General features: G+C 71.9%; 52 protein-coding genes and 1 riboswitch (1 of these 53 cut by a window edge). Of the genes, 14 read left to right on the top strand and 38 right to left on the bottom strand.

From position 1 onward, the window contains the following. From dnaJ to HMPREF0063_RS14885, 8 genes are all read right to left on the bottom strand, one after another. Positions 1 to 882, bottom strand: partial view of a molecular chaperone DnaJ gene (gene dnaJ / locus HMPREF0063_RS14920; RefSeq protein WP_007079536.1) — the 5' portion only. Its footprint begins 249 nt before the window's first position; the window shows 882 of its 1,131 coding nt (coding positions 1–882); its start codon is at positions 880 to 882; its stop codon lies beyond the left edge, outside the window. 24 nt (positions 883 to 906) lie between these two features. Further along, positions 907 to 1,542 carry a nucleotide exchange factor GrpE gene (gene grpE, locus HMPREF0063_RS14915; RefSeq protein ID WP_007079535.1) on the bottom strand — a complete coding sequence of 212 codons (636 nt, stop codon included), beginning with the start codon at positions 1,540 to 1,542 and terminating at the stop codon, positions 907 to 909. Next, positions 1,539 to 3,392, bottom strand: a complete 1,854-nt coding sequence (gene dnaK, locus HMPREF0063_RS14910; protein WP_007079534.1) for a molecular chaperone DnaK — start codon at positions 3,390 to 3,392, stop codon at positions 1,539 to 1,541. Before dnaK ends, grpE begins: the two co-directional genes overlap by 4 nt. Positions 3,393 to 3,524: 132 nt before the next feature. After that, positions 3,525 to 4,076, bottom strand: a complete 552-nt coding sequence (locus tag HMPREF0063_RS14905) for a TIGR03086 family metal-binding protein (RefSeq protein WP_007079533.1) — start codon at positions 4,074 to 4,076, stop codon at positions 3,525 to 3,527. Then, positions 4,073 to 4,555 (bottom strand): SRPBCC domain-containing protein, encoded by a 483-nt coding sequence (locus HMPREF0063_RS14900; RefSeq protein WP_007079532.1) that lies wholly within the window; start codon positions 4,553 to 4,555, stop codon positions 4,073 to 4,075. The genes HMPREF0063_RS14905 and HMPREF0063_RS14900 overlap by 4 nt, the downstream gene beginning before the upstream one ends. Further along, positions 4,552 to 4,908, bottom strand: coding sequence for an ArsR/SmtB family transcription factor (locus tag HMPREF0063_RS14895; RefSeq protein WP_007079531.1), 357 nt, complete (start codon positions 4,906 to 4,908; stop codon positions 4,552 to 4,554). The genes HMPREF0063_RS14900 and HMPREF0063_RS14895 overlap by 4 nt, the downstream gene beginning before the upstream one ends. A 168-nt stretch (positions 4,909 to 5,076) precedes the next feature. Next, positions 5,077 to 7,308 carry an MMPL family transporter gene (locus tag HMPREF0063_RS14890; RefSeq protein WP_007079530.1) on the bottom strand — a complete coding sequence of 744 codons (2,232 nt, stop codon included), beginning with the start codon at positions 7,306 to 7,308 and terminating at the stop codon, positions 5,077 to 5,079. 28 nt (positions 7,309 to 7,336) lie between these two features. Continuing rightward, positions 7,337 to 7,912: a TetR/AcrR family transcriptional regulator gene (locus tag HMPREF0063_RS14885; RefSeq protein ID WP_007079529.1), complete on the bottom strand. Its 576-nt coding sequence runs from the start codon at positions 7,910 to 7,912 to the stop codon at positions 7,337 to 7,339. Positions 7,913 to 8,056: 144 nt separating this feature from the next. Between HMPREF0063_RS14885 and HMPREF0063_RS14880 the strand changes: the two genes are divergently transcribed. After that, positions 8,057 to 8,647 carry a hypothetical protein gene (locus HMPREF0063_RS14880; RefSeq protein ID WP_007079528.1) on the top strand — a complete coding sequence of 197 codons (591 nt, stop codon included), beginning with the start codon at positions 8,057 to 8,059 and terminating at the stop codon, positions 8,645 to 8,647. Between the two features lie 61 nt (positions 8,648 to 8,708). After that, on the top strand, positions 8,709 to 10,109 hold the full coding sequence (locus HMPREF0063_RS14875) for an amidase (RefSeq protein WP_007079527.1): 1,401 nt from the start codon (positions 8,709 to 8,711) through the stop codon (positions 10,107 to 10,109). Positions 10,110 to 10,119: 10 nt separating this feature from the next. On the opposite strand, the gene HMPREF0063_RS17160 is transcribed toward HMPREF0063_RS14875, so the two are convergent. From HMPREF0063_RS17160 to map, 3 genes are all read right to left on the bottom strand, one after another. After that, the gene (locus HMPREF0063_RS17160) at positions 10,120 to 12,024 is read right to left on the bottom strand and encodes an S-layer homology domain-containing protein (protein ID WP_245527723.1); all 1,905 of its coding nucleotides are present in this window, start codon (positions 12,022 to 12,024) and stop codon (positions 10,120 to 10,122) included. 66 nt (positions 12,025 to 12,090) lie between these two features. Further along, on the bottom strand, positions 12,091 to 15,165 hold the full coding sequence (locus HMPREF0063_RS17155) for an S-layer homology domain-containing protein (RefSeq protein ID WP_007079525.1): 3,075 nt from the start codon (positions 15,163 to 15,165) through the stop codon (positions 12,091 to 12,093). Positions 15,166 to 15,215: 50 nt separating this feature from the next. Beyond that, positions 15,216 to 15,986 carry a type I methionyl aminopeptidase gene (gene map, locus HMPREF0063_RS14860; RefSeq protein ID WP_007079524.1) on the bottom strand — a complete coding sequence of 257 codons (771 nt, stop codon included), beginning with the start codon at positions 15,984 to 15,986 and terminating at the stop codon, positions 15,216 to 15,218. A gap of 68 nt (positions 15,987 to 16,054) precedes the next feature. On the opposite strand from map, the gene HMPREF0063_RS14855 reads away from it, so the two are divergent. Together HMPREF0063_RS14855 and HMPREF0063_RS14850 are read left to right on the top strand one after the other, a co-directional pair. Next, the gene (locus tag HMPREF0063_RS14855) at positions 16,055 to 16,738 is read left to right on the top strand and encodes an SGNH/GDSL hydrolase family protein (protein ID WP_007079523.1); all 684 of its coding nucleotides are present in this window, start codon (positions 16,055 to 16,057) and stop codon (positions 16,736 to 16,738) included. Between the two features lie 124 nt (positions 16,739 to 16,862). After that, positions 16,863 to 18,932, top strand: a complete 2,070-nt coding sequence (locus HMPREF0063_RS14850; protein WP_007079522.1) for a PhoX family protein — start codon at positions 16,863 to 16,865, stop codon at positions 18,930 to 18,932. Between the two features lie 39 nt (positions 18,933 to 18,971). Here HMPREF0063_RS14850 and HMPREF0063_RS14845 read toward each other — a convergent pair whose 3' ends face one another. The 8 genes from HMPREF0063_RS14845 to HMPREF0063_RS14810 form a co-directional block, all read right to left on the bottom strand. Continuing rightward, entirely contained in the window at positions 18,972 to 19,796 is an 825-nt protein-coding gene (locus HMPREF0063_RS14845) for an SDR family oxidoreductase (protein ID WP_007079521.1), read from the bottom strand. A gap of 2 nt (positions 19,797 to 19,798) precedes the next feature. Further along, complete coding sequence (locus HMPREF0063_RS14840) at positions 19,799 to 21,019, bottom strand: acyl-CoA dehydrogenase family protein (protein WP_007079520.1); 1,221 nt, start codon at positions 21,017 to 21,019, stop codon at positions 19,799 to 19,801. Next, positions 21,019 to 21,489, bottom strand: a complete 471-nt coding sequence (locus HMPREF0063_RS14835; protein WP_007079519.1) for a MaoC family dehydratase — start codon at positions 21,487 to 21,489, stop codon at positions 21,019 to 21,021. Before HMPREF0063_RS14835 ends, HMPREF0063_RS14840 begins: the two co-directional genes overlap by 1 nt. A gap of 60 nt (positions 21,490 to 21,549) precedes the next feature. Next, positions 21,550 to 21,915, bottom strand: a complete 366-nt coding sequence (locus HMPREF0063_RS14830) for a hypothetical protein (RefSeq protein WP_007079518.1) — start codon at positions 21,913 to 21,915, stop codon at positions 21,550 to 21,552. 4 nt (positions 21,916 to 21,919) lie between these two features. Then, positions 21,920 to 22,216: a hypothetical protein gene (locus tag HMPREF0063_RS14825; protein WP_007079517.1), complete on the bottom strand. Its 297-nt coding sequence runs from the start codon at positions 22,214 to 22,216 to the stop codon at positions 21,920 to 21,922. Positions 22,217 to 22,247: 31 nt separating this feature from the next. Then, on the bottom strand, positions 22,248 to 22,949 hold the full coding sequence (locus tag HMPREF0063_RS14820) for an energy-coupling factor transporter transmembrane component T family protein (RefSeq protein WP_007079516.1): 702 nt from the start codon (positions 22,947 to 22,949) through the stop codon (positions 22,248 to 22,250). Next, on the bottom strand, positions 22,946 to 24,385 hold the full coding sequence (locus HMPREF0063_RS14815; protein WP_007079515.1) for an ABC transporter ATP-binding protein: 1,440 nt from the start codon (positions 24,383 to 24,385) through the stop codon (positions 22,946 to 22,948). The genes HMPREF0063_RS14820 and HMPREF0063_RS14815 overlap by 4 nt, the downstream gene beginning before the upstream one ends. Then, the gene (locus tag HMPREF0063_RS14810) at positions 24,366 to 24,995 is read right to left on the bottom strand and encodes an ECF transporter S component (RefSeq protein WP_040320331.1); all 630 of its coding nucleotides are present in this window, start codon (positions 24,993 to 24,995) and stop codon (positions 24,366 to 24,368) included. The genes HMPREF0063_RS14815 and HMPREF0063_RS14810 overlap by 20 nt, the downstream gene beginning before the upstream one ends. Next, positions 24,985 to 25,094, bottom strand: a riboswitch (TPP riboswitch). It overlaps the preceding gene by 11 nt. A gap of 74 nt (positions 25,095 to 25,168) precedes the next feature. Here HMPREF0063_RS14810 and HMPREF0063_RS14805 point away from each other — a divergent pair. From HMPREF0063_RS14805 to HMPREF0063_RS14790, 4 genes are all read left to right on the top strand, one after another. After that, positions 25,169 to 25,711 (top strand): NUDIX hydrolase family protein, encoded by a 543-nt coding sequence (locus HMPREF0063_RS14805; RefSeq protein ID WP_007079513.1) that lies wholly within the window; start codon positions 25,169 to 25,171, stop codon positions 25,709 to 25,711. 25 nt (positions 25,712 to 25,736) lie between these two features. Next, entirely contained in the window at positions 25,737 to 26,927 is a 1,191-nt protein-coding gene (locus HMPREF0063_RS14800; RefSeq protein ID WP_040320330.1) for an MFS transporter, read from the top strand. Positions 26,928 to 27,166: 239 nt separating this feature from the next. Beyond that, on the top strand, positions 27,167 to 30,202 hold the full coding sequence (locus HMPREF0063_RS14795) for a heterodisulfide reductase-related iron-sulfur binding cluster (protein WP_007079511.1): 3,036 nt from the start codon (positions 27,167 to 27,169) through the stop codon (positions 30,200 to 30,202). A gap of 89 nt (positions 30,203 to 30,291) precedes the next feature. Continuing rightward, positions 30,292 to 32,100, top strand: a complete 1,809-nt coding sequence (locus tag HMPREF0063_RS14790; protein WP_007079510.1) for a CocE/NonD family hydrolase — start codon at positions 30,292 to 30,294, stop codon at positions 32,098 to 32,100. A gap of 84 nt (positions 32,101 to 32,184) precedes the next feature. On the opposite strand, the gene HMPREF0063_RS14785 is transcribed toward HMPREF0063_RS14790, so the two are convergent. The 8 genes from HMPREF0063_RS14785 to HMPREF0063_RS14750 are packed head-to-tail and all read right to left on the bottom strand — an operon-like array spanning position 32,185 to position 38,185. Then, positions 32,185 to 33,054, bottom strand: a complete 870-nt coding sequence (locus HMPREF0063_RS14785; protein WP_007079509.1) for a carbohydrate kinase family protein — start codon at positions 33,052 to 33,054, stop codon at positions 32,185 to 32,187. Further along, positions 33,051 to 33,965 (bottom strand): pseudouridine-5'-phosphate glycosidase, encoded by a 915-nt coding sequence (locus HMPREF0063_RS14780; RefSeq protein WP_007079508.1) that lies wholly within the window; start codon positions 33,963 to 33,965, stop codon positions 33,051 to 33,053. Before HMPREF0063_RS14780 ends, HMPREF0063_RS14785 begins: the two co-directional genes overlap by 4 nt. Positions 33,966 to 33,968: 3 nt before the next feature. Continuing rightward, positions 33,969 to 34,544 carry a dCTP deaminase gene (dcd, locus tag HMPREF0063_RS14775; RefSeq protein WP_007079507.1) on the bottom strand — a complete coding sequence of 192 codons (576 nt, stop codon included), beginning with the start codon at positions 34,542 to 34,544 and terminating at the stop codon, positions 33,969 to 33,971. A gap of 9 nt (positions 34,545 to 34,553) precedes the next feature. Next, positions 34,554 to 34,964, bottom strand: coding sequence for a hypothetical protein (locus HMPREF0063_RS14770; RefSeq protein WP_007079506.1), 411 nt, complete (start codon positions 34,962 to 34,964; stop codon positions 34,554 to 34,556). After that, positions 34,961 to 36,157 (bottom strand): molybdopterin-dependent oxidoreductase, encoded by a 1,197-nt coding sequence (locus HMPREF0063_RS14765; RefSeq protein WP_007079505.1) that lies wholly within the window; start codon positions 36,155 to 36,157, stop codon positions 34,961 to 34,963. The genes HMPREF0063_RS14770 and HMPREF0063_RS14765 overlap by 4 nt, the downstream gene beginning before the upstream one ends. Then, positions 36,154 to 36,852, bottom strand: coding sequence for a methyltransferase domain-containing protein (locus HMPREF0063_RS14760; RefSeq protein ID WP_007079504.1), 699 nt, complete (start codon positions 36,850 to 36,852; stop codon positions 36,154 to 36,156). The genes HMPREF0063_RS14765 and HMPREF0063_RS14760 overlap by 4 nt, the downstream gene beginning before the upstream one ends. Further along, positions 36,849 to 37,526: a TIGR04282 family arsenosugar biosynthesis glycosyltransferase gene (locus HMPREF0063_RS14755; RefSeq protein WP_007079503.1), complete on the bottom strand. Its 678-nt coding sequence runs from the start codon at positions 37,524 to 37,526 to the stop codon at positions 36,849 to 36,851. The genes HMPREF0063_RS14760 and HMPREF0063_RS14755 overlap by 4 nt, the downstream gene beginning before the upstream one ends. Beyond that, complete coding sequence (locus HMPREF0063_RS14750; RefSeq protein ID WP_007079502.1) at positions 37,523 to 38,185, bottom strand: glycosyltransferase family 2 protein; 663 nt, start codon at positions 38,183 to 38,185, stop codon at positions 37,523 to 37,525. Before HMPREF0063_RS14750 ends, HMPREF0063_RS14755 begins: the two co-directional genes overlap by 4 nt. 112 nt (positions 38,186 to 38,297) lie before the next feature. Here HMPREF0063_RS14750 and HMPREF0063_RS14745 point away from each other — a divergent pair, with 112 nt between their 5' ends. From HMPREF0063_RS14745 to HMPREF0063_RS14735, 3 genes are read left to right on the top strand one after another with little or no spacing between them, the layout of a single operon-like run. Further along, the gene (locus HMPREF0063_RS14745; protein WP_156794149.1) at positions 38,298 to 39,620 is read left to right on the top strand and encodes a hypothetical protein; all 1,323 of its coding nucleotides are present in this window, start codon (positions 38,298 to 38,300) and stop codon (positions 39,618 to 39,620) included. Beyond that, a complete protein-coding gene (locus HMPREF0063_RS14740; protein ID WP_007079500.1) occupies positions 39,614 to 40,363 on the top strand; it encodes a response regulator transcription factor in 750 nt (249 codons plus the stop codon). The genes HMPREF0063_RS14745 and HMPREF0063_RS14740 overlap by 7 nt, the downstream gene beginning before the upstream one ends. After that, a complete protein-coding gene (locus HMPREF0063_RS14735) occupies positions 40,360 to 41,379 on the top strand; it encodes a sensor histidine kinase (protein WP_007079499.1) in 1,020 nt (339 codons plus the stop codon). The genes HMPREF0063_RS14740 and HMPREF0063_RS14735 overlap by 4 nt, the downstream gene beginning before the upstream one ends. Before the next feature lie 382 nt (positions 41,380 to 41,761). Here HMPREF0063_RS14735 and HMPREF0063_RS14730 read toward each other — a convergent pair whose 3' ends face one another. Continuing rightward, positions 41,762 to 44,281: a DEAD/DEAH box helicase gene (locus HMPREF0063_RS14730; RefSeq protein ID WP_007079498.1), complete on the bottom strand. Its 2,520-nt coding sequence runs from the start codon at positions 44,279 to 44,281 to the stop codon at positions 41,762 to 41,764. Positions 44,282 to 44,322: 41 nt separating this feature from the next. Here HMPREF0063_RS14730 and HMPREF0063_RS14725 point away from each other — a divergent pair, with 41 nt between their 5' ends. Beyond that, positions 44,323 to 45,276 carry an NADPH:quinone oxidoreductase family protein gene (locus HMPREF0063_RS14725; RefSeq protein WP_007079497.1) on the top strand — a complete coding sequence of 318 codons (954 nt, stop codon included), beginning with the start codon at positions 44,323 to 44,325 and terminating at the stop codon, positions 45,274 to 45,276. A 13-nt stretch (positions 45,277 to 45,289) separates the two neighbouring features. Continuing rightward, entirely contained in the window at positions 45,290 to 45,865 is a 576-nt protein-coding gene (locus HMPREF0063_RS14720) for a hypothetical protein (RefSeq protein ID WP_007079496.1), read from the top strand. 3 nt (positions 45,866 to 45,868) lie between these two features. On the opposite strand, the gene HMPREF0063_RS14715 is transcribed toward HMPREF0063_RS14720, so the two are convergent. The 8 genes from HMPREF0063_RS14715 to HMPREF0063_RS14685 are packed head-to-tail and all read right to left on the bottom strand — an operon-like array spanning position 45,869 to position 53,035. Next, entirely contained in the window at positions 45,869 to 46,756 is an 888-nt protein-coding gene (locus HMPREF0063_RS14715; RefSeq protein WP_007079495.1) for a M23 family metallopeptidase, read from the bottom strand. A 35-nt stretch (positions 46,757 to 46,791) separates the two neighbouring features. Further along, a complete protein-coding gene (gene purL, locus HMPREF0063_RS14710) occupies positions 46,792 to 49,086 on the bottom strand; it encodes a phosphoribosylformylglycinamidine synthase subunit PurL (RefSeq protein WP_007079494.1) in 2,295 nt (764 codons plus the stop codon). Positions 49,087 to 49,095: 9 nt separating this feature from the next. Next, entirely contained in the window at positions 49,096 to 49,665 is a 570-nt protein-coding gene (locus tag HMPREF0063_RS14705) for a hypothetical protein (protein ID WP_007079493.1), read from the bottom strand. 18 nt (positions 49,666 to 49,683) lie between these two features. Further along, complete coding sequence (aroQ, locus tag HMPREF0063_RS14700; RefSeq protein WP_007079492.1) at positions 49,684 to 50,124, bottom strand: type II 3-dehydroquinate dehydratase; 441 nt, start codon at positions 50,122 to 50,124, stop codon at positions 49,684 to 49,686. A gap of 20 nt (positions 50,125 to 50,144) precedes the next feature. Further along, entirely contained in the window at positions 50,145 to 51,236 is a 1,092-nt protein-coding gene (locus HMPREF0063_RS14695; protein WP_007079491.1) for an NADH:flavin oxidoreductase/NADH oxidase, read from the bottom strand. Positions 51,237 to 51,273: 37 nt separating this feature from the next. Further along, positions 51,274 to 51,420, bottom strand: coding sequence for a hypothetical protein (locus HMPREF0063_RS16700; protein WP_007079490.1), 147 nt, complete (start codon positions 51,418 to 51,420; stop codon positions 51,274 to 51,276). Further along, positions 51,417 to 52,337 (bottom strand): hypothetical protein, encoded by a 921-nt coding sequence (locus HMPREF0063_RS14690; RefSeq protein WP_007079489.1) that lies wholly within the window; start codon positions 52,335 to 52,337, stop codon positions 51,417 to 51,419. Before HMPREF0063_RS14690 ends, HMPREF0063_RS16700 begins: the two co-directional genes overlap by 4 nt. 47 nt (positions 52,338 to 52,384) lie before the next feature. Continuing rightward, a complete protein-coding gene (locus tag HMPREF0063_RS14685) occupies positions 52,385 to 53,035 on the bottom strand; it encodes a hypothetical protein (protein WP_007079488.1) in 651 nt (216 codons plus the stop codon). 46 nt (positions 53,036 to 53,081) lie between these two features. Here HMPREF0063_RS14685 and HMPREF0063_RS14680 point away from each other — a divergent pair, with 46 nt between their 5' ends. Then, a complete protein-coding gene (locus HMPREF0063_RS14680) occupies positions 53,082 to 53,909 on the top strand; it encodes an EamA family transporter (protein WP_007079487.1) in 828 nt (275 codons plus the stop codon). 115 nt (positions 53,910 to 54,024) lie between these two features. On the opposite strand, the gene HMPREF0063_RS14675 is transcribed toward HMPREF0063_RS14680, so the two are convergent. Both HMPREF0063_RS14675 and HMPREF0063_RS14670 read right to left on the bottom strand, forming a co-directional pair. Further along, the gene (locus tag HMPREF0063_RS14675; protein ID WP_425358313.1) at positions 54,025 to 54,876 is read right to left on the bottom strand and encodes an Fpg/Nei family DNA glycosylase; all 852 of its coding nucleotides are present in this window, start codon (positions 54,874 to 54,876) and stop codon (positions 54,025 to 54,027) included. Positions 54,877 to 54,902: 26 nt separating this feature from the next. Next, positions 54,903 to 55,964: an alpha/beta fold hydrolase gene (locus HMPREF0063_RS14670; RefSeq protein ID WP_007079485.1), complete on the bottom strand. Its 1,062-nt coding sequence runs from the start codon at positions 55,962 to 55,964 to the stop codon at positions 54,903 to 54,905. Positions 55,965 to 56,233: the final 269 nt, after the last annotated feature.

The following is a 56,233-nucleotide window of genomic DNA, read 5'->3' as shown; positions in this document are numbered from 1 at the left end:
GATGTCGGCGCCCAGGGCGGCCTCGTCGAACGAGATCGGCACCGTGATGGTGAGGTGCTCGGCCTTGCGGCCGAACAGCGTGTGCGGCTCCACGTGCACGAGCAGCAGCAGGTCGCCGGCGGGGCCACCGCCGGCCCCTTGGCCGCCCTTGCCCTTGAGCCGGATCTTCTGGCCGTCCTTGACGCCGGCGGGCACCCGGACCTGCAGGGTGCGGCTCGACGGGGACCGCCCCGACCCGCGGCACGTGTCGCACGGGTGCTCGACCTTCAGGCCGCGGCCGCGACACTGCTGGCACGGCTCGGTCATGGCGAAGACGCCGCCGTTCGCGCCGGTCTGCATGCCGCTGCCCTGACAGTTGGTGCACACCTTCGGCACGGTGCCCGGGCGGGCGCCGGTGCCGTGGCAGGTGGTGCACGGCTCGTCACTGGTCATGCGCAACGGCAGGGTGACCCCCTCGACGGCCTGCTCGAAGGTGATGGTGGCTGCCGTCTCGAGGTCGTCGCCCCGCCGGGCCGTCGACCGGGCGCGCTGGCGGCCGCGGCCACCGAACACGCCCCCGAGGATGTCGCCGAGGTCGAAGTCGAACTGGGCCCCGCCGGGCTGGCCACCGGGCTGACCCCCCGGGAACCCCCCGCCGCGGAACTGTCCGAACAGCGTCCGCTGCTCGTCGTACTCCTTGCGCTTGGCCGGACTCGACAGCACCGCATAGGCCTCGGACACGGCCTTGAACCGCTCCTCGGCCGCCTTGTTGTTGGGGTTGGAGTCAGGGTGGTTGTCGCGCGCGAGCTTGCGGTAGGCCTTCTTGATCTCGTCGGCACCGGCGTCCTTCTTGACCCCGAGCACGGCGTAGAAGTCCTTGCTGGACCAGTCGCTGGCACTCATGCACGCACCTCCCTTCTCGTTGACTCAGTCGGTCGGGTCGTCGGTCGCGCCGGCTGACGTCGTGTCCGATTCTGCCGCCTCCGGGGCGTCGCCGGGCTCGACGACACCCACCGTGGCGGGCCGGAGCACCCGGTCGCCGACCCGGTAACCGATCCGCAGCACCTGCCCGACCGTCGTGACGGTGACGTCGGAGGACTCCCCGACCTGGAACACCGCCTCGTGCACGGCCGGGTCGAACGCGTCGCCCTCGGCACCGAACGCCTCGAGGTGGTGCTTGCCGACCGCAGACCGCAGCGCGTCGGCCACGGCCTTGAACCCACCGGTGAGCTCGCCGTGCTCCTCGGCCCGACCGAGGTCGTCCAGCACGGTCAGCAGGGAGTCGAGGACCTTCGCCTCACCCTGTGCCTTGACCAGCTCCCGGTCACGGTCGACGCGGCGCTTGTAGTTGACGTACTCCGCCTGCAGCCGCTGCAGGTCGGCGGTGCGCTCGGCGAGGTCGGCCTGAGCCGCCGCCAACGGGTCATCAGCACCGGCGGACCCGGCCGCGTCGTCGGCGGAGCCGTCGACAGCATCGCCGGCAGCGTCGTCGGCCGGGGCCGCCGGCGGGGTCTCCCCCGCCGGCGACTCCTCGACGTCACCCGGCTCGCCGGGTCCCGTCACTTGGTCTCACCCTCGTCGTCGACGATCTCGGCGTCGACCACGTCGTCGTCACCGGCGGCATCGGTGCCGTCGGCCGGCGCATCACCGGACGGCGCCGACGCGGCAGCCTCCGCGGCGGCCGCCTCGTACATCGCGGTGCCGAGCTTCTGGCTGGACTCGCCGAGCTTGGTGGTGGCCTCCTTGACCGCGTCCAGGTCCTCGCCCTGGAGGGTCTCGTTGAGGGCGTCGAGATCGGCCTGCACCTCGTTCTTGAGCTCCTCGCCGACCTTGTCGCCGTTCTCGGCCAGGAACTTCTCGGTGGTGTGGGCCAGCGACTCGCCGGTGTTGCGGACCTCGACGTCCTCGCGGCGCTTGCGGTCCTCCTCGGCGTACGCCTCGGCGTCCTTGACCATCTTGTCGATGTCGTCCTTGGACAGGGCCGAACCGCCGGTGATGGTCATCGACTGCTCCTTGCCGGTACCGCGGTCCTTGGCCGAGACGTTGACGATGCCGTTGGCGTCGATGTCGAAGGTCACCTCGATCTGCGGCACGCCGCGGGGGGCCGGGGGCAGGCCGGTGAGCTCGAAGGTGGCCAGCAGCTGGTTGCCGGACGCCATCTCGCGCTCGCCCTGGTACACCTGGATCGCGACCGACGGCTGGTTGTCGTCGGCGGTGGTGAAGACCTCGGAGCGCTTGGTCGGGATGGTGGTGTTGCGCTCGATGAGCTTGGTCATCACGCCGCCCTTGGTCTCGATGCCCAGGCTCAGCGGGGTGACGTCGAGCAGCAGGACGTCCTTGACCTCGCCCTTGAGCACGCCGGCCTGCAGGCTGGCGCCCACCGCGACGACCTCGTCGGGGTTGACGCCCTTGTTGGGCTCGCGGCCGCCCGTGAGGCCCTTGACCACCTCGGTCACGGCCGGCATGCGGGTGGAGCCGCCGACCATGACGACGTGGTCGATGTCGGCCACCTTGATCCCGGCGTCACGGATGACGTTGTTGAACGGCGCCTTGGTGCGCTCGAGCAGGTCGGCGGTGATCTTCTCGAACTCGCTGCGGCTCAGCGTCTCCTCGAGGAAGACGGGGTTGCCGTCCTGCACGGTGATGTAGGGCAGGTTGATCGCGGTCGACGACGAGCTGGACAGCTCGATCTTGGCCCGCTCGGCGGCCTCGCGGATGCGCGGCATCGCCATCTTGTCCTTGGTGAGGTCGATGCCGGTCTTGGACTTGAAGTTCGACACGATCCAGTTGATGACCGCCTCGTCCCAGTCGTCACCACCGAGGTGGTTGTCGCCGCTGGTGGCCTTGACCTCGATGACACCGTCACCGATCTCCAGCAGCGAGACGTCGAACGTGCCGCCACCGAGGTCGAACACGAGGATCGTCTGGTCGTCGCCCTTGTCGAGGCCGTACGCCAGGGCCGCGGCCGTCGGCTCGTTGATGATCCGGCTGACGTTGAGGCCGGCGATCTCGCCGGCCTCCTTGGTGGCCTGGCGCTGGTGGTCGTTGAAGTAGGCGGGCACGGTGATGACCGCGTCGGTCACCGCCTCGCCCAGGTACGCCTCGGCGTCGCGCTTGAGCTTCTGCAGGATGAAGGCGCTGATCTGCTGGGGGTTGAACGTCTTGCCGTCGACCTCCGAGCTCCAGTCGGTGCCCATGTGGCGCTTGACCGAGCGGATCGTGCGGTCGACGTTGGTGACACCCTGGCGCTTGGCGACCTCACCGGCCAGCACCTCCCCGTCCTTGGCGAAGGCGACGACCGACGGGGTCGTGCGCGCTCCCTCGGCGTTGGCGATGACGGTGGGCTCTCCGCCCTCCAGGACGGCCACGACGGAGTTCGTCGTGCCGAGGTCGATTCCGACGGCGCGTGCCATGGTGTTCCTCCTGCTGATCGGGGACTACGAGTGCTTGAAGACTGTCAGTCAGATGACTTGAGTCTGACCGTATCAACCTCGATCCAGCGTGGATCATTCCCCTCCCACGCCCCGCAGCACCGGCCCGCGCGGTCAGGGCCTCCAGGCGGGGTCACGGCCGATGAAGCCCAGGAGGCGGTCCTGCACCGGGGCGTCGGCGGGCACCGGCACGGCCGGCCCGTACTGGCCGGAGTCCCGCAGGAGCTGCTCCATCGGCTGCATGCCGGCCAGCATCTCGACGCTGAACTCCTCGTCGAGGGAGTCGTCCTGACCGGTCGCGCGGGCGAGGTCCCAGGTGTGCAGGAAGACGTCGGCCGTGTAGAACCGGTCGATCGCCTGGTCGAGCGGCTGGGTGCCGACGTGCGGGTGGGTGAAGTCGCGGCCGGGGTCGGGGCCGTCGAGGAGCGCCTGCACCTGCTCGCCGTGGTGCTCCCAGGCCGCGACCGGATCCTCGTCGACCGCCGGACCCGGCGCCAGCTCCACCCCTCCGGCGGCGAGGAACCCGGGCAACCACTCGACGAGGTGTCGCACGACGTCGCGCGCCGTCCACCCGTCGACAGGGGCCGGGACGGACCAGTCCGTCACGCCTGCGACCCGCTCGCCGAATCTCGCGGCCACCGCTCGGTGGTGCTCGGCGGCGGTCATGCCTCGACGTCCCCGAGCATCGCGTCGAGCTTGGCGTAGCCCTGGTCGACGCCGACCTCCATGCCGCTGCGCAGCCACGCGTCGCGACCCTCGAACGAGTCGACCAGCGACTGCGCGTGCAGGCGGGTACGACCGTCGCCGAGGTCCTCGAAGCGCAGAGTCTCGAGCGAGACCTCCTCCGGCATCCCCTCCCAGGTGAAGGTCTGCACGATCGTGTCGGCGCTGATCCGGTGGAAGCAGCCGCGGAAGCCGTACTCCTCGCCGTCGCGGCCGGCCACGTAGCGCCAGGCACCACCGTTGCGGGCGTCCCACTCCACGATGCGGGTCTCCATCCCGTCGGGTCCGACCCAGCGCGCGAACAGGTCGGGGTCGGTGTGGGCACGGACGAGCTGAGCGGGGGTGGCAGCGAAGTCGCGCGTGATGCGGATGATCGGGAGAGCGGGATCGGCCTCGATCGTGGCCTCGGTGGCAGTGGTCATGATGCGGTTCCTTCCTCGGCGGACGTGACGGTGGCGTCGTCCAGGGCGGCCAGCACGGCATCGAGCCGCTGGTACCGCTGCTCGGCCTGACGGCGGTAGCGCTCGATCCACTTCGTCATCAGGTCGAACACCTCCGCCTCCAGGTGCACGGGGCGGCGCTGCGCGTCCTTGGTGCGACTGACCAGACCCGCGTCCTCCAGCACCCGCAGGTGCTTCGACACGGCCTGGACGGTCACGTCGTAGGGGTCGGCGAGCTCGCCCACCGTGGCGTCGGCCACGGTGAGTCGCGCCACGATGTCGCGGCGGGTCGGGTCGGCCAAGGCGGCGAACACCCGCGAGAGCTGGTCAGCCATGTCACGTCCTCAACTGTTGGGTTGAGAACCACGGAACCACGACCGGTCGGCCTTGTCAACCATCTGGTTGCAGACGGTGGCGGTAGGTGAGGTACCGAACGACCGCCTGATGCGGTTGCTCACCCACCGCCGGTCCGGGGGAAGGGTTGCTCACCCACCGCCCACGGGTCAGCGGCCGGCGCCGACGAGCTCGCGGTCGTCGCGGGCGAGCGCCTCGCCCTCGATGTCGAGGTTCGGCAGGGCCCGTTCGAGCGACGTCGGGAGCCACCACATACGGTCGCCGACCAGCGCCATGAACGCCGGCACGAGGGTCATCCGCACGAGGAACGCGTCAGCCAGCACGCCCACGGCAAGGCCGAAGCCGATCGACTTGATGATGACGTCGTCGCCCAGAGCGAACCCGCCGAAGACGCCGACCATGATCGCGGCGGCCGCGGTGACCACGCGGGCACCGTGCTGGAAGCCGGTCACGACCGCCTCGGTCGCCTCGGCGCCGTGCACGTACTCCTCCCGCATCCGCGACACGAGGAACACCTCGTAGTCCATCGCGAGTCCGAACAGGATGCCGGTCAGCAGCAGCGGCAGCATGAACAGCACCGGGCCCGGGTTGTCGACGCCGATCAGATCGGCGAACCAGCCCCACTGGAAGACCGCGACGGTCGCACCCAGCGCGACACCGACGGAGATGAGGAACCCGCCCACGGCCTTGAGAGGCACCAGGATCGACCGGAACACCACCGTGAGCAGGACCAGGGCGAAACCGACGACCACCAGCAGGTACTTCGGCAGCGCCGAGCCGAGGCTCTCGGAGATGTCGACGCCGAGAGCGGTCTGACCGGTCACGAGCGCCCGCGCGCCGGTCTGGTCGGGCAGGTCGGCCAGGGCGACCCGCAGGTCGTCGACCAGCTGCTGGGTGGCGGCGTCCGACGGGCCGCTCTCGGGAATCACGGTGATGGTCGCGTACTGCGCGTCCGCGAACTGCTGCTGGAAGTCGGCGAGCTCCTCCGGCGTCGCGTCGGCCGGCGGAGCCGGCGCGATGACCTGGGCGACGTCCTCCTCGACACCGGACACCGCGGCGACGGCACGGTCGACCGCGGCGCCGGGATCAGCCGCACCGGCGACGTCGACGACGACGAGCAGCGGACCGTTGGTACCCGCGCCGAAGTTGTCGGCGATCAGGTCGTAGGCGACCCGGGGGCCCGAGCCGTCCGAGGCCGAGCCGTCGTCCGGGAGCGCCAGCTGCAACGAGGCCACCGGGATCGCCAGGACCGCGGCGACGGCCAGCCCGGCGCCGAAGGTGACGCCCTTTCGCCGGGTGATCAGGTCGGCCCAGCGACGACCGAGGGTGCGGACGTCCTTCGCCTCGGGGTCGCGGGCCTTCACACCCGGCAGTCGGTCGCGTCGGATCCGGGTCCCGGCGAACCCGAAGACCGCCGGCAGCATCGTCAGGGCGATCAGGACCGCGATGCCGACCGTGGCCGACGCGGCCAGGCCCATCTCGGTCAGGAAGGAGATGCCGACGACCGAGAGACCGGCGAGCGCCGCCATCACGGTGAGCCCGGCGAACACGACGGCCGAACCGGCCGTGCCGACCGCATGTCCGGCGGCCTCCTCCAGAGGACGACCTGAGGCCACCTCGTGCCGGTAGCGCGACACGATGAACAGGGCGTAGTCGATGCCCACCGCGAGCCCGAGCATCGTCGCGAGGATCGGGGTGGTCGCCCCGAGGTCCATGAAGCCGGTGAGGGTGGTGATGCCGGCGACGCCGATGCCCACCCCGACCAGGGCGGTCAGCAACGGCATGCCGGCCGTCAGCAACGAGCCGAAGGTGAGGACGAGCACGATGATCGCGACACCGATGCCGATCAGCTCGGCGGTCCCGCCGTGGGGCACCTCCTGCACGGCGTCGCCCCCGATGGCGACCTGCAGTCCGGCACCGCGGGCCGCGTCCGGGGCCGACTCGAGGGCCTCCTTGTCGGCAGCGGTGAGCTCGATGGAGTTGACCGCGTACGACACGGTGGCGTAGCCGGTGCGGCCGTCGTCGGAGATCGCGCCGGCCGTGAACGGGTCGACAGCGCTGACGACGTTGTCGGTGGTCAGGGCGTCGACGGTGTCGAGCACCAGCCGCTCGTTGGCGGGGTCGTCGAGCCGCTCACCCCCGGGCGCACGGAACACCACCCGTGCCGTCGCTCCGTCCGGCGCAGCCTCGGGCGTGCGCTCCTTGATCAGGTCGAACGCCTCGGTGGACTCGATGCCGGGAATGCTGAACTCGTCGGACGTGTCACCGGACAGGGTCGTGGCCCCGATGCCGACGGCCACGAGCAGGCCCAGCCACACCGACACGACGATGCGGCGATGACGGAACGACCAGCGTCCGATGCGGAACAGGTGCCGGGCCATGGGGTCTCCTCGAGAAGGTGGGGAAGGGTCAGCGGACGGTGAGGGCGGGCAGGAGGACGATGTCGACCCAGCTGTGCAGGAAGTCGGCGTCGGGCTCCGTGCCGGAGACGAGGTCGTGCAGGACGAACGGCGCGATGAACGCGGTGACGAGGTGCTCGCGGCCGGTCCAGTCGGCGTCGACCTCCCCGCGGTCGGTCGCCCGGTCCAGGACCGACCCGAGGGTCGACCGGATGCTGGCGAGGATCTGCTCCCGCAGGGCGGCCCCGAGCTCCGGGCTGGCCTTCACCGCGTGCATGAGGGCGGCGATCAGGTCGTTCTGGTACGACATCTGGGCGCGGTTGCGCAGGCCGCGGTCGACCAGCTCGTGCAGGTCGGTGCCGAGCGTGCCGGTGTCGGGCGGCTCCTCGTCGATCGAGGCCGACGAACCCAGCGCGTCGACGACCAGGTCGAGCTTGCTGCCCCACTGGCGGTACAGGGTCGCCTTGCTGCTGCGCGTCACCTCGGCGATCCGGTCCATCGTGACCTTCTCGTAGCCGTGCTCGGCGACGAGCATCAGCACACCACGGTGCAGCTCGTCGAGCCGGTCGGCGGTGAGGCGGGTCATGGTGCTCCTGAGCAGGTCGACGACTGGACGTCATCGAAACGAGACGGTTTCGTTTCGACTGTAGGCCGACCTCCGGGGCGGCTGAAATCGGGAGGCCGTGACCTTGGTCACGACCGTGCGCGGCCGGCAGCCTAGGCTCCTGCCATGCATCGGACCCGCCTCGCGCTCGTCGCCCCCTTGTTGTTGATCGGCCTGCTCGTCGGCTGTGGGTCCGACGAGGCGGACGACGACGGCGAGGACCGCCCCGCAGCCACTGCCACCGTGTCGGCCGACGCGGACGGGCCGACCGTCGACGCCGGCACGGTCGGCACCGACGACTTCTCGTTCACCCCGCCGGACGGCTGGCGCGATGCGGCCGGCGAGGTCCCGGGTTTCGCCCCCGAGGTCCTGTTCGTCGAACCGACCCAGGGTCCGTTCGCGACCAACGTCAACGTCATCCGCAGCACCGGTGCGCTGGACCTGTCGGCCGACGAGGTGGTGTCGCAGGGCTTCGCCGAGCTCGAGTCGGTCGGATTCACCGGCATGGCCGAGGGCGACCCGTACGAGGTCGACGGCGAGACGGCATCGGTCATCACGGCCACCGCCGCGACGGGCACGTCCGTCAGCCGCCAGTACCTCGTGACCCACGCGGGTGCGCGCTACATCATCACCTTCTCCTTCGGCGTCGACGTCCCCGACGACGAGCGGGTCGAGACCGCCGAGTCGCTGCTCGCCACGTGGCGCTGGGCCGACTGACCCTCACCGGCCGCGGTCGGGGCAGGTCGACCCGAGTCGGTCGCACGGTGATGATGGTCCCGTGACCGACCTGCACGAGCTCGACGCCCATGACCAGGCCGACCTGCTGACCCGCCGGGTGGTCAGCGCCGTCGAGCTGGTGAGCCACCACCTCGACCGCGCCGACCGGCTCGGACCCGACCTCGGGGCGTTCGTGACCCTCACGCCGGACCGTGCGCTGCGGGCCGCCCACGACGCCGACCGTCGCCGGGCCGCGGGTGAGGTGCCGATCTTCTGCGGTGTCCCCACGGCGTTCAAGGACCTCACCCCCACGGCGGGTGTCCGCACGACGATGGGGTCGGCCCTCCTGGCCGACGCGGTGCCGGACACCGATGCGCACGTGGTGCGCCTCGTCGAGCAGGCCGGCTTCGTCAGCCTGGGCAAGACCAACACTCCCGAGTTCGGACTGTCCTCGTACACCGACAACGACGTGGTGGGGCCGGCGGCGACCCCGTGGGACCCCTCCCGCAATGCCGGGGGTTCCAGCGGGGGTGCGGCAGCGGCCGTCGCCGCGGGGCTGGTGCCGCTGGCCGCCGGCAGCGACGGCGGCGGGTCGATCCGGATCCCGGCGAGCTGCTGCGGCGTGGTCGGGTTCAAGCCGAGCCGCGGCCGGGTGAGCCCGGGGCCGGCCGGCAGCGACTGGAACGGCCTGGCCGGGGACGGGCCGCTGGCCCGCACCGTCCGGGACGCCGCCGCGCTCCTCGACGTGCTCGCGGTCCGACAGGTGGGCGACGCCCGCGGTCTGCCCGATCCGCCGACCCCGTTCGCGTCGTGCGTCGACCGCGACCCCGGGCGTCTGCGCATTGCGCGGTGGTCGCAGCCGTACCTGCCGGGCATCGAGACCGATCCGGCGGTGGTGGCGGTGTGGGAGGACGCCGGCCGACTCCTGGCCGCCCTCGGTCACGACGTCGTCGACGTGCCGAACCCGTTCCCCGCCGAGCTGGAGCCGCAGTTCAACGTCGTGTGGTCCAGCGGCATGGCCGCCGCTCCGATCCCCGACGAGGCCGCGCCGATGCTGCGGGCCAACACCCGCTACTGGCGTGAGCGCGGCGGTCGCGCCACGGCGGCCGAGCTGGCCGCAGCGATGCAGTTCCTCGACCTCACCACCCGCGGGGTGATGACCGGTCTGGCCGACTTCGACGCCTTCCTCACCCCGACGCTGGCGATGCCGCCGCAACCACACGCCTGGTTCACCGAGTCCGGCGACCCCGCCGAGGACCACCGGCGCGAGCTGATGTTCACGCCGTTCACCGCGGTCTACAACATGGCCGGCGTCCCGGCGGCGAGCCTGCCCCTCGGGTCGGTCGACGGGCTGCCGGTCGGGGTGATGCTGGCCACCCACGCGGGCCACGACGCCGAGCTCTTCAGCCTGCTGGGTCAGGTGGAGGCCGCCGCCCCGTGGGCGGGTCGCCGACCCGGCTGACCCCCTCGAGCTACAGCAGCTCGTAGCGGTTGAGGAAGGCGGCCATCTGCTCCCGCAGCACGGGCTGCCCACCGCGGAAGGTGCCATCGTCGTACCCGGTGGAGATTCCCTCCCGCGCCAGCCACTCGACCTGGTCGAAGAAGACGAACGGCCGCCGGACATCGGTGAAGGTCGGACCGTCGGTGTCGACCGGACCTCCCGACGAGCCGAACTCGTAGCGGTACAGGAACGCGGCCATCTGCTCGCGCAGCACGGGGTCCGACGGACGGAAGGTCCCGTCGGCATAGCCCGTGGTGATGCCGCTGCGCGACAGCCACACGATCTCGCGGTAGAAGACGTGGTTGGTCGCGACGTCCCGGAACGGTGACACGGGCGGCAGGTTGGTGACCGCCGGCGACCCGGCCAGGCGGTACAGGAACGCGGCCATCTGCTCGCGCAGCACCGGGCCCGAGGGTCGGAACGAGCCGTCCTCGTAGCCGGTGGTGATGCCGCGGCCCGCCAGCCACAGGATCTCGTTGCGGAACCCGGGCCCCGGCGGCACGTCGAAGAATCCGTTGGGCCTCGCCCCCACGAGCTGGACGAGCGCCGTGTCCCCGGCCGACAGCACCCTGACGCTGGCGGCACCGTTCACGTACTGGCGACCGGGTGCCCAGGCGCCGGAGCTGCCGTCCGGCCGCAACCTGATGCGCGGGTCCGAACCCGTGCGGGTGGTGATGGTGACGCCCTCGGCGTAGGCGGTCGAGTACAGCGACAGCCCCGGTCCGTAGACGGTGCCGACGTCCCGTCCCACCTTGCGCCGGTACTCCACCCAGTGCTCGGTGGTACCGGTCACGATCCGCACTCCGCGCAGGCCGGAGGCGGCTCCGCGAGGCTGCAGCCGCAGCGTCACCACGGGTCCTCCCGTGACGCCCTGCGCGTCGAAGATCTCGCCGGCGGAGTCGACGTCGAGCTGGTGCCGGTAGGCGGAGTCCAGCGCCGGCACCGCGTAGGCAGGCGAGCCGCCGCCGATGGCCAGTCCCATGACGCTGTAGAGGTCGCCGTACTCCGCGCAGACGCCGCTGCACCCGGAGCGCTGCAGCCCCGCGTGGTCGAGCCCGAGGTTGTGGCCGACCTCGTGGACACCGACGAACGTGTTGATCGACGGTTCGAACTCGACGATCACCTTGCCGCCCGACGACAGGTCGACGCCGAACGTGGCCACGCCCGGGCCGTCGCACTGGTCGACGCCGCCGATGACGATCAGGTGGTTGCCGCTCGTCGCACCGAAGTCCACCCCGGGGTAGGCGTTGTCGGCGGTGTTCCAGACCGACGAGGGCGACGCGACCGAGCAGGATCCCGTGTAGAACGTGGTCGCACCAGCCGGCCGTGAGAACGACCGGATGCTGCCGCCGGCCTCGGCCACCCATCGGTCGGCGACCGCGCGGAAGGCGGACTCGGCCTGCGCGGCGGTCACCCCTGAACCGTTGCGGATGGCCAGGTAGTAGCGGTGGTCGGTCGCCACTGCGGCGGCGGCGACGGCTGGTTCGATGCTGGCAGAAGCGACGGTGGCCGGTTCGTCCTCCTGGAGCGTGGAACGCTCCGACGACGGGGCGTCGACCAGCTCGGCCGTGATCTCGCCTCCCGACACGACATCGGCGGGCAGGTCGATGTCGATGGGCACCTCGTCGCCTCCGGCGGTGGCGATCGAGTACGTCGTGTCACCGGCCGGCGACGCCTCCGTCGGCTCGACAATGGCGACGGTCAGCTCGCCCTCGACCTGCTCGGTGGACTCGTCCGCCAGGTCGGGGTCGACGTAGGTGAGGGTGCCATCCGGGGCCGTGCTGAGGTCCGGCTCATCGGCCGACACCGCAGGGGCCGCCAGCAGGCCGATGCACAGGACAACGGCGGCGGTCGCCGACATGGCCGAACGTCTCATGGACTCCCTCTCCCAGATGGGTCGAATCGTAGGCCGAGCGTGGTCCCGCCGCTCGGTGGCCGGTCGCTACGGCAAGCGGTCGTAGCGGTACAGGAACGCCGCCATCTGCTCGCGCAGCACCGGCTGTCCGCCGCGGAAGGTGACGACGCCGCCATCGGTGTAGCCGGTGGTGATGCCGGTGGACGCCAACCACTCGATCTCGTCGAAGAACACGAATGCCGGCGACACGTCGGCGAAGGTCGCACCGTCGGAGTCCTCGTAGCCCTGCTCGTCGAAGCGGTACAGGAAGGCCGCCATCTGCTCCCGCAGCACCGGCGCCGACGGCTCGAACCGCTTCGTCCCGTTGCCGTTGTCGTAGCCGGTGGTGATGCCCTGCTCACTCAGCCACACCATCTGCTTGTAGAAGACGTGGGTGGTCGGCACGTCGGTGAACGGTGAGGTCGCCGGCAGGTCGACCACCGGCTCACCGTTGCGCATCGTCTCGAATCGGTACAGGAACGCCGCCATCTGCTCCCGCAGCACCGGCGCCGACGGCTCGAACCGCTTCGTCCCGTTGCCGTTGTCGTAGCCCGTGGTGATGCCGGTGGACGCCAGCCAGAGGATCTCGGTGCGGAAGATGTGGTTGCCGGAGACGTCGGTGAAGGACGGTGCGTCCGGCACCGCCGTCACCTGGAAGTTCGCCGTCGCACTGCCCACGTTCAGGGCTGCGTCCGTCGCGCGCACCGACACCGAGTGCGCACCCACCGACAGAGCAGACGTGTTCACCGTGTGACTCAACGCAGCCGTGCAGGCCGTCCAGGCCCCGTTGTCGACCCGACACTCCTTCTCAGCCCCGGCGTCATCGACCGTGAACGCGAACACCGGACTCGACCCCTGCACCACCGACGTCGGCGGGTTCGAGAACGCCACCACCGGAGCCGTCGTGTCCGGCACCGCCGTCACCTGGAAGTTCGCCGTCGCCGACCCCACATTCCCCGCACCGTCCGTCGCGCGCACCGACACCGAGTGCGCACCCACCGACAGAGCAGACGTGTTCACCGTGTGACTCAACGCAGCCGTGCAGCTGCCCCACGGACCCAGATCGACCCGGCACTGCTTCACCGCCGACCCGTCATCGACCGTGAACGCGAACACCGGACTCGACCCCTGCACCACCGACGTCGGCGGATTCGTGAACGCCACCACCGGAGCCGTCGTGTCCGGCACCGCCGTCACCTGGAAGTTCGCCGTCGCCGACCCCACATTCCCCGCACCGTCCGTCGCGCGCACCGACACCGAGTGCGCACCCACCAACAACCCCGACGTGTTCACCGTGTGACTCAACGCAGCCGTGCAGCTACCCCACGGACCCAGATCGACCCGACACTGCTTCACCGCCGACCCGTCATCCACGGTGAACGCGAACACCGGACTCGACCCCTGCACCGCCGTGGTCGGCGGATTCGTGAACGCCACCACCGGAGCCGTCGTGTCCGGCACCGCCGTCACCTGGAAGTTCGCCGTCGCCGACCCCACGTTCCCCGCACCATCGGTCGCGCGCACCGACACCGAGTGCGCACCCACCGACAGAGCAGACGTGTTGACGGTGTGACTCAACGCGGCCGTGCAGTTGCCCCACGGACCCAGATCCACCCGGCACTCCTTCTCAGCCCCGGCGTCATCGACCGTGAACGCGAACACCGGACTCGACCCCTGCACCACCGACGTCGGCGGACTCGAGAACGCCACCACCGGAGCCGTCGTGTCCGGCGCGCCCAGAGCCACCACGTCGTGGACACGGACGGTGGCGGTCCCTCCGCCGATGGATTGGACCTCGATCCGGACCGTGCCGTCGTCGAACGTCTGGCCGGCCTGCCACTCGGCGGAGTTCCCGTCGGGCCGCAGGGTGGTCTCGCCGCGGGGCACGGCCTGCCGCACGATCGTCACGCCCGCGTCGAACGTCATGCCGCCCCACGAGCTGAAGTTGAACGACGTGTCGTAGAAGGTGCCCTCGTCGCGGCCGGTCCCGTCGCGGTAGTCGACCCAGTAGGTCACGTCCCCCGCAGCGGCGACCTGCACGCCTCGGGTGCCGGTCTCGCCCGCTCGAGGCGACAGGACCACCGTGGCCTCGGCCGAACCAGATCGTTGCCAGGCGCTGATCTCGCCGGGACCGTCGACCTCGAGCTGCTCACGGTAGGCCGAGCCGAGCGCCGGCTCGGTGAAAAAGACCGGATTGCCGTTGAAGTTGAAGGACAGTCCCAGACCCATGACGCTGAAGACGTTGCCGTACTCGGCGTTGCAGCCGGTGCAGCCGGTGATGCCCGCATGCTCGAGCCCGACGTTGTGACCCACCTCGTGGATCATCGTCAGCACGCCGACCGACGCGCTCCACGTGGCGATGGTCCAGCCACCGTCGTCGAGGGAGTCGCCGAACCGCCCGAGACCGGTACCACCGCAGTTGGCGCCGACGATGATCAGGTGGTTGCCGGACCCGTTGCCGAAGTTGACCTGGGGGAACAACGCCGATGCAGCGCTGACCGTGGCCGGCCAGTTGCCGGTCGAGCACGCCTCCGAGAAGGTCTGCGTCGCGACCGGTCGGGTGAAGGTCGTGATCGCACCGTCCCCCTCGTCGAGCCACCAGCCCATCGTCTCGTCGACCGCCGCCTCCACCGCACCATTGGTCGGCTCCGACCCCTGGGTCGAGATCGCCACGTACGCACGCTTGGCGGCCGGAGTCGCAGCCGCCGCGACGCGGGATTCGACGGTCGCGCTGGCCACCTCGACCTCTCCCGCGGGCCGGCCGGCCCGTGCGCTCTCGAGCTCGGGCGACTCGACCAGCTCGGCGGTCACCTCTGCGCCCGACGCGGTGCCTTCGGGCAGCTCGATGTCCAGTGGGATCAGTCCGTCGCCGGAGTCGATCGCGTAGGCGGCACCGCCGGGCTCACCCGGCGACGGTTCGACGATGGCGACCTCGAGCTCACCGACGACGGTCGTGGTCGGCTCATCGGCCAGCTGGGGCGCCGCGTAGTCCAGGCTTCCGTCCGGCAAGCTGGTCAGCGACGGGGGCTCTGGCGGGGCCTCCACCCCGGCAGCAGGCGTCACCACCAGGACAGGTGCCACCAGCACGACGGCAACCCACCGCGCGACTCCGTACCGCGTCATGACCGATCTCCCTCAACACTCCGACGGGACCAGAGTAAGGGCCGAAAGGCTCAGTCGCGGGCGGTGAAGACGATCGGGTCACCGTCGGTGATCGCGATCGTGTGCTCCATGTGGGCGCCGCGCGAACCGTCGGCGCTGCGGATGGTCCACCCGTCGGGATCCATGACGATCTCGTCGGTGGTGTGCAGGAACCACGGCTCGATCGCGATGACCAGACCCGGCTTGAGCGGGAAGCCGCGGCCCGGACGGCCGTCGTTGGGGATGTGCGGCTCGCCGTGCATGGTCCGACCGACGCCGTGACCGCCGAACTGGGTGTTGACCTTGAGCCCGTGGGCCCGGCCGACGTCGCCGACGGCACGGCCGATGTCGCCGACCTTGTTGCCGGCGCGCGCCTGGGCGATGCCCGCTCCCAGTGCCTCGGTGGTGATGTCGATGAGGCGCTGGTCCTCCTCACGAGGAGTACCGACGATGACGCTCAGGGCGGAGTCGCTGACCCAGCCGTCGACCGAGACCGCGAAGTCGAAGCTCACCAGGTCGCCGTCGCGCAGGGCGTAGTCGTGGGGCAGGCCGTGCAGCACCGCGTCGTTGACCGACGTGCACAGGACCTTGCCGAACGGGCTCGCGCCGAATGACGGGTGGTAGTCGATGTAGCAGGACTCAGCACCGCGGGCGCGGATCATCTCGTGCGCCAGAGCATCGAGCTCCAGCAGGTTGACCCCCACGTCGGCCGCCTCGCGCAGTGCGGTCAGCACCTCCGCGACGAACCGTCCGGCCGGACGCATCTCGTCGATCTGTGCCGGGGTCAGGAGCTCGATCGCCATCACTCCAGCCTAGTCGGGCCGCCCCGTCGACGCGGGTCCGGCGTGGCCCCACCTGCTTCACTGACGGCGTGAGCGAGACGTCCTTCGACTACACCAACCTCAGCGGGCGGCCTGCGGGACCGGTCGTCCGGGTCGCCAGCGCCCTGTCGCGTGGCGTGCGGTCGGTGCAGCGCCAGGTCGAGCCCTACGCCGAGCAGTGGCGGCGGCACAATCTCGCCGCGGTCGCCGCGGACGGCCCGCTCTGGGTGGTGCTCGGCGACTCGATGGCCCAGGGCATCGGCGCCAGCCGGCCGCACCGCGGGTGGGCGGGTCAGCTCGCCGACCACCTGCCCGACCACCGGATGGTGAACCTGTCGTTCTACGGCGCGCGGGTGCCCGACGTGCTGGACCGACAGCTGCCGGCGATGGACTCGCTGGGCGAGGCCCCCGACCTCGTGACCGTCGTGATCGGCAGCAACGACCTGATGAGCCGCACCGGACGGGCGGTCCTGCCCGAGGCCCTCGCCGACCTGCTGGAGCGGCTCCCCCCGGGCACCGTGATGGGCAACCAGCCCGGAGGACAGTCGTCCGCCGTGCGGTTCAACGACCAGGTCGACGAGGCGGTCCGCCGCCGCGGGCTGGTGCGGGCGGAGTTCCGCGATCCCCGCACGAGGAACTGGCGCGGCAAGCTGTCGGCCGACCACTTCCACCCGAACGACGCTGGCTACGCCGGCATGGCCCAGATCGTGCGGGAGGCCGTGCACCGTCGCTGAGCCCCTCGATCGGGCAGCGTCACCGATCGTTCATGTCACGTCCCCGTGCACGACAGGCCGGGTCCCTAGCGTCGGCCCACGGGGGTCGGGCGATCCCCGCCATTCGTGACGAAGGGACCTGCCCATGACCATCACCCCCGAACGACCCCTGCTCCCGATGGCGGACTCCCCCGCCGTCTCCCCGTGCTCCACCCGACGCTCGGCCCTCACCTGCCGGTACCGGTGCGGCGACGCCTGCGCCCACGACGCCCCCAACACCTCCGACAACGTGACGTTCGCCGAGGTCGTGCAGTCGGCTCTGAGCCGCCGTGGGTTGCTGCGAGCCGGGACCGTCCTCGGGGTGGCCGGCCTCGGCACCTCCGCCCTCGCCTCACCGGCTGCGGCGGCCGGCCTGTCGACCGGGGTGGCGCCGGGTCCGTTCGGGCTGAAGTACACCCCCGTGCAGCCCAACACCGCCGACATGGTGACCGTGCCGCCCGGCTACTCCCAGCAGGTCGTGATCCGGTGGGGCGACCCGTTGTTCGCCGACAGCCCGGCGTTCGACCCCGCGAACCAGACCGCAGCCGCCCAGCAGCGGCAGTTCGGGTTCAACTGCGACCACCTCGACATCCTGGAGGTGGAGCGCGGCGTGCACGTCCTGGTCGTCAACCACGAGTACACGAGCGAGACCCTGATGTACCCCGGCTACTCGTCGGCCGACCCCACCCGCGAGCAGGTCGAGACGTCGTGGGCGGCCCACGGCCTCACGGTCGTGGCGGTGAGCGACACCCGCGGCAGCGGCGCCCTGACGCCGATCGTCGGCCACCCGCTCAACCGCCGCCTGCACACGTCGTCGGAGTTCGAGCTCACCGGTCCCGTTGCCGGCCACCCGCTGGTGCGCACGTCGGCCGACCCGGACGGCACGACCGTGCTCGGCACACTGAACAACTGCGCGGGCGGCATCACCCCGTGGGGCACCTGGCTGACGGCCGAGGAGAACTTCAACCAGTACTTCGCCAACGCGAACTCCGTCACCGATCCGACGGTCCGCGCGCGACTGGCCCGCTACGGGTTCCCCGGCGGCACGACCGAACGCCAGTGGGAGCGGTTCGACAGCCGCTTCGACCTCGCCCAGGAGCCCAACGAGGCCAACCGGTTCGGCTGGATCGTCGAGGTCGACCCGTTCGATCCCACCGCGACGCCCAAGAAGCGCACCGCGCTGGGCCGGTTCAAGCACGAGGCCGCCACCGCGCAGCTCACCCGCGACCGCCGGGTGGCTCTCTACATGGGCGACGACGAGCGGTTCGACTACCTCTACAAGTTCGTCACGCGCGACACGTTCAGCAAGGGCCCGACCCGGGCGGCCAAGGCGGCCAACGCCGACCTGCTCGACCACGGCACGCTGTACGTCGCCCGGTTCAGCGGCAACTCGCCCGCGAACGAGATCGACGGGTCGGGCCGGCTCCCCGCCGACGGCCGCTTCGACGGCTCCGGCGAGTGGATCCCGCTCGTCAGCGGGACCGAGTCCTTCGTTCCCGGCATGGACGCGACCGAGGTCCTGCTGTTCACGCGGCAGGCGGCCGACCTGATGGGCGCCACCAAGATGGACCGTCCCGAGGACGTCGAACCGAGCCCGCAGACGGGCAAGGTGTACGTCGCGCTCACCAACAACAGCAACCGGGGGGCGGCCGGTCAGGCGGCCGCCGACGAGGCCAACCCGCGGGCGGTCAACCGCCACGGCCACGTGCTGGAGCTGACGGAGTCGAGCAACGACGCCGGAGCCACCACCTTCGGCTGGAACCTGCTGCTGGTGTGCGGGGACCCGGCCGATCCCAGCACCTACTTCGGCGGCTACCCCAAGACCGATGTCTCGCCGATCTCGTGCCCCGACAACATCGCCTTCGACCCGCGCGGCAACCTGTGGATCTCGACCGACGGCAACGCGCTGGGGTCCAACGACGGCCTGTTCGGTGTGGCCGTCGAGGGCAGCGACCGCGGCCGGGTCACGCAGTTCCTCACCGTCCCGGTGGGGGCCGAGACCTGCGGACCGGTGATCCAGCGGGAGCGCGTCATGGTCTGCGTGCAGCACCCGGGTGAGCGCAACGGCGCCAGCTACGAGAACCGGGCGTCGTTCTGGCCCGACGGCAACGGCGCACTGCCCCGTCCGTCGGTCGTCGCGGTGTGGCAGACCAACGGGCGCCCGATCGGCACCTGACCGGCTCGCGGCCGCTCGGACCCTGGGCCTCGGTCCTGCTCAGGGTTCGAGCGAGCCGCGGAACCGTTGCATGCCGCTGATCCAGTGGTCGTGGTCCGCGGCCTTGCGCGCCAGCATGTCGCCCACCTCGGGGTGGGGCAGCGCCAGGAACCGGCCCGCGGCCACCGCGTCGAGCAGCGTGTCGGCGACCTCGAGCGGGCTCAGCACCCGACCGGCCGTCGTGACGGCCCGCATGCCGAGGCCGGCGTCGCCGTCGGCGCTCGTGGCGCCCTCGGACAGCATGTCGGTGCGGACCCCCATGGGGCAGAGGCAGCAGACCTGCACCCCCCGGTCGCCGTAGGTGGCGGCCAGCCACTCGGCGAACCCGACCGCCGCGTGCTTGGTGGTGGCGTAGGTCGGTGACCCCAGCTGGGTGAGCAGTCCGGCGGCCGAGGCCGTCGACACGAAGACCCCGCCGCCAGCGCCTGCGGCGGCGCGTTCCACCCACCCGGGCACGAGGGCCCGGGCGGCCCTGACGTGGCTCTGCACGTTGACCTGCCAGGAGGACTCCCACGCGGCATCGTCGGCGTCGAGGCCGAACCCGCGGAAGATGCCGGCGTTGGCGACGTACAGGTCCACCGGCGCCGGGGCCGCCGCGATCAGGTCGTGGACGTGGCCCTCGTCGGCGGCGTCACCCGCCACGTGCGCGACCCGCCCGGGGTGGGCGGCGTCCAGCTCGGCGGCCGTCGCAGCGAGCCGCTCGGCGTCCAGGTCGCCCAGCACGACCGAGGCTCCGGCCTCCAACAACCGCTGGGCGATGCCGGCGCCGATGCCGCTGCCCGCGCCGGTGACGACGGCAGCGGCGCCCTGCACCTGGAACCCCATCGTCAGTCGCGCCGGTGCTTGGCGATCTCGGCCTTGGCCAGCGAGTTCTTGTGCACCTCGTCCGGTCCGTCGGCGAACCGCAGGGTCCGCATGCCGGCCCACCACTCCGCGAGCGGGAAGTCCTGGCTGATGCCGCCGGCCCCGTGCGTCTGGATCGCCTTGTCGAGGATCCACTCCACGGTCTGCGGGGTGGCGATCTTGATCGCCTGGATCTCGGTGTGCGCGCCCCGGTTGCCGACGGTGTCCATCAGCCACGCCGTCTTGAGCACCAGCAGACGCAGCTGCTCGAGCCGGACCCGCGACTCGGCGATCCAGTCGCGCACGACGCCCTGGTCGGCGATCGGCCGGCCGAAGGCGACCCGCTCGGTCGCGCGCCGGCACATCATCTCGATGGCGCGCTCGGCGATGCCGATCGACCGCATGCAGTGGTGGATGCGTCCGGGTCCGAGTCGCGCCTGGGCGATGGCGAAGCCCTCGCCCTCACCTCCGACGAGGTTCGACACCGGCACCCGCACGTTCGTGAACCGCAGCTCGGCGTGGCCGCCGTGGTCGCGGTCCTCGTAGCCGAACACCTGCATGCCCCGCAGGATCTCGAAGCCGGGGGTGCCGCGCTCGACCAGGATCATCGACTGCTGGCGGTGCCGTGACGCCTCCGGGTCGGTCTTGCCCATGACGATGAACACCTTGCAGTTCGGGTTCATCGCGCCGGTGATCCACCACTTGCGGCCGTTGAGCACGTAGTGGTCGCCGTCGCGCTCGATGCGCGTCTCGATGTTGGTGGCGTCCGAGGACGCGACCTGCGGCTCGGTCATCGCGAAGGCCGAGCGGATGTCGCCGGCCAGGAGCGGCTCCAGCCACTGCTGCTTCTGCTCGTCGGTGCCGAACATGTGCAGCACCTCCATGTTGCCCGTGTCGGGGGCCGCGCAGTTGAACGCCGCCGGGGCCAGCTGGATGCTGCGCCCGGTGATCTCGGCGATGGGTGCGTACTGCAGGTTGGTGAGGCCGGCCGGTCCGCCGCCGGGCAGGAAGAAGTTCCAGAGGCCCTGCTCCTTGGCCTTGGCCCGCAGCTCGGCGAGGACGGCCGGCGGGTCCCACCGGTCCTCGGCGATCGCGGCCCGCATCTGCTCGTGGGCCGACGCCTCGGCCGGGTAAACGTGCTCGTCCATGAAGGTCTGCACGCGGGCCACGATCTCGTTCGTCGCGTCGTCGAAGGCGAAGTGCATCAGGACGCCCCTCCCGCCATCACGTAGACGACCTCGGCCACGACCGCGGGCTTCTCCGCACCTTCGCGCTCGACGACGAAGGTGATCGTCGCCTGGGTGCCGATGGCGATGTCGGCCGTCTCCTTCAGCGTGGCCGTGGCCCGCAGCCGCGAGTCGACCGGGACCGGGTTCGGGAACCGCACCTTGTTGGCGCCGTAGTTGACGCCCATCGTCAGGCCCTCGACGGTGTAGATCTGCGCACTGAAGACCGGCAGCAGGGACAGCGTCAGGTAGCCGTGGGCGATGGTCGTGCCGAACGGGCCGGTGGCCGCACGTTCGGGGTCGACGTGGATCCACTGGTGGTCACCGGTGGCGTCGGCGAAGGTGTCGATCTGGTCCTGGGTGATCGTCACCCAGTCACTGGTGCCGAGCTCGGTGCCGGCGGCGGCCTTGAAGTCCTCCAGGCTGGAGAACACGCGGGGCTGGGACATGGGGGCTCCTCTGCTAAGCGCTTGCTTAGTTCGGACCCTAGCGCGCTCGGCGGCCGGTGACTAGGCCAGGAGCAGACCGATCACGCCGACCAGGGCGATGATCGACACGATGTCGGCCACGAGCACTCGGCGCAGGGACCGACCGATCTCACGCGCCCCGATCGCCAGAGCTGCGAAGGCAAGGTCGCTGACCAGCACGGCGACCGCGACGGGCCCCCGCAGGTCGGGGTCGAGGACCGCGGCGACGAGCAGCCCGGCCAGTACGCCGAACAGCACCGCGCGGTGCCGCAGCAGGACGGCGAGATCCGTGCCGTCGACGGTGATCGCGTACAGCGCAGCGACCCGCTCGCTCGACACGACGCCGATGACGGGCAGCGCGTGGATGACCGCTGCCACCACGAGCAGGACCCCGATCACGACCTCCATCTCGTCAGAGCACCCAGAAGGAGCCGGCGATCGTCGGGACGAAGGCGACCGGCCACCAGTACCAGGTGAAGGGCGACCGGCCGAGGATCACCCGGGTGACGACCAGCGTCACGACGGCGAAGACCCCCGACATGACCAGCAACAGGATGGCGTCGGTGCGACGCCCCGGATCGTCGACGATGGCGTGCGCGCCGCCGATCAGACCGAGGACCCCGTGGATGGCGATCGAGAAGAAGGCGATGCCGGCGACCCGACGCTGCACCCGCTTCAGTGCAGCGAGCTCGGCGGCCGTGGTGGTCATGGCGCCAGTGTCCCAGACCTCGGGGGCGTGATCAGCCGCCCGCGACGAACATCACGACCGGCACCGAGGCCAGCGCGAGGCCGCCGAGGGAGACCCCGACGTCGAGCCCCGACCACGGCGCGGGCTCGGCCCAGGTGCGGCGGTGCGCGGTGGCGAACCCGCGGGCGTCCATCGCGACCGACCGCGTCGTCGCCGACCGCAGCGTGGCGACGAGCAGACCGAACACCATCGATGCCGCGTACCGCCCCCGCGCACCGAGGCCACCGGCCGGGCCGAGACCCCGTGCCCGCCTGGTCCGGGCCAGCTGACGCCACTGCTCCATGAGGGTCGTGACCTGCTGCATCGCCGCCGACACGGCCACCACCAGACGGGCCGGCAGGCGCAGGTTCTGGGCCAGGTGGTCGCCCAACCGGGTCGGGTCCATGTAGCCCGCGACGACCGACCCGGGCCACGCCAGCACGACGATCCGCAGACCGGCCGTGGCGGCGACGACCTCGTCATGGCCACCGAGCCGCCAGGTCGACCAGGCGACGGTCAGGCCTGCGAACACCGCGAAGCCGAGGCACAGGGCGGCGTACCTCCACGACGGGGTGAACAGGAGCACGGCCACCAGGTACAACCCGAGCGCGACGAGGGCGATGTCGAGCGACCGCACCGCCAGCGAGCCGAACACCGACGCGGTGCCGACGACGGCCAGCGCCAAGGGGTTGGCCCGCACCACCAGCGTCCTCACACCCGGGCCCCGTCCTGGAGGCCGACCACCTGGTCGGCGAGTCCGACGAGCAGGTCGTCGTGGGTCGAACCGGCCACGACGGCCCCGTGCCGCGCGGCCGACGTCATCCACCCGGTCACCGCGGCCCAGGTGCCCCGGTCCTGGCCCACCGTGGGTTCGTCGAGCAGCAGCACGCCCGGCCGGTGGCCCAGACCGCAGGCGAGGGCCAGGCGTCGCTGCTCACCGCCGGAGAGCCGGTATGGGTGCGAGCCGGCCAGCTGCTCCAGGCCGAGGTGGGCGAGCAGTCCCTCCACGTCGACGGCGCGGCCCAGGGTCGCCGCCGTCAACCGCACCTCCTCGGCCACCGACGTCGCCAGCAGGCCGTGCTCGGGATTCTGGGGGACCCACCCGAGGCGGGCGGCCAGCGCCCGGGACGCCAGTTCCGTGGGTGGCCGGCCGTACCCGTCGACGCGACCCGTGGTCGGTTCGAGCAGCCCGGCCAGCACGGCCAGCAGGGTCGACTTGCCGGCCCCGCTGGGACCCACCAGCGCGGCGAGCGTGCCCGGGTCCAGCCGCACGTCGACGTCCCGCAGCGCCACCGAGGACCGGGTGTCGCGCAGGGACCGGCGCACCAGCGTCACCCCGAGGCCCGTGCCGACCACGGCGTCCGGAGAGCTGTCGGGGGCGACCAGGTCGGCGTCGACCGGCTGGGGCGCGGGCGCCGGGAGTCCCGGCATCCAGACCCCGGCCCGCCCCAGGCCCTCCCGGAACCGCTGCACGGCGTCACCGGGCGTCGTGTCAGCCAGCACCTGGCCCTCGCCGCCCAGCACCACGACGCGGTCGACGAGGTCGAGCCACGGTTCGATCCGGTGCTCGACCACGACCATCGTGGCTCCCGTCGCGGTCACCACCGCGTCGATCGCCTGCCGCACCTCGGCCGCCGTGCGGTCGTCGAGCATCGAGGTCGGCTCGTCGAGCAGCAGGGCGCCGGGGCGCAGGGCCAGGGTGCCCGCCAGGGCCAGCCGCTGGCTCTCCCCGCCGGACAGCGCGCTGACCGGGTGGTCACGGGACTGCGTGAGCCCGACCGAGGCACGGGCCTCGTCGACGCGCCGCCAGGTCTCGTCACGGCCCAGACCGAGGTTCTCGGGGCCGAAGGCGATCTCGCGGCCGATCCGTTCGGCCACCAGGGCGTCGCCGGGGTTCTGCAGCAGCAGTCCGATCCGACCGTCGGCGTGCACGGTTCCGGTGAGGTCGCCGGCGATCGTCTCGCCGAGGGCCCCGGCGACCGCGAGCAGGAGGGTCGACTTGCCGGCGCCGCTGGGTCCGGCGAGCAGGACCCGCTGACCCGGCTCGACGGTCAGGTCGAGGTCCGCCACGACGGGCCGGCGGCGGCCGAGCGGTCGCCAGCCGAACCCGTCGAAGCTGATCCTGACCGGGTCAGTCCTGGTGGACGACATCCCGCTCGTGCGCCTCGCGGCCCGCCCCGAAGGCGTCGAGCACCCCCGTGGCGGCCAGCGACCGCACCAGCAGCCAGCCCAGCAGACCCGCCAGCAACGCACCGGAGACGGCGAAGAAGCCCAGGTGTGCCAGCTTGTAGCCGAAGTCCCAGTCGGAGTAGTAGTAGGTCCACTCGTAGACCGACGCGAACGCCGCCGAGGCGATGCCCGCGAGCATCGCGACCGGCAGCGTGAACGCACGGTAGGCGACGAGCAGGAAGATCAGCTCGGCGCCCAGACCCTGCACGAGGCCGGACAGCAGGACCGTGAAGCCCCACTCGGTGCCGCCCAGCACGAACATGCTGATGGCGGCGGCCACGACCTCGGTCGCGAACGCGGATCCGGCCTTGCGGACGATCAGTCCACCCACGACACCGGCCATCAGCCAAGTGCCACCCAGCAGGGCGCCCGAGGGCGGGTAGCCGATCGTGGCGGCCAGGTCGAGGACCCCGTAGAGCTTCCCCCAGGCCCAGAACACGACACCGAACGCGACGCCCAGTGAGGCGATCGTGACCAGGTCGATCGTGCGGTAGGGCTGCAGGTAGCGGGATCGAACAGATGCAGAATTCATCATGACTCCCTTCGCCGGTACTAACCGGAGCAGGTTCAAGGGTCTGCGGCGGATCCGCACTCTCAGCGCCCTCTGCGAGGCGCTCCCCTGTCGTGCCTCCGACTGTACATCGCGAGACACCCCATGCCGTCCCGGTGCCGTCGCGATCGGCCGAGGTGGTCCAGAATGAGCGCATGTCCGTGCGCACCCCTGACCCGAATCCCGGCTGGCTCTCGGAGTTCGCCCTCGACGAGACCCGCGGCCGGGTCCCGATCCTGTACGTCGAGGCCGTCCCCGTACGGCTCGACCCGCACGGCCAGGTCGAGCACCTGGGCGTGCTGCTGCGCGGCTCCTCCACCACCGGGGAGCTGACCCGCACGATCGTGTCCGGGCGGGTGCTGCACGGTGAGTCGGTGCGCGACGCCCTGCTGCGCAACCTCGAGAAGGACCTCGGCCCGTCGGCCTTCCCCCAGCTGCCGCCGAGCCTGGTGCCCGTGACGGTGGCCGAGTACTTCCCCTTCCCCGGCGTGGCCCCGCTGGTCGACCCGCGGCAGCACGCCGTCGCACTGGTCTACGTGGTCCCCGTGAGCGGCGAGTGCGTGCCGCGGCAGGACGCACTGGAGCTGACCTGGCTCACCCCGTCGGAGGCGCTCGACCCCGAGGTCCTCGACGACTTCGAGGGCGGACGAGGATTGCTCGTCAAGCAGGCGCTGGCCCACCTCGGCGCCCTGGCGTGACCGAGGGCCACGGCTCGGCGGGACCGTGCGCCTGACGCGCGAGCGGCCCGATCCGTGGGTGATGCTCGTCGTCGGCGTGGTCGGTCAGATCGCCGGCACCGTCGCTGCCAGCGCACCCACCTTCCTCATCCCGTACCTGCACCTGCAGGAGGGTCTGCCCCTGGCGCGGGCCGGCGCCCTGGCATCAGCACCGCTGATCGGCACGATGCTGACGCTGGTGCTGTGGGGGGTGGTCGTCGACCGGTTCGGTGAACGGCTCGCGATGTCGGCGGGCCTCGCCGTGGCCGCCGTCGCGGTCCTGGCCTCCGCCACGACCGACGGCTACGTGGCCCTCGGGCTGTGGTGGGTGCTGCTCGGGGTCGGCGCCGCCAGCACCAACTCCGCCAGCGGCCGGCTGGTGGTCGGGTGGTTCGGCCCGGAGCGGCGCGGCACCGCGATGGGCATCCGCCAGACGGCCCTGCCCCTGGGCGTCGGGCTCTCCGCGGTGATCGTGCCACCGCTGGCCGCCGGTCCGGGACTGGTCACCGCACTGCTGGTCGTGGGGACCGTCGCCGCGGTGGCGACGGTGCTCTCGGCCCTGCTGGTCGTCGACCCGCCCCGGCCCGACCGTCAGGTCGCCCGGACCGACGGCCTCCTCGACAACCCCTACCGGCGGCGGCAGGGCCTGTGGCGCATCCATGCGGCGTCCGCCCTGCTGGTGGTGCCGCAGTACACGGTGTGGACGTTCATGCTGGTGTGGCTGATCGACACCCGCGGCTGGGCACCCGTCGCGGCCGGAGCCCTGGTGTTCAGTGCGCAGCTGCTCGGCGCGGCCGGCCGGATCGCCGCCGGCTGGTGGACCGACCGGGCGGGGAGCCGGCTACGGCCCATGCGCCTGGTGGCCGTCGGCGCCGTGGTCGTGATGGTGCTGCTCGGCGCGCTGGAGTCGACCTCGCTGGCCGTCACCGTGATCCTCGTGGCGAGCGTGGTCACCGTGGTCGACAACGGGATGGCCTTCACCGCGGTGGCCGAGATCGGCGGACCGTTCTGGTCCGGCCGCGCGATGGGCATGCAGAACACCGGGCAGTACCTGGCGGCCGCGGCCGTCCCGCCCGGCGTGGGCGCGATCATCGCCGGGCCGGGCTACGCGTGGGCCTTCGCGCTCGTGGCGGTCTTCCCCCTGCTCGCGGTGCCGCTCGTCCCTGTGCGCGCCGAGCGCCCCGTCGCCGACCGGTAGGTGAGCAACCCTTCCGACGGACCGGCGGTAGGTGGGCAACCGATCACCTCGTCCATACGGTTGCTCACCTACTGCCCGGACGATCCGACGAGGCGGGTCGAGCGTCGCCGCGCCGGGCAGATTACCTCCCGGTAACCTAGAGGGGGCGACACGCGGTTTGGCTTGCCTTACTCCTCAGGATGGAACCAGCCGGACTACTGTCACCATCACTGTCACGGTCGACCTGGAATGAGGCCCCCATGCAGCTCGTCGCGATCATCGTGTCGCTCGCAGTCACTGCCGTCGCGATCCCCCTGACGGTCATGGCCGTCCGGTCGATGCTGCAGATCATCCGAGCCGGCAAGCCGGCCCCGAACCGCATGGGCAACCCCGCCAGGCGCACGGCGACGATGTTCATCGAGACGTTCGGCCACACCCGGATGATCCAGAACCGGATCGTCGGCATCATGCACTGGTTCGTGTACGCCGCGTTCATCCTGCTCAGCACCGCCGTCCTGCAGGCGTACTTCCAGCTGTTCGACCCCGAGTTCGTCTGGCCGCTGATCGGCCACTTCTTCCTCTACGAATGGGCGGCCGAGGGCCTCGGACTGCTCAGCACGATCGGCATCATCTACCTGATCGCCGTCCGCCAGCGCCAGCACCCGCGCACCCAGGGCCGCAAGAGCCGGTTCTTCGGCTCCACCTTCTGGCAGGCCTACTTCGTCGAGGCGATGGCCCTGCTCGAGGGTGCGGCGATCCTGTTCGTGCGCGGCGCCGAGTACAACATCTACGTCGCCGACGGCGACCCCGACTACGCCAGCCGGTTCCACTTCCCGATCAGCGGCTACCTCGGCGACGCGATCTACCCCGACGACGTCGACCAGCTGAAGAACATCATCTTCTTCGTCGCGATGTTCAAGATCGTGCTCGCGATGGTGTGGCTCATCGTCATCGCCCGCAACCTCACGATGGGCATCGCCTGGCACCGCTTCACCGCGTGGCCGAACATCTGGTTCAAGCGGGAGTCCGACGGTGGCACCGCCCTCGGCGGCCTGGCCCCCCTGTACGTCAAGGGCGAGCCGCTGGATCTGGAGAAGCTCGAGGACCTCGAGGAGGAGGAGTTCTCCCAGCTCGGCGTCGGCAAGGTCGAGGACTTCAGCTGGAAGGGCATCCTGGACTTCACGACCTGCACCGAGTGCGGTCGCTGCCAGAGCCAGTGCCCCGCGTGGAACACCGAGAAGCCGCTCAGCCCCAAGCTGCTGATGATGGGCCTGCGCGACCACGCCTACGCCAAGATCCCGCTGCTCGACGCCGACCCCGACACCCTCACCGAGGCGCAGAAGGCCGAGCTCGAGCGGCCGCTGATCGGCGACGAGGACCTGTTCGGCGTCATCGACCCCGACGTCCTGTGGTCGTGCACCAACTGCGGTGCCTGCGTGCAGCAGTGCCCGGTCGACATCGAGCACGTCGACCACATCGACAACATGCGCCGGTACCAGGTGCTGGTCGAGAGCAACTTCCCGACCGAGCTCAACAACATCTTCAAGGGCCTGGAGCGCAAGGGGAACCCGTGGGGCATGAACCCGCGCGACCGCATCAAGTGGACCGAGGGACTGGACTTCGAGGTCAAGCAGGTCGGCGTCGACGTCGAGAGCCTCGACGAGGTCGACTGGCTGTTCTGGGTCGGCTGCGCCGGCGCGTTCGAGGACCGGGCCAAGAAGACCACCCAGGCCGTGGCCGAGCTGCTGGAGATGGCCGGCGTCAGCTTCGCCGTGCTGGGGGACGGCGAGACCTGCACCGGTGATCCCGCCCGTCGCGCCGGCAACGAGATCGTGTTCGCGCAACTGGCCATGCAGAACGCCGAGGTGTTCAAGGAGACGAAGGTCAAGAAGGTCGTCTCCACCTGCGCCCACTGCTTCAACACCCTCAAGAACGAGTACGCCGACTACGGCGTCGAGCTCGAGGTCGTCCACCACACGCAGCTGCTCAACCGCCTGGTGCGTGAGGGCAAGCTGACGCCGGTCGCCTCGACCGGGGCCGAGGTCGAGGGCAAGAAGATCACCTACCACGACCCGTGCTTCCTCGGTCGTCACAACCAGGTCTACGAGGCACCCCGCGAGCTGCTGAACGTGATCCCGGGAGCCACCTTCACCGAGATGCCCCGCAACAGCGAGCGGTCCTTCTGCTGCGGCGCCGGCGGCGCCCGCATGTGGATGGAGGAGAACATCGGCTCGCGGATCAACGTCAACCGCACCGAGGAAGCCGTGGCCACCGGTGCCGACCAGATCGCCGTCGGCTGCCCCTTCTGCCGGGTCATGCTCTCCGACGGACTCACCCTCAAGCAGTCCGAGGGTGCCGCCCGCGAGGAGGTCGAGGTGCTCGACGTCGCGCAGATGCTGCTGACGGCCGTCAAGCGGGTGCCCGCGATGGCCGGAGCCGGCGCCGCCGGTGCGACCGAGGCCGAGCCCGACACCGCGGACCGTGCCGACGACGCGACCATCAGCGACGCCGAGGAAGCCGCACCCCTGGCCGACGCGCACTCCGCCGAGGGACGCGCCGACGCCGAGGCCGTGGCCGGCCAGAGCACCGAGGAGCTCGACTCCCCCGCCGACGAGGGCACCGAGGCCGACCACGAGGCCGCAGCGGCGCACAACGTCGACGTCGACGACAAGGGCGCGGCCCACGGCACGCCCGACGCGCCGGCCGACACCACCGCTCCTGCCACGGACGACGAGCCCGAGCCGGAACCGGCGCCCGAGCCCGGCGACACCACCGAGCCCGAGACCGAGTCCGTCCCGGCGGCCGACGACGCGCCGGAGGCCCCGGCCGAGGAGTCCACCCCGGAGCCGGACGCCGACGAGCCGGTGGAGGGCGACGCCCGTGAGGAGGAGGCCGAGGAGGTCACCGACTCCGCGGCCGATGCGCCGGCCGATGCCAGCGAGAAGGAGAAGGCAGCCTGGGCGAACGTGGGTCCGGTCAACACCGACCTCACGCCGGACGCTCCGGCTCCCGCCGCGACGGAGGCGGAGCCCGAGTCTGAGCCGGCGCCCGAGCCGGCCGAGGACTCCGCCGACGACTCCGCCGACGAACCGACCGACGAGGACGACGAACCCGCGACGGAGTCGTCGGGCGAGATCGTCGACGTCGCCGACGCGCCCGGCCCCGACCCCGTCGACGAGGACGTGGCCGAGCTCTCGGACGCCAACCCCAGCGGTGCCGACCTGAGCTCGTCGGCCACCGGTGCGGTGCCCGACGAGGACTCCGAGGCCCCCGAGAAGCCGTCCGGATCGGGGTGAGGCCGGCCCGGGCGACGTAACCCGGGTCACACCGTCTCGTTGGACTCCTCACCGAGACATCCGTCCCCGACGGGACGGTGAGGAGCACCATGCGTCGAGACACCCCGCGTCGATCACCCCTGCGTCCGTCGGCCGCTGCCCTCCTGCTGGGGGTCGCGCTCGTCGCGCCGTCCCTCGTGGCGGCGCCGGCCGCGGCAGACACGCCCGGGCACACCGTGCAGACCCTGCACTTCTCCGTGACGGTCGGCCCCACCGACGCGGAGACCTGTTCGGTGATCGGCGACCTGTACCTGCCCGACGGCGCGAGTGCCGCGGACCCGGTGCCGGCGATCCTCACGACCAACGGCTTCGGCGGGTCCAAGGACGACCAGGCCGGCCTGGGAGGCGCGTTCGCCGACCGGGGCTACGCCGTGCTGTCGTACTCCGGCCTCGGCTTCGGCGGGTCCGGCTGCAAGATCCACCTCGACGACCGCGACTACGACGGCAAGGCCGCCTCCCAGCTGGTGAGTTACCTGGGCGGCGCCAACGGCATCGCCTTCACCGACGAGGACCGGACGGTGCCGGCCCCGGTGCTCGACGTCGTGACGCTGGACGCCCCGGGCGACCCGCGGCTGGGCATGGTGGGCGGCTCCTACGGCGGTGCGGTCCAGTACGCGGCCGCGTCGATCGATCCGCGCATCGACACGATCGTCCCCCTCATCACCTGGAACGACCTGTCGTACTCGCTCGCGCCCAACAACACCTCCCAGACCAGCGGCGTCAGCACGTCGACGTCCGGCGTCTCCAAGCTGGTGTGGGCCCTGGGCTTCGCCGGGCTCGGCGTCGTCACCGGCGCCCAGAACGCCCCCGTCGACCCGCAGCGCCTCGTCGGCTGCCCGAACTTCGCGAACTTCGTGTGCGGCTCGCTCGTGGCCGCCGGCCTCACCGGCACGGCCGACCCGGCGACCACCCGCGAGCTGCGTCGACGGTCCGTCTCGGACTACGTCGCGGGCGTGAAGGTCCCCACCCTGCTGATCCAGGGCGAGGCCGACACGCTGTTCAACCTCAACGAGGCGATCGCCACCTACCGGGCGCTGGAGGCCCAGGGCACGGAGACCAAGATGATCTGGTCGCAGTTCGGCCACTCCGGCCCGGCCGCTCCCGGCGAGCTCGACCTCGCATCACCCGACCCGGACGCGCAGTACATCACCGGCCGGGTCGTCGACTGGTTCGAGCACCACCTCAAGGACGAAGCCGTCAGCACCGGACCGGAGTTCGCCTACTTCCGCGACTGGGTCTCGTACACCGGCAACGCCGAGCCCGCGTTCGGCACCTCGGCCACCTTCCCCGTCGGCACCGACCGGACCTTCTACCTGTCGGGCACCGCACTGAGTCCGTCGCCGGCGAAGCTGAAGAAGGCCTCCTCCTGGTTCTTCACCACGGCGGCGGGCCTGCCGACCTCGCTGGACCCCCTCGACGTGATCGGCGAGTTCGCGCCGTTGCCCGAGGTCGACCTGCCCGGGACCTTCACGACCTTCACCACCGCGCCGCTGACCGACGACCTGGACGTCGTGGGGTCGCCGACCCTCGACCTGACGGTCCAGGCCCCCGGAGCCGGTCTCGGCAACCTGCTCGGGGCGACCGGCAACCTGGTCATGTTCGTGAAGCTGTCGGAGGTCGGCCCCGACGGCGAGGCACGGTTGATCCGCAACCTCGTCGCGCCGGTGCGCGTGGCCGACCCCCGCAAGCCGTTCCGGGTCACGCTCCCCGCGATCGCCCACCGGTTCGACGCCGGCAGCCGGCTACGGCTCACCGTCGCCGGCGGCTCGGTCAACTACCGCGGCGGGATCGTGCCGACGCAGGTGTTCATCCGCACCGGCTCGCCCGACCAGGCCCTCACCCTCCCGGTGGTCGACTGAACGCGCACCCCGACCCAGAAGTGCTCCCAAATCAACCCATTCTCGACGCGAAACGGTTGATTTGGGAGCACTTCTGGGTTGGGGTCAGGGGCGGGCGCCGCGGAAGGTGATGCAGCGCTCGGCGGCACCTGCGCCGCCTGCGAGCGCGGCCCGGGGGTCCTGCTGCTGCGTCCAGGCTGCGAGGAAGCCGGCCGTGAAGGCGTCGCCGGCTCCGGTCGTGTCGAGCACGTCGACCCGGGGCGCGACCACCTGCTCGCGCACGCCGTCACCCACCAGGACGGCGCCCATCGATCCCATCGTCACCACGACGTGCGGGTACGACGCGGCGAGCCGGTCGAAGTCGACGAACGGCCCGGACGACCCGATGAGGAACCGTGCCTCGTCGGCGTTGGGCACGACCAGGTCGACCCCCTCGGTCCACCCCAGGAACGCCTCCGCGCCGCACTCGCGGAGGAACCCCAGGGAGCTCGGGTCGACACTGGTGCCGACGCCACGCGACCGCGCCTGCGCCACCAGGTCGAGGGCCACCGGTCGGGTGTCGGGATCGAAGAAGGTGTAGCCGGTCAGGTGCAGCCACGTGACGTCGTCCCACACGTCGTCGGGCACGTCGTCGCCACTGAGGGTCGCGTTCGCGGCGCGGTCGACGAACATCGTGCGGTCGGCGTCGGCGTCCAGCGTCAGCACGATCGTGGCCGTCGGCAGCACCGGGTCGACCGCGATCCGGGCGTCGACACCCAGGTCGGCCAGTGCTGCTCCGTGCCGAGCCGGACCGTCGACCCCGGCCCTGCCCACGAAGCGGGTGTCGACACCCAGGAAGCCCAGCCAGGCCGCGGTGTTGGCGGCCGACCCGCCCGGCGTCATGCGGATCTCGGCCCGGGTGTCGCTGCGCGGGTTGACCGGCTCCAGCGGACGCACCCCGACGTCGTCGACCACATCGCCGACGACCAGGATCACGCGACCTCCGCCCACGCCCGGGCGATGCGGGCGGCCACGGCGATGTTGTTGCGGGCGATGTCGAGGTTGACCCGCAGGCTCTCACCGTCGGTCAGCTCCACGATTCGCTGGAGCAGGAACGGGGTGACCTCCTTGCCCGAGAGCCCGGCCGCGGACGCCTCCTGCAGGGCCTGGTCCAGCGCGGCGTCGTGGACCTGCGGGTCCAGCTGACGCTCGACCGGCAGGGGGTTGGCCACCACGATGCCCGACGACTGGCCCAGCGCGTCCCGACTGCCCATCACGGCCGCGACCCCGAACGCGTCGTGGACGCTCCAGTCGAGCGCATGACCGGAGGCGGTGAGCCAGAAGCTCGGGAAGTCGTCGGTGCCGTAGCCCAGGACGATCACGCCGAGGGTCTCCAGCCGCTCCAGCGTGGCCGCGATGTCGAGGATCGACTTGACCCCGGCCGAGACGACCGTGATCGGCACCTGCCCCAGCACGGTGAGGTCGGCCGACTCGTCGAAGGTCTCGGCCGCGCCCCGGTGGACCCCGCCGAGCCCGCCCGTCGCGAAGACCCGGATGCCCGCCCGGTCGGCGATCCACGAGGTCGCGGCGACCGTGGTGGCACCGCTGCCGCCCCGAGCGAGCGCCACCGGCAGGTCGCGCACGCTGAGCTTCGGCACGTCCTCGGCGGCGATCCGCTGCAGCTCGGCATCGGTCAGCCCGGCCTTCAGCTCACCGTCGAGGACCGCGACGGTCGCCGGGGTGACCTCGGCGTCCCTCAGGATCTGCTCGAACTCCCGGGCGGCCTCGAGGTTGCCCGGCCGCGGGAGGCCGTGCGAGATGATCGTCGACTCCAGCGCCACCACCGGACGGCCCGCGGCGAGGGCCTCGGCGACCTCCGGTGACGTGGCCAGGGGCAGCGGTGGCACGGCTCAGATCTCGGTGCGGTGGAAGTTCGCGTGGCTGCGGGACGCGGTGGGTCCGCGCTGTCCCTGGTACCGCGACCCGTACACCGACGACCCGTAGGGGTTGAGCGCCGGCGAGGTGAGGCGGAAGAAGCACAGCTGACCGATCTTCATGCCGGGGTACAGCTTGATCGGCAGGGTCGCGACGTTCGCGAGCTCCAGCGTCACGTGGCCGGAGAACCCCGGGTCGATGAACCCGGCGGTCGAGTGCGTCATCAGACCGAGTCGGCCCAACGAGCTCTTGCCCTCCAGCCGGGCGGCGACGTCGTCGGGCAGACCGACCAGCTCGTAGGTCGAGCCGAGCACGAACTCGCCCGGGTGCAGCACGAAGGCGTCCTCGCCGGTCACGTCGACCATGCGGGTCAGGTCGGGCTGGTCCTCGGCGGGGTCGATGTGCGGGTACTTGTGGTTGTCGAAGATCCGGAAGTACCGGTCGAGCCGCACGTCGATGCTGGACGGCTGGATCATGCTGCGGTCCAGGGGGTCGAGACGGACCCGCTCGGCATCGATCTCGGCGAGGATGTCGCGGTCGGAGAGAAGCACGACAGCAACCTAGCCGATGGGTTCGCGCGGCCGTCTGCTCCACGCGAGGCCGGCCGCCACGACCACGGCCACCGCGGTGAGGACCAGCCACGAGGTCAGGTAGGGGCGGTTGAGGATCGAGTCGTTGTCGGACCGGCCACCCTGCCCCGACAGCACGGCGACGGCCGTCATCGAGACCGTCGCCCAGACGCAGAACACCGTCGCCACGGCCGGACGGGCGTACCCCGGGAGCACCCGGACCGCCACGACGCCGAGCAGCACCACGAGGGGCGCGAGGATCGCGTCGTGCAGCGCGACACCCCCCACCAGCCACAGCCCCAGCGAGGTGAACTGCTCACCGCTGAAGTCCCGGGTGAGCCACACACCCCAGGCCCCGACCGCCACGCCGGCCGCGCCCAGGACCCAGCGAAAAGCGGTCACGTCCGCACCTCCAGGCGCTGGACCCACTTGGTCTGCAGGACCCCCGGCCGGTTCGGCGCGATGATCCGGCACGGGAACCCGTGGTCGTGGCTGAGCTCCTCGCCGTTGATGCGCAGGGCCAGCAGGGTGCGGTGGTCGGCCACGAACTGGCCGGGAAGCTCCGAAGTACCGAACGCACCACGGGTCTGCAGCGACGTGACGGCGACCGCCGCGTCGGGGTCGCCTCCGACCATCGCCACCAGGTCGCGCACCGCCACGCCGGTCCACTCCGCGTCGCGGCTCCAGCCCTCGACGCACGCCATCGGCAGCACGTGGGTGCGCTGCGGCAACGCCTCCAGCTCGGCCCGGGTGAGCGACACGGACCGTGAGCCGCGGACGAGCTCCAGGACGAAGTCCGGCGACGGCGCCGTCTCCAGCACCCCCGCGGCGCGTGCGGTGCGGTTGACCGACAGGCCCTGCGGCCCGTCGCTCGTGCGGGGGGCGAACAGCGAGACCCGCCGCAGGCCCGGGACGGCCTGCCCGGCGACCAGCACCCCGGCCACCACCGCGGAGATCCCGGCCGCCCGCACCACGGTCCGGCGTGAGGGCCCGTCCTCGTCGCGGTCGTCGGGGTCCGCCGGGTCGTCCTCGGGGTCGCCGGGCTCGCCCTCGGCGGAGTAGGCGGCGCGGATGGTCGGCAGCTTCACGGCCAGGTGCACCAGCAGCGCCCCGATCAGGACCCAGGCCATCGCCTCGTGGGTGCGCCGGAAGCTGAAGTCCCACGGGTACCACTGGGCGATGTTCAGCAGGCCGGACGCCACCATGAAGATCGACGCCGCGACCAGCACGGCGATCGACGCCCGCTCCAGCAGGTGGACCAGGGCGGAGCCGGCGGGACGCAGCGGCGGTCGGATGAACAGCCGCGGGAACGCCGACCATAGCTTGACCAGCAGCAACGGGATCGACGCGACGCCGGTGATGATGTGCAGGCCCTGCGTGATCCGGTAGAGGTACACCGGGTCGGGACCGATCGGCGCCCACGCCGGCGGGTCGTACTGCAGGTGGCTCCACACCCCGGTCAGGAAGCAGATCCCGAACGTGATGCCCAGGGCCGTACCGACCCGGGCGGTGGTGCGCGGACCGCGGGCGCGGCTGGTGAAGTCGTCGGGCGCGGGCAGGAGCCGCTCGACATCCGCGACCGTGGGGAGCCTCACGACCGGCCTCCCGGTGAGGGCGCGGCCAGGGTGACGGCGTGCCGACCGGCGAGGCTCTGCACCGTCTCGACGACCAGCCCGACCTCGGCGGCGAGGTCGGACATCGCGTCCAGGCCGACGACGGCCCACGCGAACGGTTCGGAGAGCCGGTCGCCGACGCGCAGTCGGCGGCTGTCACGCACGATGCCGACACCGGGCCCCGCCACCTCGGCGATGACGCGACCGTCCGGGGTCATCAGCTCCCGCAGCCGGCCCAGCAGGCTGACCGGGTCACCACCGATGCCGACGTTGCCGTCGGCGAGAAGGGCGAACTGCCAGCGGCCCTCACCCGGCAGGTTCGAGAAGACGTCGCGCCGCAGGGCGACGGCACCGCGCTCGCGCGTCTGCCGGACGGCCTCGGCCGAGACGTCGATGCCCAGCGACGGGATGCCCCGGTCGACCAGCGCGCCGACCAGTCGTCCCGGGCCGCAGCCCACGTCGAGCGTGGGTCCGGTGCAGGGCGTGACGAAGAAGGCCCGGTCGGCGGCGTCGGGGTCGGCGGCCCAGTGCGCCACCGCCATCGGGAGGTCGCCCCCCAAGGAGTCGACCATCGAGCTCGGGGTGCCGCGGAACGCCTGGTCGAACGCCGAGACGGAGTCGAAGTCCGTGGGGTCGAAGTCCGCGAAGCCGGCGGAGTCCAGCGCGGCCCGGCTCATGCCGACACCCCCCGGCCCACGGCCAGACGCCCGACGACCCGGCCGGTCCGGGACCCGGGAATACCGGCCGCCACGGCGAGCGCGTCGTCCCATCCGTCGATGTCGCGCAGCTCCCGCAACCGGTCGGGACTCCCGCCGAGCGCCAGCTCGGTGAGCCGTCCGGTGTCGCCGGTCGACATCGGGACCTCGGTCAGCACCGATGCCCGTCGGGCGTCGGGCAGGCCGAGCAGCCACCAGCCGCCGTCGTCGGCGGGCCCGATGACGGCGCGGCCGGCGGCGACGGACGTCCCTGCCGCGCGGTAGTCGTCGGCCGTCACCTGCGGGGTGTCCATGCCCACCTGCACGACGCCGTGCCCGCGATCGGCGGCCCGGTGCGCGGCGGCCAGGCGTTCGCCCAGTCCGTCTCCGACCTGGGCGACGACCTCGGTGTGCTCCAGTGCCGCATCGACGGCGTCGCCGTCGAACGCGTCGGCGAGGTCGCCCGCGAGCGCCACCACCACGGGCCAGCCGACCGACTGCGCGACGTCGAGGGTGTCGAGCAGCGCCGCCGCCGCCACCTCGGCCGCCGCGACCGGCCCGATGGTCCTGGCCAGACGGGTCTTGGCGTAGCCGGCCACGGGGGCCTTCGCCACGACCAGCAGGGTCGGGGCGGTCGTCGCTCCACGCTCGCTCATCGCAGCACCCCCGCGAAGTCCCGCACGACTCGCGCGGTGCCTCGCAACGACCCGGACACCTTCGAGCGGGTGCCCACGGCCCGGGGCCCGTAGGCCACGTCCAGCTCACGGACGGTCCATCCCGCGCGCGACGCTCGCAGCATCAGCTCGAGCGGGTAGCCGAAACGGCGGTCCTGCACCCCCAGGGCCAGCAGGTCGTCGCGCCGGCACACCCGCATGGGCGCCAGGTCGTGGATGCCGAACGAGGACCGCCGGCGGATCCACGTCGCCAGCACCCAGGTGCCGAGCCGGGCGTGCCACGGCCAGACGCCGCTGCGGATCGGGCGGCGGCGCCCGATCGCCATGGTGGCGTCCCCGCTCCGCACGACCTCCAGCATCGGCACGAGGTCCGCCAGCTGCATCGTGGCGTCGCCGTCGATGACCGCCACGTGCTCAGCCGTCGCCGCCAGCATCCCCGTGTGCACCGCAGCCCCGTACCCGGCCAGCGGCTCCTCAACCACCGTGGCCCCGAGGGCACGCGCCACGTCGGCCGTCCCGTCGGTCGAACCGTTGTCGACGACCACCACGCGCCAGCCCTCCGGGACGTCCCGCAGGACGATCGGGAGGGCGGCTGCCTCGTCACGACAGGGGACGACGACGTCGCAGACGGCAGGGGACATGGGTCTGACGCTAGGGCCGCGGGTCGTCTCGCGCCATCGCAGCCGCGTGACCGACCCGTGACGTCGGCGTTCGAGCGCGCTGAGATCACCCCCGTGCTCCTAGGGTGAAGGGGTGAGCCGACTCGTATCGACGCGCGCCGCCGTGGTCTCCGCGACCCTCGGGGCGCTGCTCGTGGCCGCCTCGATGCTCGTCCCGCTGGTCCTCGAGGACGACGTGAACGTCAACTGGCCGCCCCTGCACGCGGACTGGGACCCACGCGTCAGCGCGCTGATCCTGCCTGCGGTGGCGATCGGACTCCTGCTGTGGATCTACCTGCCACGACTGGCCGCGACCGTGTCGTGGGGGCGGTTGCTGATCCTCGGCTACGTGAGCACGTGGGTGTGGACGGCCGCCGTCGCGCTCACCGAGGGCACCCAGGGCCTGTCGCGCACCTACGAGCGGCGACAGGAGTACATCTACGACGCCCAGCGGGTCGACGACATCGGCATGATGCTGCAGACCTTCATCACCCGGATCCCGTTCGACTCGGTCGACAACTGGTACGTCCACGTGGCCGGACATCCGCCCGGGGCGTTCCTGATCTTCATCTGGATGGACCGCCTGGGCATCTCCGACCCGTTCTGGATCGGCGTGGCGACCGTGACCTTGAGCAGCACCGCCATCGTCGCGCTGCTCGTGACGCTGCGTGCGCTGGGTTCGATCGACCTGGCCCGCCGCGCCCTCCCCTGGGTGGTGCTCGCCCCGACCGTCGTGTGGATGGGGGTCAACGGCGACGCGATCTTCACCGCCGTCGCCGCGTGGGGCCTGGCGCTGCTGGCGCTGGCCGCCACCCGCGACCGCCACAGGATCCCGCTCGCCGTCGGTGCGGGCGTGCTGCTGGGCTACTGCGTGTACCTGTCGTACGGCCTCACCCTGCTGGGGATCCTGTCCCTCGCGGTGCTGTTCATCGCGAAGAACTGGCGACCGCTGCCGTGGGCGCTCGGCGGCGCCCTGGCGGTGGCCGCCGTGTTCACCGCCGCCGGATTCGTGTGGTGGGACGCCTACCCGGTGCTGGTGGAGCGCTACTACGACGGCATCGCATCGCGCCGGGCCTACGGCTACTGGGTGTGGGCGAACCTGGCGGCGTGGACGTTCACCGCCGGTCTGGCCGTGTGGGCCGCGTTCCCCGCAGCCATCCACGCGGCCCGCCGTCACCTGCCGGCCGGCGCCGACGCCGCCGTGCTCGCACGGCTCGCCGCCGCTGCCGCCCTGTCGATCGTCGCGGCGACCCTCTCGGGCATGAGCAAGGCCGAGGTGGAACGCATCTGGATGCCGTTCACCCTCTGGCTCGTGGCCCTGCCGCTCCTGCTGCCGCAGCGTTGGCACCGTCCGCTGCTCCTCAGCCAGGTCGTCCTGGCCCTCACGATCCAGCACCTCGTGCTGACCCGGTGGTGACCGTGCCCACCGACGGCCGCGCCCACGTGCTGGTCGTCGAGGACGAACCGGCCGTGCGTGACGTGGTGCGCCGGTACCTCGAGGCCGAGGGCTACCGGGTGACGGTCGCCGCCGACGGCATCACCGGACTCGAGACCGCCCGCACGGCCGAGCCCGACCTGATCGTGCTGGACATCATGCTCCCCGGCCTCGACGGCCTGCAGATCTGCGAGCGGCTGCGGCGTGAGGACGGTTCGGCGGTCCCGATCGTCATGCTGACGGCCCTCGGCGAGACCGACGACCGGATCGCCGGGCTCACGAGCGGGGCCGACGACTACGTGGTGAAGCCCTTCAGCGTCAAGGAGCTGGTCCTGCGGGTCGAGTCGGTGCTGCGCCGCAGCGTCATCGAGCCGGCGCTGCCGGTGGCCGAGGTCGTCCGGGAGGGCGACCTCCAGCTGAACCCGGTGTCCCGGGTGGCGGTGCGTGGGCGGCAGCCGCTGTCGCTGACCTCCCGCGAGTTCGACCTGCTGATGTTCTTCCTGCGGCACCCCGGTCGCGTGTTCAGTCGCGACGAGCTGTTGAACCGGGTCTGGGGGTGGGACTTCGGGGACCTGTCGACCGTCACCGTGCACGTGAAGCGACTTCGGCACAAGATCGAGGACATCCCGGCCGATCCGCGACGCATCGTGACGGTCTACGGACGGGGCTACCGCTGGGACCCCCAGCAGGACCACCCCGAGCGAGCGAGGGCGAGGCAGACATGAGCACCGACGACCTGAGGTCGATCATCGTCGGCCTGGCCTGCTCGATGGCCGTGGTCCTGGTCGGCGCGGCCGCCCTGCGGTGGTTGCGCCGTCGCACCCTGGCCCTGTCGATCATGGTGCTGACCCTGGTGCCGCTGCTCGCGATCATCGTGGGCGTCATGACCACCAGTCGGTTCATGTTCACCGAGGAGCTGCGGCGCACGGCGTGGGTGTGGCTGGCGGTGACCGCGGTGAGCGTGCCGAGCGCGGTGCTGCTGGGGCGGTCCCTGGCCCGGCAGAGCGTGTGGGAGCGCGAGGCGCTGGAGCGGGAGCGGAGTGCCGAGCGTTCGCGACGCGAGCTGCTGGCCTGGTTGAGCCACGACCTGCGCACGCCGATCACCGGCGTGCAGGCGATGACCGAGGCGCTGGTCGACGGCGTCGTGTCGTCACCCGAGGACGTGCGCCAGTACGCGCAGGTCATCCGCGGGGAGACGATGCGGTTGGCCGGGATGATCGACGACCTGTTCGAGATGTCGCAGATCAACGCCGGGACCCTCCAGCTGGCCGTGGGGCCGGTCGCGGTCGACGACGTGCTGCGGTCGGCGGTCGAGGCCGCTCGGCCGGCGGCCGAGCAGCGCACGGTCGGGATCGACGTGGCGGGGTCGGCCGGCGGCACGATGGCGGTGGGGGCCGCACCGGAGCTGCTGCGCGTGGTGCACAACCTGCTGGTCAACGCCATCCGCCACACCCCGGAGGGCGGCGAGGTCCGGCTGGCCGTCGGGAGCGAGGCCGACGAGGTCTGGCTGCGGGTCGAGGACGCCTGCGGCGGCATCCCGGAGTCGGACCTGGCGAAGGTGTTCGACATGGGCTACCGCGGCAGCACGGCCCGGGAGTCCGACACCACGGCGGGACGCCAGGGCGCCGGCATGGGTCTGGCGATCGCCCGGGGCCTGCTCGACGCCCAGGCCGGGTCGATCTCCGTGCGCAACCACGCCCACGGCTGCCGGTTCGAGATCCGCCTGCCCGCCGCCGCCTGATTGCTCGCCCGGGGGACGGTGGTCGAGGTGCGACGAGCTCTGCGAGGAGCCTCGAGACCACGCGGCGGGTGTGGTTTCGAGGCTGCTCGTTCCTCGCAGCACCTCAACCACCGAGGGGTCTCCGGTCCCTGAGGTGCGAGCCAGCGAGCCTCGAAGGGTCGAGGCTGCTCGTTCCTCGCAGCACCTCAACCACCGAGGACGCGCGACCCCGCGTTCGCCAGCCCGAGGGACGAGGGCGTGAGCGAAGCGAGGCGACCCCACCGCACGAGTCGCCTCGGGCTCCGCCCTCACGGTCGCTCCGCTCCCTGGCGACCACAAGCCCCGTTCGCCAGCCCGAGCTTGCGAGGGCGTGAGCGCAGCGAGGCGAACCCGACTCGGGCGGTCAGCGGGGGCCGACGTCGAGGATGCGCACCACGGCCTCCCCGGCCTCGTCGGACGCCGCCAGGTCGACCTCGGCGCTGATGCCCCAGTCCCGGTCGCCCTCGGGGTCATCGAAGGTCTGCCGGACGGTCCAGGTGTCGGCACCCTCCTCGACCATGAACAGCTCCGGCCCTCGCGACCCGGGGCCGGTCCCGAGGTCCGCGTACTCCTCGCGGTAGGCGGTCATCGCCTCCATCCAGGCCGTCGCGTCCCAGCCGTCCTCGGCGTCGAGCTCGCCCAGCTGGGTCCAGCGGCCGAAGGCAGCCAGCTCGACCCGCCGGAACAATGCGTTGCGCACCAGCACCCGGAAGGCCCGCGGGTTGCCCGTGACCGGGCGGGGCGCGGCGCCGCTCTCGGCCCGAGGTCGCACGTCGGCCGGGTCGGTACCGGGTCGGATCAGCTCCTCCCACTCGTCGAGCAGGCTGGAGTCGGTCTGCCGCACCAGCTCACCCAGCCACTCGGTGAGGTCCTCCAGCTCCCCGTTCCGGGCCTTCTCCGGCACGGTGCGTCCCAGCGTCTTGTAGACGTCCGACAGGTACCGCAGCACGAGGCCCTCGGACCGGGCGAGCTGGTAGTCGCCGATGAGCTCGGAGAACGTCATGGCCCGTTCCCACATCTCGCGCACGACCGACTTGGGGCGCAGCTCGTGGTCGGCGACCCACGGGTGACCGATGCGGTAGGCCTCGTACCCGGCGGTCAGCAGCTCCTCCAGGGGCTTGGGGTGGGTGACCTCCTCGAGCAGCTCCATGCGCTCGTCGTACTCGATGCCGTCCATCTTCATCTCGCCGATCGCCTCGCCCCGCGCCCGGTGGCGCTGGGCGTTGATGATCGGACGGGGGTCGTCGAGGGTCGCCTCGATGACCGACACCACGTCGAGTGCGTAGGTGGGCGCCTCGCGGTCCAACAGGTCCAGCGCGGCCACGGCGAACGGCGACAACGGCTGGTTGAGGGCGAAGTTGGCCTGCAGGTCGATCGTGAGCTGCAGGGTCCGACCCTCGGAGTCAGGCGGGTCGATGGCCTCGACCACACCGCCGGTCAGCAGCGCCTCGATGATCTGGTCGACCTCGGCCAGCATCCGGTCCTGCGACTCCGCAGGTTCGCCGCTCTCGCGCAGCAGCCGCTCCAGGGACGCCCGGGCGTCGCCGGGCCGGCTGATCACGTCGAGCACCATCGCGTGGCTCACCCGCATCCGCGACACCAGCGGTTCCGGGGTGCCGGTGCTGAGCTTCTCGAAGGTGCCCTGTCCCCACGACACGAAGCCCTCCGGCGGCTTCTTGCGCTGGATGCGCCGCTGCTTCTTGACGTCGTCGCCGGCCTTGCGCAGCAGGCGCGCGTTCTCGATGTCGTGCTCGGGGGCCTCGACGACCACGTGCCCGATCGTGTCGTACCCGGCGCGGCCGGCCCGGCCTGCGATCTGCTGGAACTCGCGTACCTGCAGCTGCCGCTGACGGGTGCCGTCGTACTTGCTGAGTCCGCTGAACAGCACGGTGCGGATCGGCACGTTGATGCCGACGCCGAGCGTGTCGGTGCCGCACACCACCTTCAGCAGGCCGGCCTGGGTGAGCGTCTCGACCAGCCGCCGGTACCGCGGCAGCATGCCGGCGTGGTGCACCCCCACCCCCATCCGGATGAGCCGCGACAACGTCTTGCCGAACGCCGAGGAGAACCGGAAGTCGCCGAGCGCCTCGGCGATGAGGTCGCGCTCCTCGCGGGTCGCCACCTTGATGCTGGTCAGCGCCTGGGCCCGTTCCAGGGCCGAGACCTGCGTGAAGTGCACGACGTACACGGGCGTCTGGCCGGTGGCGATGAGCTCCTCCAGCGTCTCCTGCACCGGCGTCGTGACGTACTCGGTCACCAGCGGCACGGGTCGCTCGACCGACGACACGACGGTGGTCTCGCGGCCCGTCCGCCGGGCGAGGTCGGCCTCGAGCCGGGTGGTGTCGCCGAGGGTGGCCGACATCAGCAGGAACTGGGCCCGCGGCAGCTCGATGAGCGGCACCTGCCAGGCCCAGCCGCGGTCGGGGTCGGCGTAGAAGTGGAACTCGTCCATGACGACCAGCCCGATGTCGGCGTCGGCACCCTCCCGCAGCGCCATGTTGGCGAGGATCTCGGCGGTCGCGGCGATGATCGGGGCGTCGGCGTTGACGGCGGCGTCGCCCGTCACCATGCCGACGTTCTCGGCGCCGAAGATCTCGCACAGGTCGAAGAACTTCTCGCTCACCAGGGCCTTGATGGGGGCGGTGTACACACTGCACTCGCCGCGGGCGAGGGCCGCGGCCATCGCCCCGGTGGCCACGAGGCTCTTGCCCGACCCCGTGGGTGTCGCCAGCACCACGTTGGACCCGGCGACGCACTCCAGGATGGCCTCGTCCTGGGCCGGGTAGAGGGTCAGACCGCGCGCCTCGACCCAGCGGCTGATCGCGTCGTAGACGACGTCCTCGTCGGTGGTCGTGCCGGACGGCAGGAGGTCGACGAGTCGCATCGGGCCATTGTCCCCCGCAGCCCACTCGCTAGGGTCGGGGCATGCGTGCCGCTCAGATCACCTCGCTCGACGGCCCCGAGGCCGTGACCGTCGCCGAGGTCCCCGAACCCGTGCCCACCGACGACCAGGTCCTGATCCGCGTCCGCGCGGCCGGGGTCGCGTTCCCGGAGGTGCTGCAGTCCCGCGGGCAGTACCAGTTCAAGCCGGACCTGCCGTTCGTGCCCGGCGCCGAGGTGGCCGGCGAGGTCGTGTCGGCCCCGGCCGGGTCGGAGTTCTCCGTCGGTGACCGGGTCGCCGGACTGAGCCTCATCGGCGGCTTCGCCGAGCAGGTCGCGGTGCAGGCCGACCTGGTGTTCCCCCTGCCCGCCAACGTGTCGTTCGAGGCCGGCGCGTCGGTCGTCTTCAACTACGGCACGGCCTACTTCGCCCTGATCGAGCGCGGTCGCATGCAGCCGGGCGAGTCCGTGCTGGTGCACGGCGCGGCCGGCGGCGTGGGCACCGCGGCGATCCAGGTCGCCAAGGCGTTCGGCGCGGGTCGCGTCGTCGCGGTCACCTCGACCGAGGCGAAGGGCGAGGTCGCCGTGGCGGCCGGTGCCGACGAGTACGTGCTGGCCGAGGGGTTCCGTGGTGCGCTCGGCGACAAGGTCGACCTCGTCGTCGACCCGGTCGGCGGAGACCGGTTCACCGACTCGCTGCGCAGCCTGCGTGAGGACGGCCGGCTGCTGGTGATCGGGTTCACCGCCGGCGAGATCCCCACGGTGCAGGTCAACCGGTTGCTGCTGAACAACATCTCGGTGGTCGGGGTCGGCTGGGGCGCCTACGCGCTGTCCAAGCCGGGCCACGTGCGCACGGAGTGGGACGCGCTGCACCCGCACCTGGAGTCCGGCGCCCTCGACCCGGTCATCTCCTCGACCCGGCCCCTGGACGAGACGGTCGACGCCCTGCTGGAGCTCGACCAGCGTCGCGCCACCGGCAAGGTCCTGCTGATCCCCTGATCCCTTCCCGCTGATGCCCAACCCGAAGGACGTCCACGACCCCGACCTCGCGCCGTGGGTCGCGGTGCTCACCACGGCGCAGACGTCGGGCATCCTCGGCGACGGCGACGACGCGATCGAGGGCCGGCTGCTCGCGGCCGCCGACACGGTCGGGCGCACACCGGCCCAGCTGCGCGCAGCCGCAGGGGTGCACGACCCCGAACCGCGGTCGTTCGTCGACCTCGTCACGGTCCGGCCGCACCCGTTGACGTCGATCGACGACGGGGTGCTCGCGCGGACGCGCGTGCCCAACGGGTCGTGCCTGGTGCGGGTCGACGCCGACGGCTCGCGCCGGGTGCTCACGTACTACGACGGCCCGGCCTACGGCTGGCGCAACGGACGCGGCTACCGCGACCCGGTGGAACCCCTGGGCCCGTGGGCGCGGTTCGCCGGCGGCCGGTACGCGGCGGCGTTCCCGGCCGGCGAGACCGACCGGGTCGGACTCGTCGCCGTCGGCGACGACCCTCCCGAGGGATTCGCCTGGACCCGCCCCGGCATCTCCCAGCGCTACGTCGACGTGGCCGAGCTCGACGAGCTCACCGCCCGCTGACCGTCAGGCGAGGAACACCTCGCCGTTGCGCGGCATGCCCGGAACGGCCGTGTCGGCGGGGTCCTTCGCGAAGGACTTCAGCTGGTCGTCCACCTCGCCGGTGAGGTCGACGCCCGACCACCGCATCGCGATGCCGGCGGCGGCGTCGACCTGGGCCCGGTCCATCAGCTGCACGTGCAGGTGCGGCATCGACGTGTTGCCGGTGTTGCCGATGCGGCCGAGCACGTCGCCCGTCGCGACCTGGGCACCCTCGGCGACGGCGGCGGAACCGCGCCGCAGGTGGGCGTAGGCCGCGAAGGTCCCGTCGCCGTGGTCGACGACCACGTGGTTGCCGAGGACCCGGCCGCTGCCGCCCATCTCGCGCAGCAGACCCTCGAACGTCAGCATGAACGCCAGGCTCTGCCACGTGTTGCGGGCGCGGTGGTCGCGCCGCCGGTCGCGGACCCTGACGACCGTGCCCGCGGCCATCGCACGGACCGGTTCACCGAAGCACGGGTACTCCTCGGGGCGGCTCGACCGGAGGGCCCACCGGACCAGCGCCGGGGCTCCCGCGGACGGGGCGGACACGTCGACCGCACCGAACTGTCCGCGGGTCCGCGTGCCGTGGCTGGGCAGCTGTTGCCCCGGGCTGTTCATCGCGACCCAGCGGCCCCGGACGGGTGCCGCCAGCTCGACCGGTCCCTCGTCGTCGGCGGTCGGAGCGAACCCGATGAGCAGGTTCAGGACGATGAAGAGGCCGACGACCAGGGCCACGAGCTGGAACCCGCCGGGCAGGTCGAGCCCCGGCAGTCCCGGCACCACGGCGGTGCCGACGTCGACCACCACGAGCAGACCGAGCAGCGCCAGCAGCGTGTCCCACACCGGCCTCAGCGCTGCGATGCGTCTGGTCATGCGTCCCCCTCCGGGCCGGCCTCACCGGCCGCGCGTCAGTCGATCAACGTCCCCAGCACGGCCGGGAGGGTGGCCTTCCAGGCCGCCTCGAGCTCCGTGACGGCCACCGAGAACTGGCCCTCGACCGTGAGGTCGGAGCCCCCGGTGCGGCCGATCGAGGCCAGCTCGACCCCGTGCCGCTCGGCCAGGGCGACGAAGGCGTCGTGGTCGTCCTCGGCGACGGTGACCACGGCCCGGGCCGACGACTCGCTGAACAGGTCGACGAACGGGTCGTCGAGCGCCACGGTGACGCCGACACCGTGCTTGAACGTCGACTCGGCCAGCGCGACCGCCAGACCGCCGTCGGACAGGTCGTGCGCCGAGGTGAGCAGCCCGGCCGCGACGGCGTCGCGCACGAGCGCCCCGAGGGCCTGCTCGGCCGGCAGGTCGACGACCGGGGGGTGGCCCCCGAGGTGCCCGTGGACGACGTCGGCCCACGTGCCGCCGGAGAGCTCCTCGCGGGTCTCGCCCAGCAGCAGCACGTGCTCGCCGGCAGCCCCGAAGCCCATCGGCACCCGGGTGCGCACGTCCTGGACGACGCCCAGCACCCCGACGACCGGGGTCGGCAGGATCGCGGTGTCGCCGGTGGAGTTGTAGAACGAGACGTTGCCGCCGGTCACGGGGATGCCCAGCTCGGCGCAGGCGTCCTTCAGCCCGTGGGTGGCGCGCTCGAACTGCCACATGACGTCGGGGTCCTCCGGCGAGCCGAAGTTGAGGCAGTCGGTGACCGCCAGCGGCAGCGCGCCGGTGACCGCGATGTTGCGGAACGACTCGGCCAGGGCCAGCTGCGCGCCCACGTAGGGGTCCAGCTTGGCGAACCGTCCGTTGCAGTCCGTCGACACCGCGACCCCGAGGTGGGTCTGCTCGTCGATGCGGACGACGCCGGCGTCCTCGGGCTGGGCGAGCACGGTGTTGCCCTGCACGTACCGGTCGTACTGGTCGGTGACCCACGACTTGTCGGCGATGTTCGGCGACGCGACCACCCGGCGCAGGTGCTCCAGCAGATCGTCACCGCCGACCGGGCGCGACAGGGCCTCCGCGGCGTCGGCCTGCAGGGCGTCCTGCCACGCCGGGCGTGCGAAGGGGCGCTCGTAGAGCGGTCCGTCGTGCGCGACCGAGCGCGGCGGGACGTCGACCACGGTCTGACCGTGCCAGTCGATGACGAGGTGGTCGCCGTCGGTGACCTCGCCGACCACGACCGCCTCGACGTCCCACTTGGCGCAGATCGCCATGAACGCGTCCAGGTGGTGCGGCTCGACGACCGCCATCATGCGCTCCTGGCTCTCGCTCATGAGGATCTCCTCGGGCGAGAGGGTCGAGTCGCGCAGCGGCACGGTGTCGAGCTCGACGTGCATGCCGCCGCTGCCGGCCGACGCGAGCTCGCTGGTGGCGCACGAGAGCCCGGCCCCGCCGAGGTCCTGGATGCCGTTCACCACCCCGGCGGCGAACAGCTCGAGCGTGCACTCGATCAGCAGCTTCTCCATGAACGGGTCGCCCACCTGAACAGCCGGTCGCTTGGCCGGCCCGCTCGAGCCGTCCTCACCGGCGTCGAAGGTCTCCGAGGCCAGCACCGACACCCCGCCGATGCCGTCGCCGCCGGTGCGCGCGCCGTAGAGCACGACCTGGTTGCCGACACCGGAGGCGAACGCCAGGTGCAGGTCCTCGTGCCGCAGCACGCCCACGCACAGCGCGTTGACGAGCGGGTTGCCGAGGTAGGTCTCGTCGAAGACGACCTCGCCGCCGATGTTGGGCAGCCCCAGGCAGTTGCCGTAGCCGCCGACTCCGGCCACGATGCCGGGCAGCACGCGGCGGGTGTCCTCGTCGTCGAGGGGGCCGAACCGCAGCGGGTCCATGACGGCGACGGGGCGGGCGCCCATCGCGAGGATGTCGCGGACGATCCCGCCCACGCCGGTGGCCGCACCCTGGTACGGCTCGACGTACGACGGGTGGTTGTGGGACTCCACCTTGAAGGTCACGGCGTAGCCCTGGCCGATGTCGATGACGCCGGCGTTCTCGCCGATCCCGGCCAGCGTCTTGCCCAGCGGGGTCTCCTGCGGCAGGTCGCCGAACTTCTTCAGGTGGACCTTGGAGGACTTGTACGAGCAGTGCTCGCTCCACATGACCGAGTACATGGCCAGCTCGGCGCCGGTGGGGCGACGGCCGAGGATCTCGGTGATGCGGGCGTACTCGTCGGCCTTCAGACCCAGCTCCGCCCACGGGAGCTCCCGGTCGGGAGTGGCGGCGGCGTGATCGGTGGTGTCCAGGACGGGCGTGGCGGGGGCGTCGGTCACCCGGCAATCCTAGCGGGGCGCCAACCCCGCCCACGCGGCGTCGATCGCGGAGTTGACGTCGACGATGCGCGCCCGTGCGATCTCGGGCTTCTCGAGCTCACGCGCCACGTACTTGGCGACGAAGCGCTTCACCTCGGCGTCCACCCCGGCGAGCTTCTTGACCATCCCGGCCCGCCGTCCGTCGGCGGTCAGGTCGAGGCGGACGTCGCGCGCCGACGGCGGCGTCACCTCGACCACGATGCGCAGATCGGGGGTCGCGCGCGCCCGCACCTTGAGCGGCAGCTCCAGCGCTCCGTGGAAGTGGTGGGTCTCGACCTGCAGGTCGAGCGCGAAGTCGAGGGCGACGGGCAGCGTCACGTCGAAGGAGATCTCGCGGCCGGGGACCTCCTGGGCGGTGGCGGTGCCGATCTCACCGGTGGCGGTGACCTTCGCGAGCCGGCCGGGTCCGACGCCCATCGGACCGAAGGCGATGGGACGGCCACCGAGCGCCGCGACGGCCCCCAGGATCTTGTCGCTCGTCACGGCGGCGGCGAAGAACCGCTTCCCGAACTCGGCGTAGCTGCAGAACTCATCACTCATCCCGGCACGCTACCGCCGTCAGAGGTGGGAGGCGAGGACGTCGACGGCGAAGGTGTAGCCGTCGGGGCCGGCCCCGGCGATGACTGCCTCCGCGACGCCCGACACGTACGAGTGGTGACGGAACTCCTCGCGGCGGTGGATGTTCGACAGGTGCACCTCGACGACCGGCAGCGCGATCGCCGACAGCGCGTCACGGATGGCCACGGAGGTGTGGGTGAAGGCCCCCGGGTTGATGATGACGCCGACACAGGTCTCGCGGGCCGCCTGGATCCGGTCGATCAGCTCGCCCTCGTGGTTGCTCTGCACCGCACTCACCTCCAGGCCGTGCATCTCGGCGCGGTCGGTGACGATGCCCTCGAGCTCGGCGAGCGTGACGGATCCGTAGATCTCGGGCTCGCGGGTGCCCAGGAGGTTGAGGTTGGGCCCGTTGACCAACAGGATGCGGCGCGCGGTGCTCACCCGCCCACTCTAGGACCCGGTCAGGCCCGGCGCCACGACCCGCGGTGGTACTGCGGCGGGTAGGGCGCGGCGCGCGGCCCGACTCCCAGGTCGTGGGCGGCACGGAGCGGCCACGCGGGTTCGCGCAACGCCACGCGGCCGAGCAGCACGACGTCGGCGGAACCGTCGTCCAGCACCGCCTGCGCCTGGGCCGCCTCGGTGATCAGCCCGACCGCCCCGGTGGGCACGCCGGACACCTCCCGGATCCGGGCGGCCAGCGGCACCTGGTATCCCGGACCGACCGGGATGTCGGCCGTGGCGGTGTTGCCCGCCGAGGAGACGTCGACGAGGTCCACCCCGTGGGCGCCGAGGGTCTCGGTGAGGGCCGCGCTCTCGTCGACGGTCCATCCGCCCTCGACCCAGTCGGTGCCCGAGAGGCGCACCAGCACCGGCTTGTCGGCCGGCCACACCGCACGGATCGCGTCGACGACCTCGACCAGGAACCGCGAGCGGCCGGCGAGGTCACCGCCGTAGGCGTCGGTGCGGGTGTTGCTCAGCGGCGACAGGAACGCGTGCAGCAGGTAGCCGTGCGCGGCGTGCACCTCGACGACGTCGAACCCGGCACGATCGGCACGACCGGCGGCCGCGGCGAACGCGGCCACGACGTCGGCGATCTCGTCGGTGGTGAGTGCGCGCGGCTCGCGGAGGCCGGGGAACGGGTCGGCGCCCGGACCGACCGGCTGCCACCCGCCCTCGGCATCGGTCAGGGGGTCTCCGCCGCCCTCATCCAACGGTGAGGCGAGGGAGGCCTTGCGGCCGGCGTGGGCCAGCTGCACGGCCGGTACCGCGCCCTGGCCACGGACGAAGTCGGTGACCCGCTTCCACGCCGTCACCTGGGCGTCGTCCCACAGCCCCACGTCGTGGGGACTGATGCGACCCTCGGGGACCACCGCCGTTGCCTCGGCCATCACCAGGCCGAACCCGCCGGCGGCGCGGGCCCCGAGGTGCACCAGGTGCCAGTCCGTCGGCACGCCGTCCCCGGCGAAGGCGCTGTACTGGCACATCGGTGCGAGCCAGATGCGGTTGCGGGCGGTCACGCCCCGCAGGGTCAGGGGATCCAGGATCGAGGGCACGCGCGGGTCAACCTCCGCGCGGCTCCGGACATTCCGCTCAGATGCCGGCGAACCGCAGGAAGTGCCGCTGTTCCGGGTCGAGACCACCGTCGGGATCGGGCACCGGCTCGGTGTCCTGACTGGTCACGGTGTCCTCGAGCCGGACCGGGGGCGGCAGGGCGCGGAACCGCTCGCGATCCGTCACGGGAAGTCCGGGTCCGTGTCGTTGACCGGCGCCGCGATCGCGGGACTGGCCGGCCGCCGGCGCGCACCGGGGATCCGGCCGGCCAGCGAGCTGAGCGGCTCGACCGCACCGTTCAACACGTTCACCGCGGAGTTGAGCGTCGGGATCATGTTGGTCAGCATGTCGACGCGCGGCATCAGCGCCTCGAAGGTGTCGCCCAGCTGCACGAGCCGTTCCAGCGTGCCGCCGGGGCCGAGGAGCGTCTCGATCATGCCCTCCTCCTGCAGCAGCTGCTCCAGCAGTCCACCGGGTGCCAGCAGGCGGTCGACCACCCCGTCGGCCTCCAGCAGCCGGTCGAGGGCACCGTCGCGCTGGATCAACCGCTCCAGCGGGCCCTCGGGGGCGAGCATCCGGTCGAGCAGTCCGCCGGGGGCGATGACGCGCTCGACCGCGCCCTCGTCCTCCATCAGCCGGTCGAAGACGCCGCCGGGCGCGATGAGCCGCTCCAACGGGCCCTCGGCGGCCAGGATCCGGTCGAGCGGGCCGTCCGGCGCGACGAACCGGTACAGCGCCCCGTCGGCGGCCAGGGCCCGGTCGAGCGGACCGTCGACCTCCAGCAGCCGGACGATGGGGCCCTCCTCGGACGCCATCCGGTCGAGCAGGCCGTCGCGGGCCAGGGCCTTGCCCAACGGCCGGTCCTCGTGGGTCAACTCGGCCAGCGTGTAGGCCAGGCCGATCGGTCCGTGCTCGTCCTCCAGCAGCCGGTTGAGCCGGTCGAGGAGGCCGTCGTCGGCGATGATGCGCGAGATCTGGGCCGCGTACCCGCCGGGACGCAGCAACGGGCCCTGCGGCGAGACGAAGTGACCGAGCGCCAGGGTCGTCCGGGTCGCTGCCACGGACACTTGGAACGGCAGGAGAGCGAGCGAACGGACGTCCATTCCCGCAGCCTAGGACCTTGACATCACGGATGTCACGTCTCGCGATGTCAAAGACTGCCGGCCACGGCACCGATGACGGCGAACAACGCGACGACGATCGACACGGGAACCAGCCAGAGGGCCGCGATCGCCATCGACACCGTCGTCCCGATGCGCGGCGGGGCGAAGTAGCGGGCGCGGGGCAGGTCGCCGATCCCGTCGATCCATCGTCCGGTCAGGGTGACCCCGCTCCAGGCCCCCCGCAGCCGGGAGAAGACGCGCGCTCCGCCGCCACCGGCCAGCTGCTCGAGCACCCCCCGGGTCTCGTCGACCTTGCCGCCGAGACTCACCATGATGCCGAGCTCGGTGGCGAGCGCGGTCGGCTCGCTGACCGCCTCGATGATGCGGTGCCGGCGCCAGGCGAACGCACCCCAGACGATCGTCATCACGGTCACGACGACCGCTCCGAGCACGCGTCCGGCGCCGTCCGCGGAGGCGACCACGAGCGCAGTGGCCACGATGAACGGGACGGGCAGGACGACCACCACCAGGGTGGGGATGCGCAGGATCCGGACCGCGAGGGCCAGCATGGCAGCGGCCCGCTGGGCCGACTCGCCGGTGCGGGCGTCCGCGCTGCCGGCCAGGTGGTCGGCCGCCTCGTTGGCCCTGCGGCCCCACCCGCGCCGGCCGCCCCTGTCGCCTCCGGAGTCCCCGCTCATGCCTCCATCGTACGGAGGCACGACAGGGGTCCAGTAGCGTCGGCCCGTGGCCGTCGCTCTCGCTCTGCTGTCCGCCGTGGCGTACGGCGTCTCGGACTTCCTCGGCGGCGTGTTCTCCCGTCGGGTCAGCGTCTGGCAGGTGGCCGTCGTCGGTCAGAGCTCGTCGACCGTGTGTGTCCTGGTGCTCACCCTGTTCGTGGACGGGGAGCCCGTCGCCCGGGACTTCGGGTTCGCCGCACTCGCGGGTCTGGCCACCGGCCTGGGGACGGCGTTCCTGTACCGGGGCCTGTCGCGGGGGCGGATGGGAGTGGTGGCCCCGGTGTCGGCGATCGGCACGGCGCTCGTTCCGCTCGCCGTGGGCCTGGTGCAGGGCGACCGGCCCGAGCTGCTGGCCGCGCTCGGCGTCGCGCTCGCCTTCCCGGCGATCTGGCTGATCGCCAAGGAGACCGCCGGGTTCGAGGACGACCGGGCCGGTTTCGTCGACGGCGTGCTCGCCGGGGTCGGCTTCGGCGGCCTGTTCGCCCTGCTCGGGCAGGTGCCGGAGGAGGCCGGGCTCGCACCGTTGGCCCTGACCCAGGCGTGCTCGATCGTGTCAGTGGTTCTGATCGCCGTGACCCTGCGCCAGCGGTGGGTCCCGCGGGACCGGCGAGCCTGGTGGGCGGTGCTGATGGGTCCCCTGGGCGCCACGGCGACCGCCGCGTTCCTCGCCGCGACGTACAGCGGGCTGCTGTCGGTCACCTCGGTCATCGCCTCGCTCTACCCGGCCTCGACGGTGCTGCTCGCGACCCTGGTGCTCAAGGAACGCATCCACGCGGTGCAGGGAGTCGGGCTCGCCTTCGCCGCCCTCGCGGTCACCTGCGTCGCCCTCGCCTGACCCCACCCCGATCCGCGAAGTTACGGAGCCGGCACGGATGGTTGTCACATGGCACGGCAGATCTGCCGTGCCATGTGAGGAACTGCCGTGCCGGCTCCGTAACTTCGCGCGGGGGTTACTTGAGGAACTTGCTGGTGGAGCGGTCCTTCAGGCGGGCGCCGCCGGTCTGGCAGGTCGGGCAGTACTGCAGCGACGAGTCGCTGAAGGCCACCTCCGCCACCGTGTCGCCGCACACCGGGCACGGCTGACCCGTGCGTCCGTGCACCCGCATCCGGGTGCGCTTGTCGTCCTTCAGCTCGGCGGCCGGCTTGCCGTGCGCCTCACTGACGGCGGCGGAGAGCACGTCGCGCACCGCGGCCGCGAGCGCTGCGACCTGGTCCTCGTCGAGGTTCTCGGCGATCGCGAACGGCGACAGCCTCGCCGCGTGCAGGATCTCGTCGCTGTAGGCGTTGCCGATGCCGGCGACGATCTTCTGGTCGCGCAGCAGCCGCTTGACCTGCATCCGCCGGGCGAGCAGCGGCCTCAGGTCGAAGCCGTCCGCGAGCGGATCGGGTCCGAGCGCCGCGACCCCCGGGACCTCCGCGACGTCGCGTACCGCGTAGACCGCCAACCCCTTGCGCGTGCCGGCCTCGGTGAGGTCGAACCCCGCGGTCGGGCCGTCACCGGTGTCCAGCCGGACCCGCAGGGCCAGCGGACCGTTGCCCATCTTGATCCGGGCCGGCGAGAACCGGTCGCTCCAGCGCAACCAGCCGGCCTTGGCCAGGTGGAACACCAGGTGCAGGCCGTCGACGTCGAGGTCGATGAACTTGCCGTGCCGCCGCACGTCCGTGACGCTCAGACCGGCGAAGGAGTCCAGCGGCGGGTCCACGGTCTTGAGCACCGAGAAGGAGCCCAGCTCGATCCCGGCCACCACGGCACCGACGCACCGCTCGCGCAGGTGCGCGACGAGGGCGTCGACCTCCGGCATCTCGGGCACGGAGCCATTGTCCCCCGTCAGTCGTGCTTGGCGAAGAAGTTCTCCATGCCCGGCCAGGTCGTGCGGCGAGCCGCCCGGCCGGTGAGGACGCCCAGGTGTCCTCCGGGCGCCTGCAGCAGCTGGGTCTCGGGGGATCCGGTCAGCAGGTCGGCCAGGTGGGCCACCGACGACAGCGGCGCGAGCGTGTCGTTCGTCCCGGCCACCACGAGGGCCGGCACCTCGATGTCGGCCAGGTGCACCGGCCGCCCACCGAGCTCCATCGTCCCGGTCGCGAACTCGTTCGTGCGCATCACCACGTGGTACAGCTGCCCGAACGTGCGACCGGGGTAGGCGTACATGTTGTCCATGAACCGGTCGACCGCCTCCAGCTGGGCGAGGAAGTCGGTGTCGTCGGCGTGCATCAGCATCGTCGCCGGCTTGGTGAGGTACTTGTCGGCCGCCGACAGCTGGAAGCCCAGACGGGTCAGTGCCGACGGCACGCCGCCCATCGCCCGGTAGGCCGGACCGATCAGCCCGCCGGCCAGGCGGTCGATGGGTCGGGCGAGCGCCAGGAGGGGAACCTGCCGCAGGTCGAACGGGCTGGCCACCGCGGTGACCGAGGCGATAGGCAGGCCGGGCAGTGCCGCCGCCGTGAACATCGTGAAGATGCCCCCGAGGCTCCACCCGGCGACGTGCAGGTCCTCGTAGCCGGCGTGGGCCGAGGCCCGCTCCATCGCGTCGGGCAGCAGGTGGTCGGTCCAGTGCTCGATGCCCAGGTTGCGGTGGCTGAAGTGGACCGGCCCGTAGTCGACGAGGTAGACCGGCCGACCCTGGTGGACGAAGTACTCGACGACGCTGCAGGACCGCCGCAGGTCGAAGGCGAACGCCGGTGCCGCCAGCGGGGGCACGAGGAACAGCGGCTTGCCCTGCTGTGGCACGTCGGCGGGGGTGTACCGGTACAGCGTGTACCCGTCCCGCTCGGCGACGGTGTCGCGGGGCATCGGACGCAGATCCGCGAGAGGTTCACGTCGCAGCTTGTGCAGCAGGTTGTCGCGTGAGGCGTCGAGATCACGCGGGACACGGACGGAGGGAAGCGCCATGGGCGCAGAGTCTGGCACAGAGAGCCGACCCCGCACCCCTGCCGCTCACCGTCTCCCCGAGAAGTGTGACGTTCTTGTTCGTTCTCGTCGGTCGAACGAACAAGAACGTCACAGATCTCGAGGAGACGGGACGGGGTGGATCAGGCCGGGCGGGCGGTCCGGCTGCGGCCAGCGTTCTGGGACCCGCGCGGTCCGCCACCCTGGCCGCCGCCACGGGAGCCGCCGCGGGCGCCACCGCGACCCCGCGGGCCTCCACCGCCCTGGCCACC

Origin of the sequence: Aeromicrobium marinum DSM 15272, from assembly GCF_000160775.2 — a bacterium.
In the GTDB taxonomy this organism is placed as follows: Bacteria; Actinomycetota; Actinomycetes; order Propionibacteriales; family Nocardioidaceae; genus Aeromicrobium; species Aeromicrobium marinum.
The sequence above is the reverse complement of the archived record's forward strand: the minus strand, read 5'-3'. Positions and strand labels throughout refer to the sequence as shown.

What these genes read in the sequence shown, in the direction of transcription:
- dnaK (WP_007079534.1), bottom strand. Translation starts at nt 3,392, where the DNA reads ATGGCACGCGCCGTCGGAATCGACCTCGGCACGACGAACTCCGTCGTG.
- HMPREF0063_RS14905 (WP_007079533.1), bottom strand. Translation starts at nt 4,076, where the DNA reads ATGACCGCCGCCGAGCACCACCGAGCGGTGGCCGCGAGATTCGGCGAG.
- HMPREF0063_RS14900 (WP_007079532.1), bottom strand. Translation starts at nt 4,555, where the DNA reads ATGACCACTGCCACCGAGGCCACGATCGAGGCCGATCCCGCTCTCCCG.
- HMPREF0063_RS14895 (WP_007079531.1), bottom strand. Translation starts at nt 4,908, where the DNA reads ATGGCTGACCAGCTCTCGCGGGTGTTCGCCGCCTTGGCCGACCCGACC.
- HMPREF0063_RS14890 (WP_007079530.1), bottom strand. Translation starts at nt 7,308, where the DNA reads ATGGCCCGGCACCTGTTCCGCATCGGACGCTGGTCGTTCCGTCATCGC.
- HMPREF0063_RS14885 (WP_007079529.1), bottom strand. Translation starts at nt 7,912, where the DNA reads ATGACCCGCCTCACCGCCGACCGGCTCGACGAGCTGCACCGTGGTGTG.
- HMPREF0063_RS14880 (WP_007079528.1), top strand. Translation starts at nt 8,057, where the DNA reads ATGCATCGGACCCGCCTCGCGCTCGTCGCCCCCTTGTTGTTGATCGGC.
- HMPREF0063_RS17160 (WP_245527723.1), bottom strand. Translation starts at nt 12,024, where the DNA reads ATGAGACGTTCGGCCATGTCGGCGACCGCCGCCGTTGTCCTGTGCATC.
- HMPREF0063_RS17155 (WP_007079525.1), bottom strand. Translation starts at nt 15,165, where the DNA reads ATGACGCGGTACGGAGTCGCGCGGTGGGTTGCCGTCGTGCTGGTGGCA.
- map (WP_007079524.1), bottom strand. Translation starts at nt 15,986, where the DNA reads ATGGCGATCGAGCTCCTGACCCCGGCACAGATCGACGAGATGCGTCCG.
- HMPREF0063_RS14850 (WP_007079522.1), top strand. Translation starts at nt 16,863, where the DNA reads ATGACCATCACCCCCGAACGACCCCTGCTCCCGATGGCGGACTCCCCC.
- HMPREF0063_RS14845 (WP_007079521.1), bottom strand. Translation starts at nt 19,796, where the DNA reads ATGGGGTTCCAGGTGCAGGGCGCCGCTGCCGTCGTCACCGGCGCGGGC.
- HMPREF0063_RS14840 (WP_007079520.1), bottom strand. Translation starts at nt 21,019, where the DNA reads ATGCACTTCGCCTTCGACGACGCGACGAACGAGATCGTGGCCCGCGTG.
- HMPREF0063_RS14835 (WP_007079519.1), bottom strand. Translation starts at nt 21,489, where the DNA reads ATGTCCCAGCCCCGCGTGTTCTCCAGCCTGGAGGACTTCAAGGCCGCC.
- HMPREF0063_RS14830 (WP_007079518.1), bottom strand. Translation starts at nt 21,915, where the DNA reads ATGGAGGTCGTGATCGGGGTCCTGCTCGTGGTGGCAGCGGTCATCCAC.
- HMPREF0063_RS14825 (WP_007079517.1), bottom strand. Translation starts at nt 22,216, where the DNA reads ATGACCACCACGGCCGCCGAGCTCGCTGCACTGAAGCGGGTGCAGCGT.
- HMPREF0063_RS14815 (WP_007079515.1), bottom strand. Translation starts at nt 24,385, where the DNA reads ATGTCGTCCACCAGGACTGACCCGGTCAGGATCAGCTTCGACGGGTTC.
- HMPREF0063_RS14810 (WP_040320331.1), bottom strand. Translation starts at nt 24,995, where the DNA reads ATGAATTCTGCATCTGTTCGATCCCGCTACCTGCAGCCCTACCGCACG.
- HMPREF0063_RS14805 (WP_007079513.1), top strand. Translation starts at nt 25,169, where the DNA reads ATGTCCGTGCGCACCCCTGACCCGAATCCCGGCTGGCTCTCGGAGTTC.
- HMPREF0063_RS14795 (WP_007079511.1), top strand. Translation starts at nt 27,167, where the DNA reads ATGCAGCTCGTCGCGATCATCGTGTCGCTCGCAGTCACTGCCGTCGCG.
- HMPREF0063_RS14790 (WP_007079510.1), top strand. Translation starts at nt 30,292, where the DNA reads ATGCGTCGAGACACCCCGCGTCGATCACCCCTGCGTCCGTCGGCCGCT.
- HMPREF0063_RS14760 (WP_007079504.1), bottom strand. Translation starts at nt 36,852, where the DNA reads ATGAGCCGGGCCGCGCTGGACTCCGCCGGCTTCGCGGACTTCGACCCC.
- HMPREF0063_RS14755 (WP_007079503.1), bottom strand. Translation starts at nt 37,526, where the DNA reads ATGAGCGAGCGTGGAGCGACGACCGCCCCGACCCTGCTGGTCGTGGCG.
- HMPREF0063_RS14750 (WP_007079502.1), bottom strand. Translation starts at nt 38,185, where the DNA reads ATGTCCCCTGCCGTCTGCGACGTCGTCGTCCCCTGTCGTGACGAGGCA.
- HMPREF0063_RS14735 (WP_007079499.1), top strand. Translation starts at nt 40,360, where the DNA reads ATGAGCACCGACGACCTGAGGTCGATCATCGTCGGCCTGGCCTGCTCG.
- HMPREF0063_RS14730 (WP_007079498.1), bottom strand. Translation starts at nt 44,281, where the DNA reads ATGCGACTCGTCGACCTCCTGCCGTCCGGCACGACCACCGACGAGGAC.
- HMPREF0063_RS14725 (WP_007079497.1), top strand. Translation starts at nt 44,323, where the DNA reads ATGCGTGCCGCTCAGATCACCTCGCTCGACGGCCCCGAGGCCGTGACC.
- HMPREF0063_RS14720 (WP_007079496.1), top strand. Translation starts at nt 45,290, where the DNA reads ATGCCCAACCCGAAGGACGTCCACGACCCCGACCTCGCGCCGTGGGTC.
- HMPREF0063_RS14715 (WP_007079495.1), bottom strand. Translation starts at nt 46,756, where the DNA reads ATGACCAGACGCATCGCAGCGCTGAGGCCGGTGTGGGACACGCTGCTG.
- HMPREF0063_RS14705 (WP_007079493.1), bottom strand. Translation starts at nt 49,665, where the DNA reads ATGAGTGATGAGTTCTGCAGCTACGCCGAGTTCGGGAAGCGGTTCTTC.
- HMPREF0063_RS14690 (WP_007079489.1), bottom strand. Translation starts at nt 52,337, where the DNA reads ATGGACGTCCGTTCGCTCGCTCTCCTGCCGTTCCAAGTGTCCGTGGCA.
- HMPREF0063_RS14685 (WP_007079488.1), bottom strand. Translation starts at nt 53,035, where the DNA reads ATGAGCGGGGACTCCGGAGGCGACAGGGGCGGCCGGCGCGGGTGGGGC.
- HMPREF0063_RS14675 (WP_425358313.1), bottom strand. Translation starts at nt 54,876, where the DNA reads ATGCCGGAGGTCGACGCCCTCGTCGCGCACCTGCGCGAGCGGTGCGTC.
- HMPREF0063_RS14670 (WP_007079485.1), bottom strand. Translation starts at nt 55,964, where the DNA reads ATGGCGCTTCCCTCCGTCCGTGTCCCGCGTGATCTCGACGCCTCACGC.